The sequence below is a fragment of the Candidatus Krumholzibacteriota bacterium genome (assembly GCA_016932415.1).
Classification (GTDB): Bacteria; Krumholzibacteriota; Krumholzibacteriia; order Krumholzibacteriales; family Krumholzibacteriaceae; genus Krumholzibacterium.
This window is the reverse complement of the sequence record JAFGCX010000015.1, coordinates 1-51022: the sequence shown is the minus strand read 5'-3', so window position 1 is coordinate 51022 and position 51022 is coordinate 1. Positions and strand designations below refer to the sequence as shown.

Genomic DNA, 51022 nt, shown 5'->3' with positions numbered 1-51022 from the left:
TGCTTCCCGTCGCCACTCCGTCGCTACCGGTCACCCCCACAGGCTGCGTTATCACGTTACCGCCTCCGGTGTCGGTAGCCGAAAGGAGGACTGCCCCTCCACTTACAGGATTCCCGAACGCGTCTGTAGCAGTCACAGTAACGACGACCTGGTCGGTCGCGTTGGCAGTGACTGAATATTTATCAACGGAAAGTTGCGATGACGCTGCATCGAGTGCTGCCGGCTGGATATATACAAGAGTCGTAAAAGCGTCAAGATTGGGAAGGACACCATCGCCATCGAAAAAAGCGAGGAGATAACCTGTAGTCTCGTTCATCACTGTATACATGTAATCAACTTCCACGGATGAATCACCGGAAGGGATGACGATACTGTTGATGGTAGAGCCGTGGTCACCGGTTAGATAGAAACTGCTTCCGCTTCCCGCCATCAGAGTTATCGTCTGGTCCTGCGAGGCTGATGTCGGATTGTCGTGGATATCTGTGATCCTGAGAAGGAACCTGGCATACTCTCCGGCAGTCACCGTCGAGTCTTCCGGGGTCGCCAGAAGTTGCACCGGATCTCCAGCAATTACAATCGCCTGTTGCTGAGCGTCAGTCCATGATTGTCCGGAACCCGACGCGGTGATCACCGGTTCGTTGACTTTTGTATCCCTGTAGTAGAATGAGACTGTATCTTCACCCGCGGAAATAGTCACTGAAGAAGTCGCGCTCCAGTTTCCTCCACCGAGATGGGAAAAACTTCCAGTCCCGGAAGTCGAGGAGAGAAGTATATCCTGAGCCGATGCTACGGTGCTTGCATTGCCGTATTGATCCTCCGTCCTTACCCTCATAACGGCGCTTTCGCCGTCAGCCTTGAACGATCTCTGCGGAGTGGTAAAAACAATCCTGAAGATCGGTCCAGCTACTATGTCAATAGTCGGAGAGACGGCGATCTCAACCACCGATCCTCCCGAAGGATCGGATTGAAGGGTCAACTCGACATCGCTCTCGACCAGATTCTGGACTGATGCGTTACCTGAAGATGAGACAGAATCATCTCCATAGATTATATCGATCTTCTGTCCTGTATCGAGAGTATCAACATATACTTTAATGATCCGGCCATCTATGACGACCGGAACACCCTCAAGTGTTCCTTCAGATGAGACTGTCACGTAACCGGCAGTTGAACCATTGGAGATCTGTGGATGAGACCAGTTGACCGGTATTGAAAGGTGGACAGTACCTGATGAGAACGGCTCAGCTGCCGTATAACTTATAGTCCATTTGCCGCTTGATCCCGCCGTGACTTCGGAATCGGGAGAGATCGTCCCTGTCCCGCTTCCGGGGGCGGCGGAAAGAAAAGCGGGAAAGAAAAATAAAAGGGCGATGCTCGTAACAATACGCTGAATAATCCGTTTATCCCATTGTATCGCCCGTGATAACCCGCTTGATCTTATCATGTCGTAATAATACATCATATTAGGATTTAATAAAGGCAAAGGATATGCCATCTGACCGATTCTTGAGGTGATTGAATCGCAGATCCCTGCTTCTTTGGTCGAATAATTCCGGCTCCATTCCCGAGGTTCATAATCACCAAGGCGACCCATAGACCTATCATGTTGTCATTAATAGAATTGCGAAGCATCTCCTATGGTCTTCAGATCTAAACTCTTTTTGATCGACAGAAAAGTGTGGAACAAAAGTCCCGATTCTTCCCCGCAGTTACTTCTTATCCTTCCATATTCCAGAGCAAAATACAACATGGACAAGTAAATTGCAACACAACATGAAAGCTAACATTCTGGAATAACTGTTCTTAAGAAAATCCGGTAATCATACATCGGAACCGGTCCCACCCGCGATTGAATGATAAACCTGCCATAGACCCATCGATACTCAATCTCCCGGATCTATCCCGATTATGATCACCGAATTGTTTCCACCAAAACCGTCGTCAACGGTTGCGTTATTACCTGGATCGGATATCCATTTATCTCCGTCTATTACGAATTTATATTCATATTTGCCCCGCTTGAGAGGCAATACGATCGTCCAGAGACCGGTACCTTCCCTGTCATACAGAGGATCAGCCGACGACGACCAGTTATTGAATGTGCCCGCAATACAGACCCTGTCCACCTTTGTCGAATAAAAGGAAAACCTGACACCTTCTTCAGTGATCTCCGGGCCCGCGCCTGGATCGACCATACCGCGGAAACCCGCTCCGGGAGCGCATCCCGAAAGGACAATGGATACCGCGAAAAAAAGAAATACGACGGCCTTTAATAATACGATTTTTTTATCCATAACTACGGCACAATCAATAAAGATGCCTTTCCTCCCATATGATCCGTTGCGAATCGGGGGTTCGACGGATCAACTATGCAACGCCTCTCATTTATTACAAATCTGTACCGATATCTCCCGGGGGGAAGATCAACGGCCAGTTCCCACAATCCATCGTCAACAGATATCATCGATCCGACCAGGACTTCCCCTGATTCAGCGTCCCCCGCCCCCCAGTTGTTCCAATCCCCGGCAACCTGCACGGTCCTGGCCGAACGGCTTCTCATCCTGAATATCACACTTCCATCCTCCTGTACGGGCGATTCGATCCCCTTCTCAATGAAAGACGTGCATGAAACGCAGGTGGTCACCAGAATCAATATTGAAAGTATCCTTTTTACTGCCCTTGCCCTCATGATATAACCGGCGCCTGAGTAAGCACAATTTCCTCTATCGATGATATATTGTTAATATACCCCAGCTTATCGATGCTTGCAACGATATCTGAAAGACGATCACTTAAAAATATCTTAAAAAACCAGACCAGCTTCTATCGTGATGTTCCAGTTCCCCGATATCGCCCTTTCAGCTCTATATAGATCCTCAAGAAGCATAATATCCGTCTCGTAACTCTCAGTCCTGAAGACACCTCTGTCGGCAATCGCTCTTTCCCTGCCATAATGAGAAAGTGAATACCTCCATCTATCGAAATACAAAGGAGATACACCAGTCCCGACAGCGATCCATCCACCTTTTCCGCCTCTCCAGCATAACGCTCCCCAGATATCTGTGAAATTGTCGCGCCGATCGATCCGCTGATCATCATAGATTATATGCCTGGCATCAAAATGTATCGAGAAATTCCTGTCCAGGCTGAGACCTTTTCTGATGACAAATTCCGTCACTCTGCGATCGTTCCTGTCCGGATCCGCGGAAAAATTCACCGAGAGCAGACCTCTTGTCTGATACCCAACCATCATCGAATCGCCTGCCGATTCGCTAAGGGAGAAGAAAGTCTCAATTATGTTCCTTGATTCAAGAAAAGGAAGGCGCCTTACCGAGAGATCATCACCATCAAGCCAGAAATTCCATTTTTCCAGCCAGAAATATTCAGCGGATGAATTTTCTGAAAAGGACTCCGACCTGGCGCCCAGAGCAAGGTCGTACGCCCCCGCCTTGAGTCTCAAATCGGCCGCATATCTGTTTCTTTCATCTCTACGCCTTCCTCCTCTGAGCATCGGGTCTCCCGATAACTCGCTCGAGGACCAAGACAGATCGGTAGCGAATTTCTCGCGGTGGAAAGAGATCCCCAGATAGATTCTTTTTCCCTCTTCCCATCTCCTGCTGTCGAGGTATTGAATCTGACCGGTCCCGTCAAGGTCGGTCCTGTACTGTGAAACAAGATCAGTTACTCCTGATAGATACTCCGCTTCAATATCGATCCAATCACTTATGACATACCCTGCCAGGAAACCATCGATCCTCATTTTTTCATAACCGGTAAAGAGAGCATATTGGTCATCCGGATCCTGCCAGAACCTTCCAGAAGGGCCAATATCATATCTGAATAGATAATCGCATGACAACCCCCTCATCGCTGAACCAATACGGAAGCTGAAAATATCCGAATCAAGCGATGATCTGCGCAGATACTGGATTTCATCGAGATCTTCCGGACTTACCGGTAATGATATTGATCCCGGCTTTTCGAGTTGATCGTAACCTACGATCCTGCTCGCGTAAAATATTCTGCCGTCAAAACCAAACGGACCTTTTCCCTCAGCTTCGACCCCCCTTGTAAAAAGACCCGCTGAATAGTCAAATGGGCCTGATACTGAAAAGAGTGATAACGGATCGCCGTAATCGAGGGACGCGCTCCTGTTGAAAGCGCCGATCATTCCTCTCTCCGTTCTGAAACTTGCTGAAGCACGGAGAAAATAGGAATCGATCCTTTCGGGCTCTTCCCAATCGAACTCGAATCCTGGCTCAATTTGAGCTTCGATATTCTTATCTCCACATTGATAGATAGGAAGAGAGAAAAATGATCCTTGCCTCTCTTCATTGGCAAACAGATAACCTTCAAATGAATACTGAAGGGCTCCGCTGATCCTCCTCTCATTTTCCCCGCCGAGGTCGGAAAAGACTATTTCGAACTGATCGGCGAATTCCCTGAAAATGAAAAATGCCCTTCCTTCTTCATCGTAAACGGGGGAAACAGGATCATCGATCGATTCACCATCTACGATAAACATATATCTGTACTTTCCAGTGACAAGAAAGAGTCTGATTTCAAAGAGACCATCGGTCGCTATCATCCGGTCTACGGTCGGATTCCATTCATTGAAGTCGCCGACCAGAAAAACCCTTGTAGCCCCCGTAGCTCTGACCCTGAAGACTACTTCCTCCTCATCGAGAAATACTTCTCCAATCACCGGTCCATGAGAAACGATCAACAGGATCGCGACAAACAGTTTTATTACAAAAAAAGACTTTCTCAATCTATGATCTCCCCCAGCCATATCCTGGTGTAAAACGATATCATCCTCTGCTTTTCCACCTCACGTGGAACCGGATCGTTCCATATCGATATAGATTCGCATGCGGGATCGAACGAGCCGAATCCAGCCCGGAAAAGGAATCTCTTCTGAGGTCTGTATTCAAGCTCGGCATTATAAAAACTTTCACCTTTCCCATGGTGAAATAACGTGCTCCTTATCGACCACGAACTGTCCAGGTCGATTCCTCCCTCGGCGAGAAAATAGAACTCGTTTCTCCCCCCATAATCATCGATCCTCGTCATAAAACGCATTCTCGAACCATACCGGTCATCGAGTAATGAAAATAGAAAAACAGGTTTTCTGCCTTCGGCAAGAATCATCTTTTCCCGGCTCTCGAATCCCTTTTTAAATTCTGTCCTCAGTACGGTGGATAGCGACCTGCATCTTTCCCCGGGTGGACCGGAATAGAGATCGGAGGCTTCCATGAAAACGGAGAGAGCGAGTTCGTCATGCTTCCACCAAGAAGTTATATTGCTCTCGACAGTTCCCGGTGCTAATTCTCCTTTTTCCCAGCTATAATCATTACCACTGTATCTGTACGATGGAACTACACCCAACTTTCCGATGCCTTCGAATCGCCTCTCAATACCAGTGACTTCAGTCTGGAATGCCATGTCATCAGGAAGACCCCTGCTGACTTCGCCGAACGATATCCTCTCCGAATCAATATCAGGCAATCCCAATCTCCACAGGTCTTGTGCTCTTCCTTTAATCGACCTGACGAATTCGATCTGCAACATCGCGGTCCCTATTCCTTTTCCTGCCGTCACCCCCGCGATCGATCTGTTCCCTTTTATCGAAGACCTGTTTTCAGCAAGGATAAATCCGGCATGCCATCTTTTCCCACCGGCCTCGATCTCGATCCAGTCCATCTCATCCCCGGCATCCGAGAAAAGAGGTAACCCCGCTTTTCTCTCGATCTGTGATGTCTCGTAAAAATCGGCGCTTCCCAAACGGAGGTAAAGATGCCCCCAGGCTTTCGCGTCGAGAGCGATACCCTGCCCTTTACCGGATATTTCAGGAATATCATCAGAGATAAGATTCAGTTCCCTGTTCCTTGTCCTGAAGATCCTTTCCCTCATAAACAATCTGACGCCCAGCCCTTCTCCAGCCAATCGGTATCTGATATCACCCTGCTCCAGGAGAAGACGGTTCCTGTGTTTTCCAGTCCTTTCATCCCTTACACCCGATGCTCCCTTCAGAAAGAATCTCACGTCTCTGAATCGGGTGAACTGAAAAAGCAGGGATAACCTGTCGTTTAAATGCGATTCGTTCTCAGGATCATTCCATGGATAGGGATCAGATTCCTTCATCAGCATTATCCTGTTTGTATAAACAGCAGCGCAATGAAAGTCAGCGGTGGAATCTGATACTGACTCACCAGTCGTGACACCATACAATATTTCTGAAATAAATATCGGGCAGAAAAGAGCGAGCAGTACGATAGCGGATTTCAAACACTTTTTTCCCACTTAGTTCTCTCTGTTTCTTTTATCGATAAAATATTCAATCGCGACCGAAGTATACAGTCGGGAATCGTCAAGCGGGCTGAAGGATAATCCCAGATTAAACCTGCTCCCTGTCCATCGGAGGCCTCCTGTGACTTTTTCCTTGTGGAAACCGGCAATCATCTCGAGAGGTACCGATGAATCGAAGAGTAATCCGAAATGGTCGTGATCTGACCCTGAACTGATCTCTTTTTCCCATGACATAACGAGGAAATCTTTCCATAACAGCGAGATCCCCCATCTCGATTCTCTTTCATACTTTGTTTTTTCTGTTCCATTATCGTACTCTCTCTCGTGGACATTCTCCATCACGTAGGCTATCGATACCATCGGTAAAGGCCTTATCATCACTCCCGCGTCACCACTGATACCTGTATCCATATCGTCGAATGGACAGATGTCGCACCCGCCCGAATCATCTGAAGAAAGAGAGTTCATCCTTAGACTTATTCCGAAGGAAAGAAAAGAACCTTCCGCGCCCTGGGCTAGCCTGTAAGCAGCTCCAAGGATGAAGACCTTTTCATTACCCGATGTATCGAAGTCTCTCCTGTACACGCCCGCCCCCAAAGCCATATTTTCAAATGGTAAGACGAAAGCCCCCCTTATGTCACGTGATACATCTCCACCCTCTCCGAAATCAAGATATACACTCCTTTCATCTATGGTGGATAATCCGGCAGCGTTGTAAAAAAGAGCTGTGGCGTCATCAGCAAGGGAAAGATATGAAAAACTCATCGCTCTTGCCCGGGTACTGTTCCTGACACCCGAGAATATATCGTTCCGCGGATATGCTTCCGCTCTTACTGGAAATACGGCGATATCCACGGCAGTAATTGACAGAACAAGGAATATTACGGATGAGAGAGATTTTATCTGGTTTGTCATTGCTAACCGGGCCTGTCAGCTTCGTCTATCCTCTTCAACCCTTCAAGGATCAGATAATCCATTTTGATATCCAGAAATATATCTTCATGTTCAGGGGTCACCTTGTTGAAGAATACAAACTGTCCTGTTTTCCAGGTCAAAACCTCGTACACGACTTCTTTCATCTGTTCCTGCATGGCATTCTGAAGTGATTCAAAATCAAGATACCCATGTCTGATGAGAATATTCCCGATCCTCTCCATACCTTTTCCGTGTTTATACTCATCGAGCGCCTCGTCAAGTTTGACCTGATCAATATATCCCTTTTCTATGAGAAACTGCCCGAGCTTTTTCTTCCTAGTATCGATGGTAGCATAGATCAGTTCACCATCCTTGATAAAAAAACTCGCTACATTCTCGATAGTGATCAGTTTTAATTTTCCGGTGAGGCCGCAGACAGAGGCTACCTGGAAAACCATCGACGGATCAAGAACCGACAGATCTCCACCAAAATCCATTCAGATACCTCCTCTTTCGGCACCGGTATTATTTCTGATCGCTTCAAGTCCGATCCTTGTCTGCGATATTATTACGATTACCAGGGCTGCCGCAAGAATTGTAAAGGTGAACGACTCTATGTTTTTAACGGGAATATTATATGACAACACGTTCTGCAGAAGGATTACAAGGACTCCCACGCCCTGTATACAACCTGCCATCTTGCCTGGCTTTGTCGCTCTCAACCTTGGTGGCCTGCCGATCAGCGTCAGGATTAGCAATCCAACGAAAAACTCAGCGTACCTTACCATAAGGATGATAAAAAGCCACTGCGGAACAAGCCCCTTGATCAATAACCACGAAAAGACAGCTACTGTCGACGCGACATCGGCAAAAGGATCGAGCATCAGGCCAAAGGCTGTCTCCTGCCTGAATCTCCTCGCTATTGCTCCATCAGCCACATCAGACAGAAGGATCAGAATATACATTATCGTGGCCGGCCCGGCCAGACCATGGCTGAAAAGGACTATTACCGGAGCGACAAGCAACAGGCGGATAGAGGTAAGGATATTGGGCGCCTGAAAAGCAGTCACCGGTGATCCGTCAGGTTTCCTGAAGAGCCCTGTCCTCCACAGCGCAAAGATCGTGACCGCCACGAATGGAGGGATCGAATAGGAGAAGATATCCCTTCCCAGCGTTCTGTCATACTGGATGAACAGAATAAGCGACCCCGCGAAGAGAACGCAAAGGATCCAGACGGCAAATTTCAATATTGAGATCCTCAAAGAGGATATGTAATTATTATTGTCATCCATGATCCAAAATTCTATTTCCGTTCATTTAATTCTGCCTGGGCTGCTGCCAGAATAGCAACAGGCACTCTGAACGGAGAGCAACTTACGTAATTAAATCCGTTTTTCCTGCAGAAACCGATCGATGAAGGTTCGCCACCATGCTCTCCGCATATACCGATCTTCAGATCAGACTTGACACTCCTTCCTTTTTCCACAGCGATCTTAATCAGCTGGCCGACTCCTTCCTGGTCAAGTTTCTGGAATGGATCGCTTGGCCAGATCCCTTTTTGAAGATAATCGCCAAGGAACTTACCGGCATCATCGCGGCTCAGTCCGAAAGTCGTCTGAGTAAGATCATTTGTTCCGAATGAAAAGAACTCGGCTGCTTCCGCTATCCTTTCCGCAGTCAATGCGGCTCTGGGGATCTCGATCATCGTTCCGACAAGGAAATCTACCCGCTGGCCCGTCTCGGCCTGTACTTCATCAGCTACCAGCCTCACTATCTCTTCCTGAAGAGTAAATTCTTTAGCCGTCCCTGTCAGTGGTATCATTATCTCAGGTCGAGGATCCATTCCACTGGCGGCAAGAGCGCATGCTGCTTCGAAAATAGCCCTTACCTGCATCTCGGTGATCTCGGGATAGACTATTCCAAGCCTGCATCCTCTGTGGCCCAGCATTGGGTTCGTCTCTTTCAGGGAATCGATCTTTCTTTTCAGTTCTTCTATAGAGATATTCATCATTCCTGCAAGTTCGGCTATCTCACTGTCTTCGTGAGGAAGGAATTCATGAAGCGGAGGATCCAGGGTCCGTATCGTCACGGGCAGGCCATTCATTGCCTTGAATATTCCTTTAAAATCCTCTCTCTGCATCGGCAGGAGTTTATCAAGTGCTCTGTTTCGACCTTCACTGTCCGATGCCAGTATCATCTCTCTCACACTGTCGATCCTGTCATCTTCGAAAAACATATGTTCTGTCCGACAAAGACCGATCCCGCCCGCCCCGAATGAAATGGCGGTCGAGGCCTGGCCTGGCCTGTCGGCGTTAGCCCTTACCCCGAGAGTCCGGATATCATTGGCCCAGGATATAAGCTCATCGTAATATCGATATATCTCCGACTCCTTCCCGTCCAGTTTTTCTTCGATAAGGACCTGCAGGACTTCCGATGGATTTGTCGCGATGGCCCCGGTGAATACTTCACCGGTGTTCCCATCAATCGATATATGATCGCCTTCACGTACAGTTATATTACCAGCCTTTATTATCCTGTCCCTGTAATTGATATCAAGGTCGTTAGCGCCCACGACACACACCTTCCCCATCTGTCTTGCCACAAGGGCCGCGTGGGACGTAGCTCCTCCGGCTGATGTCAGTATCCCTGAAGCCGCGCTCATACCGCGGATATCTTCGGGGCTGGTCTCAATCCTGACAAGGATGACTTCTTCCCCCTTTGCAGCCAGTTCTTCAGCGTCATCGGCATGGAAGACGATTTTCCCCGTCGCGGCGCCCGGACCGGCATTGATTCCCCTGGCGAGAAGCTTTCCTTCCTCGACAGCTTTCTTTTTCTGGGACAGGTCGAAGACAGGCCTCAGGAACTGGTTCATCTGATCAGGGTCGATCCGCATGATCGCTTCTTCCTTCGAGATCATCCCCTCTTTCACCATGTCGACAGCGATCCTGATCGCCGCGAAACCTGTTCTCTTGCCGGCCCTGGTCTGAAGTATCCATAATCTTCCGTTCTGAATAGTAAACTCCAGATCCTGCATATCGGAATAGTGTTTTTCGAGCCTATCCCGTACGCCTGCCAGTTCCTTGTAGATCTCCGGCATTTCTTCCTCCAGCGATGGAAGGTCTCTTTCCCCCTTCTGCAGTATGTTTATCGGTTGAGGTGTCCTTATGCCGGCGACGACATCCTCTCCCTGCGCTTTTATCAGGTATTCGCCATAAAAGATATTTTTCCCTGTTGCCGGGTCCCTGGTGAAAGCGACACCGGTCCCTGAATTGTCATCAAGATTTCCGAAGACCATCGACTGGATATTGACAGCTGTTCCCCATTCGTGCGGAATGCCATTGAGCTTTCTATATGTCTTGGCTCTTTCATTATTCCACGAATTAAAGACGGCGCTGATAGCTTTCCATAACTGCTCATGCGGATCATCGGGGAAATCGATATTCAACCTCTTTCTGATCATGAGTTTGTACTCTTTTATCAGATCTTTCAGATCGTCAGTGTTGAGATCGATGTCCTGGCGCACTCCCGCTTCCTTTTTTTTCCTTGTCAGTATCTCTTCAAAAGGATCGATATCTTCCTTGGTTTCCGGACTGATCTCCAGTACTACATCTCCATACATCTGAATAAACCGCCGGTAACTGTCATATGCGAATCGATCATTTCCGCTTTTTGCAGCCAGCCCCTCGACAGTCGATGGATTGAGCCCGAGATTGAGTACGGTATCCATCATCCCGGGCATACTGACTCTCGCGCCAGACCTGACAGATAAGAGCAGTGGGTTCTTCGGATCTCCGAAGGAACTCCCCATCACCTTTTCAACCATAGCCAGTTTTTCCGAGACTTCCTCCCTGAGGCCATCAGGGAACCTGCCTTCGTTATCATAGAAATAATTACAGACTTCTGTCGATATGGTGAATCCCGATGGTACTGACAATCCCAAGGAAGCCATTTCAGCAAGATTGGCTCCCTTACCTCCAAGAAGGTCCTTCATTTCCGAATTTCCATCCGAATTACCGGCCCCGAAGAAGTATACGCGCTGTCTACCCACCAGTATCCTCCTATCCATTGATTAAACAATACGTTACTACCATATCGGCATAAAACGGTATCTTTTGTAATGTATATCTGAAATCGGGTATATCTGTAAAGATTAAAGTCGATCTGAATCGGGGAGTATTATCTTATCCTTACTGCTTTGCGAGTCGCTTCCCTGTGATCCGTGGCGCAGTGAATAAAATATATTCCACTTGCTACCTGGTCCCCGTTATTATCTGCCCCGTCCCATCCAATCGTTCTTTCCCACCGGAGATATTCCCCATCAACGAGGACTCTGACTATTGCGCCGGCTAAATTGTACACTGCCACATCGACTCTCTCCCATTCCGGAAGGAACAGATCGATCCTCACCTCTTCGTTGAAAGGGTTGGGATAGGCCGGACCGATCGTCACAGAATCCGGTACCGGCCCATCGTACAGTCCCGACGCGAGATATCCCCGCGGTATCCCGTATCCGTAAATATTATCAGGATCTTCATATCTCGAAGCGCTGGCAAGGAGGGAATCCCTCACATCGATCGGGCTCCACTGCGGGTGGAGTTCCAGCAGCTGGGCACAGAGCCCGGCGATCAGCGGCGCGGCGAATGAAGTACCGCTGTAGCTGTAGTATTGATCAGTATATTGATAAGAGACCGAGGTCACGCCGACTCCCTGAGCGACAAGATCAGGCTTTATCCTTCCATCGGCGGTCGGACCATGAGAACTGGACCAGGCGATCTCACCATACCGGTCGACCGATCCGACAGCAATAACGCTGTCACCGTCTGCCGGAGCGATTATCGATACAGGGCCGAGATATCCGAAATTGCCTGCTGAATTTACTACGATGATCCCGTGCGAAACAGCTTTATCAGCAGCTATTGTGCAAAGAGCTGTCTCACCATCAAGCAGATCAGTCGTATACCATTCGATATATCCAAGAGAACTGGTGACAATATCCGCGCCAAGGACGTCAGCCCATTCAATACCGGCGATCCAGTTGTCCTCTTCGACGGTGATCTCTTCTCCGGTGATCTCGGTCTTGGCGAGTAGATAACCGGCTCCCCATGCCGGACCGATCAGATTGCCTTCACTGTATCCCGCTATCGTGCCGAGAACGGCAGTCCCGTGTCTTCCCTGATCAGTATAATCACCCGGCTCGTCCGAGGTGATAGTATCTCCCTGGACAAAATCATACTGATCGACGACGTTAAGGTTGGAAAAAGCTTCATGGGTCAGATCAAAACCTGTGTCCAGAATACAGATCATCACCGGATCGTTCCCCGTTATACTTCCCGAACCGTTATATCCTGCTTCAAGAAGATCGAGCGATTCGATCAGCATCAACTGATCGAAACTCGATCCATATTTTTCGGATAATCGCTCAGATCGATCATTCATGCTCTGAACGCCCGCTTCTATCTTCGATGCAGGCTCTTCCCGTTTTCTTCTGAAAGTCCTTACCGGCTCGATCTTTCTTACGAAAGAAAGACCGGAAAGAAGATCTATATCAGATTCTCTTGCCTCTACGCTCACCGCGTTGAAATATCTTGAGCAGGTACGGATCCTGATTACATATCGGTGGATGATCCCGACATATGTCGTATTGACAGGCCGGTAATCTGATAAGATTGACTCGAGACGGGATCTTTTTCTGATCCTTCTGGCAGCTGCCTGACCCAGGCCGGAGATCTGATCTTCATCCTCCGCCGATTCCACTTCGCCATGATCGGAGAAAAAGACCCACACGCTCAGAATATTCTCATCCCCGCCTGGAAACGGAGCGGTAAAAGGGATCTCCCGGCCGCCTCCCGGATCATGATCATCGATCGCCAGGCGGTCATATGAAGCATCGATCCTGCATGGATATGAAAGCAGCAGCGGGATAATCAAAGCGACACCGAATCTGAATCGAGAAGGCACCTGAATGACCCATCCTTCCACGACAGCAGAGATCACCTTACCTGCCTGAATCCTCTTTTTCTCTTCTTACTCGTCCGATACCAAGATAACAGGCTATGTTGGCATTCTTTTCGATCTCAGGCATTATCAGCTTTTCCACGGTGGACATTATAACCGTCACTCCCGGACCATGTCCATTCGTGACACACGATGCGTGTACGACGATCCCGACGCTCATGGCGCCATTTTTGATCGTTCTTCCATACCGGCAATCGGCGTCCTCTACGGCTATGACATCCCCCAGTCTGAGATCCTCGAGCCCGTATCTGCGCATTGTCTCGGGATCGGGGATCTGGATATCGTAATCACCACTCATACTGTGCCTCGATCCCAGGCCTGATCCCATCAGGGAAGCCGGTATTATATGAGTGACGGGGATTGTTATCCGCTTATCTTCTGGAATGAGCCTGATTTTTCCCAGAAGGCCCGGGTCGATATTCATCATATGAAGCCCTGGAAAATCAATAAGTCTCAATCCCTGGCCGTAAGACCTGATCTGGATCTTGTCTCCGATCACCAGTTTTTCCAGCGTTTCCAGGGAGAAATCTATTATGACATGTTCTACTCCCCCATGTTTTCCCGTGACGACCCCTTTTTCACCGGCGGCTTCCCCCGTTACCACCCGAGCTTCATTTCCGACGCACGTCAAAACGCTCAGTCCTCCGAGGCTTGGATTATCAGCCTCTTTGGAATTCAATGTTATGCTCACTCCCGGTTCTATATGGTCGCCCGCAAAATCGACAGCTGAATCACCGACACAGACATTATACGTTATTCCTCCAGTACCGGGGAGTATATGGGCTTCCCCCGAAGAATCGACAAGATACGGATTCTTCAGAAGAAGACGAGGATAAGACACAAAACCGATGACCGATTTCATGACGAGAAGATCCCTGTTTGTTTTAATCATTTCTTCATCCTGTTGTTAACCGGCCCGTGTGAATACCTTCCGGCCCCAGCGGGGAGGCTGCCCGGACCCCTGAAGCGATACTGGATATTGTCTCGGATGTCAAGGATTTACACGACCGCTCAATGGCCTGTCTCTTGAACTTTTCCAATAAAAAAGCCGCTGCCTTTGACGGCAAGCGGCTCAATGTTCCTTTTTAAACCAGCTCCCGATCATCTGATAATAATGATCCTGCCATAGACCGAACCGCCCGATGACGATTCGCACCTGAAAATATAGACCCCCGAGGAAACATCGTTTCCCCTCTCGTTTCTCACGTCCCAGCTTGCTATTCCATCACTGCCGTCCTCGCTTAAATGCGAATGTTTCCAGACCATGTCACCCGCCACGTTATAAACCCTTATCTCGCACTGCCTGGGGAGATTATGGAATTTTATCGAGTTATCCTCGTAATTATGATAGGCGGGAGAGATCTCCGCCGAAGAACCTGTACGATAGGGATTAGGAACGGCATAGACGTTCATCATCTCCTTATCGGAATCCCCGCCGGAATCAACGGTCATTGAAAGAGTTTTGGCCACCGATTCACAATCGACGAAATTTTCGGGATCGAGCGGATTATCCGGATCTTCGTCGCAGAGATAATTATCTACCTTGTCATGCTGGAATGAGGACGATCCTTTGAAATATCCCCTGTCATAACACGTCACATGATAATAATATTTAAATCCGGGATAAACATTCTCATCGACCCACTCATAATATTTTCGGCCTTCGTTATCAAACCTCGGATAAGCAGGCTCTGTCGTATCGCGGAAATAATCCCACAGCCACAACCATTTGAGCGGCACATCACCCGCAGCTTCAATATCGCTCAATTTGAAATAATCTTCCTTGGATATCTCGACGATCGCGTACATTTCACTGGGAAGGGGGGACAGGCCTCTCCACACGTGGAAGCCCTCAAAATCCTGAAGGTCCATATCGATGATAGCTCCTCCGCCAGTCAGGCTGGTATCTACTATTCCCTCAGAGAATGAAATATCAAAGCCGAGGAAAAGAGAATCTGTCGCGTCCTCTTCATTGAGAAGAATCAAGGGGATCGGATCACCTGGAGTATACAGCGATGTCCCGATATTTATCGTCTTCGAATAGGTACGGTTCACAGGATCGATCGTTTCGATCCTGATCGATATACTTGGATCGACGCCCACTGTAAGAGGATCAGTCGATCCTGTCATCTCCCTTTCGATCCTGACAGTCCTGTCAATATCGCCTGTGTAAAGCCCATCGGTACTCATTTGCGAGATTACCGAAGGATCATATCCCGATATCCAGCTTCGAAAATCGATCGTACCTATTCCGCTCGACAGGCTGTCATGAGGAGGATACCAACGAATGACGGCAGTATTTGATTCCCTGAAAATGGCAAAAGAGTCGACGGGAAACAGATCAAGAGTCAATGTGTCGATAGCCGTCTGCGCGAAGGCACCCTGGCATAAAGCTGATACCGCTATTGAAAAAACGATTACCCACCTGAGCGGTCTTTTTGAAACCACTTTTCCTCCTTTTAAATGCCCGTATCCAGGTCTTTTTCTTTTATTCACTACTTAATATCTGCCATTCGGTAAATATCACATCGATGACCCTGTCAACATCATGCCGGTTAAAGAACCACAGAGGTACTCCGAAATGGAAACTGTAAGCGGGAATGAAGTTGAGGTCTGGTTGTCCCACATACCTGTCCTTGTATTTCGTTACGACCATCGCCATCGGCTGATTGTTGATCGGGGATATCACATTCCTCGCGACCATCCTGTAGGTCGGGTGAAAACATCCCTGGGAAACGTTGATCTGCTTGAAATCCAGCCAGTATTGCGGATCGAATATCTCCACGTAGGTGAAACCGCGGAGCTGTGGATTGAAGAAACATGTCGGACATGTTATTTCATCCCACAGACGCAGACTGTCGGGGAACCCGGCCAGATGTTCGTTCACGATCGGGTCGAGAGTATTCTTCAACGCCCACTTCATGGCATCCCTGTCGACTCTTCTTGTGACGCCGGGAGCCATATCGTCGCCGGTATGCCAGATCGCGTCTACCTTGTCAAGGACGCTCGCGCAATAATCCTTGTACGGCATCGAGTTTACGCCGCTCGTGTCGTCCGAATCGGGAAGCATGTCGTTTTTGAAGACTGCCGGCATCTGCGGCGGAGCGTAGAAAACGTCATAGAAACCCCCGCCACTCCTGTCATTCCTTCCACATGTCAGCATATGACCGCCCTTGGCCATGAAGAGGGCGATATAGTTGATCGATACCTGGGCCGCCTGTCCGACCATACTTTCAGGTATAAAATGCACTATATCCTTCCAGGCTGTGACGGTCGCCGAATTGAACGTCCAGATGATATTGGCGTACTTTCCTATCGTCTCGATTTTCGGGGGATCGAGGTTATAGCTGCGCGCGTCGTAAACATCCCTGTCAGGTTCGAATCCGTCAGCCCTGCTACATATATCGATCCAGAAAGCGTCGTGTTCAGATTCCAGAGGCATCGTACGCAGGGGATTTGGAGTTTCCGTCGATGCCAGATCGTCCACCCAGAGGAGAGTCCTCTCCATTGTAAACTGAATGACTTCGATCTCGATCTTTCCTCTTGTTATCCTGCCCCCGTCATCCTTGACCTCTATGAAGAGGGTATGGACTCCCGAGTATAGTTTCTTCTCTTTGGCACAGGTCGTATACGGGCTGAACGCCCCTCCCCCTTCCCACTGGTTGGGATCTCCAAGATCCTGAATATCCCATCCGTATCTGTATCCGACTATCTCCCCTCCGTAAGAGAAAGCATCAGCTTCCCAGCAGAAATTAAGGGGAATACCGGGAGGGATTTTATGCTGGATCGGATTCATCAATGTGCCGAGAAATTTGGCCCCGCCGAGAAATGGCTCGGTGATTTTGAGGAGGGGACCCTGTTTCCACGATACGGTAAACTGCTTTATATTAAGGTCCTTTTTAAATATGGCACTGACAGCGCCCGCTTCGTCTTTCGCCTGGACAGCGAATATATGCTGCTTGTTCAGCTCGAGCACCTCATCATCGCCGATTTTTGTCGTGCGGCCCGAATCACCGGGCGCCCTGTAATATATCCACCTGCTCCAGAGATCTTCGTAGTCGCCAGGATTTTCATTGAGGTCCTGGATTATTGGAAAATCCTTGTTGTATATACCGTCTTTATCGAGGACGAGGCTCACCATGTAACGGATCGAATCGGGATCCTGCGAATTGGAGGGGGAATCTATTGGATCTCGCGCGTCCCACCTGAAAGTAATGACAGTACTGTATGATAACGTTCCGGCCGGCGGATGGGAGAATATCGCTATCGGAGCAATCGTCCAGGCTGTGAACGATCTGAAGACCACATCCGAACCAAGCCCCTCCTCATCGATAGCCCTGATAAAAAGGGTATGGGTCAGATCGAACCTCGTATAAACCGAAGTAGGATCATCTTCATCGTATGGCCTTGGATTCTCATTGGCAAGAACACGGAATATGCTGTCATGGGCAGTACTTTCGATCCACTTGTCTGCTCCCGCTGTATCCGCCTCGTTAAATCCTATGCCGTCAAGCCCCCCATCGACGATGCATATCTCGAAATGGGATACTTCGCCATCGGGATCCCAGCCACTCCAGTAGAAGTGAACCTGATATCCCGTCGTATCGCCTTCGACAGGCCCGCTTGAAAGCCATATCTCAGGCTTTTCGTTTGTCCTCTGCGAACCGGTAAAGACACCGTCCGAACATCCGTTGATCAAGACAACCGAAAGGGATATCGCTGCTGATACCGCAAATAATAATATTTTCCGCATTACCCCGTGCCTCCTGTCCGCATCATTGACAACTCCCCCGTAAAAGGGTTAAAACTTTTTATATACATAAATCAGCTTTATATAGAAATTTTTCAGTTCCCTGTCATACCTCGCGTAGTTAGAAGGATAACGCTCTACCTCGCACCACGATCCAAGCAATTCCATCACGCAGGGATCTTCCGTGTTAAAGATGGGACTTGTGCACCTGATTCCCTCTTTGAAGGTATCTGCCGAGCGCAGGTCTTTTCCGGTTAGCGTCAGAACCTGGTCTCCCATCCATCCCGGAGGAGTACTTACAAAATTCGAATCGGGCCAGTCATACGTGTAATCGGGATCGGTCGGAATAACGAGTTTGAATACGCATTCCTGCATAAGCTGGTTGACCGGTGAGTTTGATATCCACTCATCCTCCAGCCTGAAATAATAATCCTCATCGGAATCGATCTTGAACCGCCAGCTCTTTATTCCCGATCCGGGCGGATCCCTTCTGTCATCATGCCCGGTAGCCCTGATGATGAATTTATACCAGAGGGTTATGAAATCCCCCGTTTCATCATACGATATCGCGAAGGCGTTGCATGTATCCCCCATGGTATAGAGCGGCGTACTCATGTTTATATAAAGAGTATCTGAATTCAGTGGTTTGAATTCGATCGATGCCGTCGTCGCGGGAATCGAGTCGATACCTATCTGAAGATTATCTATAGTGGGAGTATAGTTGCCGTAGAACGAGACCGAGTCCGGTGTCCCGTCGGCCCTGTACTGCTCATCGAACGATCTGGCGTTGAAGACATACCTGTTGCTGCCCACGCGCATAGTTACTGAATCCTCATCTGCATAGCAGTTTGTGTCCTCTGCCCTGTTAGCCGGATACCACGGAGTCGAATATGAGGATATACCGCCGTCGACAGCAGTTCCCCATCTCTTGAACTGGAACTGGAACCTGATAGGTATTGGAGGATCATACTGAAGAATATCCCTCTGATCGTCCCAGCCGAGGTAGTGCATCCTCAACCTGGAATTGTAAGGAAGGGTGTCGACGATCCCATCGTTGAAATCAATCGTCCTGATCGCCGTATCGCCGTTCATCATGGTAAAATAGTTATCTCCATAGAGGATCTCTGTATCGGGGTCATGATTGATCACTATCTGGCAGACTCCATCACCGCTGACTATATCGGATCTGGAAAGCGCGCCGGCTTCATCGCGGGCAATGACCTTGAAATAGAAATCTCCGCTCGGAAGAAAACTCTGCTCATTATTACTGATCGCTATCGCCAGGGTATCGGGGGGCGGGATCCTCCAGTCAGGATCTCCGTCGCCATTGAGATCCGGATAGACCTTCCCTCCGTATATCCATCTGTACCCTGTTATCTCATTATTGCACGTCGATCCCCAGAACCTTATATTGACATTTTTGAACATGCTTATTGTATCGGGAGCATCAGCGTTATACGGTATCCAGTCAATACCATCCTGGCTGGTCCAGAACTCGACCTCGGGAAGACAATCGACCTTCGCCTTGAATTCCACCCTGGCAGGAGATTTATCCATCTTGCCGAGATCATCAATAGCGACTATATGGAAAGCCTGCCTGTTGATCATAGCGCCTATTTCGCTGTCATATCCCGTAAAAACGAATTCCGTGTCGGTCGCCGTGGTAAAATTACCAAGGATATAATCCGAGCCTCTCGCTTCGGGATTCCAGTCGAGCAGTTCCAGATCTGCCTGAAGGTAGGGATCCAGCGTTCGCAGGGTATCGGACCGATACCACATATACCTCGTGACGATACCGTCCCCGTCCTCACCATGCCAGTACAGGTGCACCCTGTAATCCGTTTCGGTAGTCTCGGGGGGAGCGACGGTCAGGTAGGTCTCCGGAGCCCTGTTTGTATCGAGGGGTTCCCTTTCCTCCCTGCAGGCGGGTAGTATCATTAACAGAGTAATGATGAACAAAGATACTATACCTATAGTATTACGTGAATTAAAGCGTTTCATATCCACCCTTCTCTTCAGTATTTTTCCCAGCGGATGTAGTGCCTCCAATCTATATGTAATATATGTATTTGAAAATTTGCATGTCAATGAAATTCGATAGATTTACGATTTTGCGCCAAGAAATCCGGGGCAAAAAAACGGACCGGGGATCTGGTCCCCGGTCCGAAAAAACGATCGTTATCTCTTCCAACCGAAGTTAGCGGAGAAGGATCATTTTCTTTGTGCTCTCATAGTTGTCTGCCTTCAGTTTGTAGAAGTAGACGCCACTTGCGACGCTAGAACCGAGATCGTTCGTTCCGTCCCAAGCGATATCATGAGAACCGGCTTCCCAAACCTTGTTGGTAAGCGTGCTTACCAGCTGTCCGGCAACGTTGTAAACCTTGAGGCTTACATGACCCTTGTTAGCAATGCTGAACTTGATCGTCGTTGACGGGTTGAACGGGTTGGGATAGTTCTGACCCAGCGCGTAGGTCAAAGGTGTCGTGTCGCCGGTAACATCTTCGGAGACACCGTTCAGGAAGAATTCCCAAGTCTTCTTGACGAATTCGTTCCTGGCAAGCGTTCCGCCGTCACCGTTGCGTACATACATGAAGCTGTGTCCGACCCATGAGGTGCGGGCTGTACCACCGAAGAGGTTGGTATACTGGTTACGAACGCCAACATAGTAGTTGGTCGACTCGTACGCAGGCAGCTGCAGTGTTTCAACACCGGTACCAGTCGCGCTGATAACATCGAAAGCGTTGATGATGGGACATCCGCCGAACGCGTAGTACGAAAGTCCGGCATAGATATCAATACCAGTCACCAGCGGAGTTATGACACCGCCGGCCTCACGGCCACCGGTAAGGTCATAATAACTGTCGTACAGATAGTTGACGCCACAAGCCGTAACCATGAAATCCAGAGCGATCTGAGCTTCAGATCCTGCCAGATCATTGGCTACCTCGTCACCGAGTACCCACAGGTTGGCTTTTTCGCCATCAGGCTTCTGCTCAAGCCAGTTGTAGAGAAGGTCGGCGTCATTGCTCTTGTCACTATGATCGGTTCCCTCGGTAATGGTACCTGAGTTCAGGTTACCACTATCCCAGACTACCTTCTCATAGAAATCGAGCATGAAATCGAGGGTCGCGCGGCTTCCCAGTCCGTTGGAGACCAGCGAAGACGGTCCATTGGTGTCATAACGATCCGGCATGATGCCGCCAGGGATGACAGCCGCGAATGCGGGATCGAAATAGGTCTGGACTGTTCCATCGAATGTTCCACGACCATGGAAATCATCTACGTAGAGTATGCCGGTATTGAGCGTAGGCAGACAGTAGATCTCGAACCTGTTACCGTAAGGATCTGTAGCAGTGTTCGGCAACGTCGAAGATTCGTTGTTGAGATCCCATGCTTCAAAGTAATACTCAATCTTGTACCCTCTCGTGAAGAGAGAGTCGTTAAGGTCGAGCATGTACTTGCCATCAGCCTCGTTGCCTGCAGCCGTACGGGCTGTCGGGCAGAGGAACTTGTTCCAGAGGCCGTCGTTCGAGATATACCAGCCATACTTGTCGGTTCCGGGATTACCCAGGCTGGGATCCTCGAGTGAAGAACCCAGAAGAGGGCTTGTCTTCAAAGGCGCGGGGCCTTCGTATGTCACCTTGACATAGCAGTAGACTTCCTCTTTCACACCGATATCTCCACCGAAATCGTTGGTGCGGAGGCCGCCCGCGATCGGCGAAGAACAATCGACTACGAGCGAATCGCCCGGATCGATTACGGGATCAGCGTTATCCCTGAGATCGTTCGCTGCATCTACTCTGACCCAACGCTCGACAGCGACTCCGGTCCCATCCGGACCGGCAAAGTTATCCTGCCAGAAGTCGAGATCACGCCATGCCCACTGCGGACCTGAGGTCTCATAGCGGTACAGGCGGACATTGTCAAGCCATGGTGAAGGTGTGTGAGCAGCGCAGTTTCCATATTTTCCGAACCAGGCATCGCACATGTCGGCGACACCGATCTGGACCTGGATACCGTCTGTTCCGTCGCCCTCATAGAGATCGCTGATATCCCATCCACCCTGGATGTAATCTTTGTCGCCACCGTAGTAGACAAAGTTACGATCGAGCCACTGACCGGGACATCCGTCAACAACTGTGCGGATACCCCAGGTGTAGAATATCAGGTTGGCAAGAGGAAGATCGCGATAGGCAGTGAATTCATAGACAAGGCCACCGAAAGCGCTTGCATTCGGGATCGCCGTATCCTGAACATTGTTCCTGCCACTCGAGTACAGCGTGAAATCTATCACGGGAGAGACGAGGGACTCATCCTGACAAGGGGCGGCGGTTCCGCCGGGGCCCGTGCAGAAAGGAGTATCGAACAGTCCGGGATAATCTGAACTCGGGTACGATGAACCCTGGAAGAAGATCACCTGTGTCGCGAAGTTGTCGCCACAGGGGTCTTTGTCCAGAAGGTTGTTGCCAAGACCACAGAAGCTACCGAAGGCATCTTCGCCCTTGGCATACCAGAAATTACCGTCGGCAAATTTCTGGTCGAGTGCTTCGCCTTCCCAGTTCTCATAGTTGATCGTAGCGCCGACATCGGATACGGTGATATCATCAACGATGAAAGCACCGTCTGTATCCCAGAGGCCGTCCGCGTCTGACCACGCGCCATCAGAGATCATGTGGAAGCGAAGTTTTGTTTTGGAGTTCGCGATCGAGAACTGATCAATAGCAACGGTATCAGCCGCGCCCTGATAGTTAGCGATCTCGATCCAGTTGTCATCACCAGCGTCATACTCTACCAGAACGTAATCGAAATCTCCACCCTCTACATCGTAGTAGGCGGTGTATCCCAGCGAAACGACGCCGTTGAAGAAGAATGCATCCGTTGTAAGATGCTGGTTCCAGCCGTTACCATAGCCCGGGGCTGCTTCCCACGAGCAAAGGTAGATGAACGGCGCATACGATCTGCCGTCATCCCATGCGCGGGATCCGCACCACATCGATTTGGTTCCTTCCAAAGGAACAAGGGCACCATAGGCTCCGCCGCCGAGACCGGCGAAATCGTCTACATGGAAGAAGACTTCGATCTGCTCAGTGTTGTCCAGGAATGTCCAACCCTGCCAGTTCATCTGCTCAAAATCATACCATGCGAGACAGTAGGAATCTACGGTCGCCGCCGTCATGAGACTTCTTGCACCCTGATCAATGTTTTCAAGGTTCTCATTTTCATGGAGTGCTCTCATGATCCGCTTGCCGCTCTTATCGATATCACGCGCCGACACGGTACCGACGAACGCAGCAAGGAGGCAAACGCCTAGTAAGATTACCAAGGCTTTCCTCATTATTTTATTCCCCCCAGCGTTAAGAGAATAATCCTGATTATTTATATCCCGAAAAAAAGTGCGCTTTAAGTCCCCCTACCTACCAGATCTAAATCAGTCACCTCCCAACCAGATCCGGAACTTCCTCAAGGCCCTCCCGTTGAATTCCATCATGTGTCGAGCAAGTTGGCACTCCACGGCGGTCGGCGTAGGGTATTTCCTTAAGGTCGATAAGGCTGCTCCCATTGAGCAAGACACTCATCTTCTCGAGATTGATGCCATTATAGCATGGAAACTTAATATATGTCAACATGTTATTTTGATCTGAATATCCCCGCCCGCAGTCATCAGATAGAGTGGGATACGCTTTTTTTCACCCGCCTCGCCGGCATGAAAAAAAGCTTTTTTCTCCCCGCCCGGGCGAGAGGCCCGGAGAGACTTCTCTCTCATTCCCCCGCTATCTCGGAATAATAGCAGAAAATGCCGAAGGCGTTATGAAGGGCTCCCAGAAAAGATATCCTGTTATCTTTTATAGCGTTATCGTCACAGTTGACCAGCACCGCGTCAAAATAAGCGTTGATACCTGGAACAAGCTCCTCGAGGATATCGAAAGACCCGGCGTATTCTTCCGGACTTTCGATCGCAGCAAGTGCTGTGGCGGATCGAGTCACTGAATCAAGGAACAGGTGTTCGGCCTCTTCCCTGAAGAGCAGGCTGGAAAATCCCAGCTTTTCCTCATCACCCCGTGATAGAGCCTCAAGCGCTGCCGGAGCCGTCTTCCTGTCCGCTTTTTTCCTCAGCTCTTTGGGAAGTATATTGGTGATCCTCTTCATCGCCAGGACAAAAGCGGAAAGCCTTCCGTCCCTACGCATCTCCTGAAGCTTTCCAGCCATCAGGAAGACAGCATACGGCGACTTCCATGGAGAAGCGAGAACAGCCGATACAAGATCAGGATCATGCCCTTCCCCCCTGAGGATCGTCACGAACCTCTGCTCGAACAATTCAGCGATCCGCCCCTCGATCTGCCCGTTGAATACGGAGGCGTCTATATTTTCCGGTCCGGCAAAAAGGGCGATGGATTTTTTTATCGCCCCTCCCAGATCGACATCGATCCTTTTTTCTATCATCATCCTCAGGATGCTCATCGAACTGCGCCTGAGGGCATACGGGTCCTGCGATCCCGAAGGTTCCAGTCCCAGAATGAAACATCCGCAGACAGTATCGAGCTTGTCGGCGATAGACAGGATCAGCCCCGTTCCTGTCGAGGGAAGGACGTCACCGGCGAATCTCGGAAAATAATGTTCATAGATCGCGTCCGACACAGCATCGTTTTCTCCCGACACCTTTGCGTATTCCCTCCCGATATATCCCTGCAGAAGAGTGAATTCCTTGCCATCCTTGACCATCTCGCTCGCCAGATCAGCCTTGGCGAGCATTGCCGCCCTTCGCAGATCATCCTCATCGGGCCGGATATCGGCAGGGAAGAATCGAATGAAATATGACGACAGCTCCGCTATCCTGCCAGCTTTCTCCTTCAGGCTGCCAAGACCTTCAAGCCAGACTATCCTTTCGAGCTTTTCGGCCATCTTCTCAAGCGGTTCCGATGAATCTTCCATGAAATAGAATTTCGCGTCGGCGAGCCTCGCCTGCAGCACTCTCTCATAACCTTTCAAAATCTCTTTTTTATTCCGTTTCGCCCCGTCGGCGAAAGCGATGAAATCAGGTCTGAGCCTGCCCTTTTCATCCTCGACTGAAAAATATCTCTGGTGGCTCTTAAGCGCCGTCACTATGACCTCTCGTGGAAGTTCGAGGAATGAACTGTCAAATCTCCCCGCGAGAACGACTGGCGATTCAACAAGATTGGCAACCATCGCGCACAGATCATCATCTTCTACAAGCCTGCCTCCCGTCCCGGCCGCTTCTTTCCTGGCAAGCGCCTCGACTTTTTTCTTTCTCCTCAGGGGATCGAGGATTATCTGGTTATTTTTCAGAAGCGAAAAATACTCCTTTATACCGGCCACCCTTACCATATCAGTCGAATAGGGCGAGAGTCTTGTTCCGGCGGAAGAGACCAGACCGGCGATCCTGAACGGGAACAGCCTGGACCCGTAAAAAGACAGTATCCACCTTACAGGCCTGGCAAACCTGAAATCGCTTTTATCCCATTTCATCACCTTGGGGAATCTTATATTGGAGATTATTTCCGGGATGGTCGCAAGAAGGATCTCTTCAGTCCCGCGGCTCTCGGTCTTTTTAATGACGGCAAGATATTCACCCTTTCCCGTATCCACCCTTGTAAGAGCGGCCAGATCGACACCCTGCCTGCTGGCGAAACCGGCAGCAGCTTTTGTATACTTTCCATCAGGATCGAGCGCCACTGAGACCGGGGGGCCTGTCACGATCTCCTCAGCCGAATCCTGTACTGTCGCCAGTCCTTTCACCTCAAGCACCAGTCTGTTCGGGGTCGCGGCAAGATAGATCGAGTCGTATGATATCCTCTCCGTTCTCATCGCCAGGGCAAAAGATTCCTCGAGCTGCCTCACGGCTCCTTCTATGTACCCGCTTGGCAGGTTTTCGCATCCAATCTCCAGAAGAAAATCTTTTTTCATCTGACCTTCCTCCCCAAACCCGCAGGGTCCTTTATCAAGGGATACCCGAGGTGTTCGCGCCTGGCGATATATGATTCAGCAGTCTTTCTGGCAAGTTCCCTGATCTTTCCGATATAGCTCGTCCGTTCCGATACCGAGATCGCCCCCCTCGCGTCGAGGATATTGAATATATGCGAACATTTCAGGACATAATCGTACGATGGAAGAATAAGATCCCTCTCCAGCATCTTCACCGCTTCTTTCTGATACTTTTCGAATATTCCAAAATAAAGATCGAGATCGGCCGCCTCAAAATGAAAAGAGCTGAATTCCTTCTCCGATTCCCTGAATAATTCTCCCCATTTGACACCACCTCCCCACTCGATCTCCATTATATCGTCTACTTTCTGGATATACATACATATTCGCTCCAGCCCGTAGGTGATCTCCGCCGATATCGGATCAAGCTCGATTCCACCGGCCTGCTGAAAATATGTGAACTGCGTTATCTCCATCCCGTCAAGCCATACTTCCCAGCCAAGTCCCGACGCGCCCAGGGTCGGGGATTCCCAGTCATCCTCGAGAAGTCTTATATCATGCCGGGAGCGATCTATTCCGATCCGCTCAAGGCTCTGTATGAAAAGGGGAAGTACATTCTCCGGCGCCGGCTTGAGGATCACCTGGAACTGGTTGAACTGCTGGACCCTGTTGGGATTCTCTCCATATCTTCCGTCTTTTGGCCTCTTGCTTGGTTCAATATATGCCGCCTTCCAGGGCTCAGGGCCGAGAACTCTGAGGAATGTTCCTGGATTCATCGTCCCCGCTCCCACCTCGGAGTTGTACGGCGTGATTATCAGGCATCCTTCCTCCCGCCAGAATTCACTCAAAGCCGATACGATCTCCTGAAATGTCACTGCTGATCAACTCCTTTTAATATCTTCAGGGCGCCTGGCAACCTGTAACCGGCTACATGATGAAGGAATACCGTGTGAAGCATCCTGCCGATCTCACTTCTCTCGGCCCGGCCTATCTTCATCTCTTCGGTCAGGCTGGTCTCAGCGGTCTCCATCTTCCCAAGTATCCCGGTCGAACCGGCCGAAAGATGGACCAGACGGCCTTTACAGCACTTTTCGCACGATACCTGTCCACTTACAGGATCGATATTGGCCGCTTTTCCCGCAAGAGATTTTTTACAGAGGCAGCATCGATCGATAGAAGGATAAAATCCCATCATCGAAAGAAGTCTGACCTCCATCGCAAAGAATACGGCCCATGGATCTGCCGACCTGTCCAGCCTTGTGATAAATCTCTCGAACAGGTCGAAGAGACCGGTATCATCCTCTTCTTCTATCGTCGACCTGTCGATCACCTCTATTCCCGCCTGAAAGATGCAGAGCCTTTCCAGGTCTCCACTTCCGGAATCAAAAACGGAACTTGTCTCGATCTCTTTCAGAATCTGCAGGCCTCTGCCCGGTTTATTGTAAAATACCGCTTCTCCGGAATTTCCCGTTCTCAGATGGCCATGATATCTGTTCTTTCCATTTTTGGCACCGCGGGCGATAAATCTCAGTTTTCCATGCCTTCTGGTAAGCGATACAGCTATTACGCTTGTCTCCCCGAAATCATAAGTGCGCAGAATCACGAGGCGATCCCTGATAATCTCACTCAAACCGGTCCACTCCGGGGTTTGCCCTCTATCCGAGCCAGTCCAGAAACAGGGTGGCAATTCCAAGGTATATCAATATGCCGAGGATATCATTAGAGGTCGTAATAAAAGGGCCGGTAGCAAGGGCGGGATCTATCTTCCGTCGTTTCAGCAGCAGAGGAATCATCGCGCCCATGACAGTCGACCAGCAAATAATGAAAAACATGCAGAGCCAGAGAAGTATTCCGAGCTTGTAATCTCTCTGCCACGCGAGGATTATTACCATCAGTATCGAGGCAAGAACAAACCCGTTTATCAGGGAGACCTTCAGTTCTCTCAGCAATTTGCTGCTGGTATGGCCAAAACTGATCCCGCCGACGGCAAGCTCACGAACCACTATAGCCGAGGACTGGATCCCTACGTTACCCGCCATTGCAGTGATGACCGGGATGAAAAAAGAGAGTGTCAGTACCGATTCGAGAGACTCCTTGAAATTATTCATCACAAAAGCGGAAGCTATCCCTCCGAACAATCCGGTCAGAAGCCAGGGAAGTCTTGCCCTTGAGAGTTTAAAAGATGACCTTTCCCAGAATTCTTCCTCTCCTGTTCCGGCCATCATCGTTATATCCTCGTTAGCTTCCTCCTCGATCACATCCATGATGTCATCAGCGGTGATCCGGCCTTCCAGCCTCCCACCCCTGTCGACCACGGGAAGTGTGTAGAGATCGTACTTGGAGAATATCGCAGCCACCTGTTCCTGATCGGTATCAGATGTTACCGTCACTATGTCACTTTCCATCACCTCATCGGCCCGTTTATTCGAATCGACCACAAGAAGATTGATGAGAGGAATGCTTCCAAGAAGTACTTCATTGGCGTCAACAACATATATGTTCTGAATATTTTCGATATATTCAGCTTTTTTCCTTATCAATGCTTTAACATCGTAGATCTTCATACCGCCGTTCACGGTCAGAAGTTCCCTGGCCATGAGACCGCCGGCAGTCTCTTCGTCGAATTTCAGAAGCTCGCTGACATCCTCGTAATCCTCACGGCTGATCCTGCGAAGGACAGTCGGCGCCTTCTCATCCGGCAACAGGTTTATTATATCAGCGGCATCATCGCTCGCCATGATCTCTACAAGGGGAACTATCTCTTCGGCTTCGAGTCTGGCAAGGATACCTCTGGCCACTCCTTCGTCGACAAGGGAAAGGACTTCGCTTGCCGTATCGATATCCATCTCCCTGAAGACAAAGATCCACAGGTCCTCGGGAAGCGAGGAAAGGATATCAGCAAGATCGGCATCCCTCATCCCTTCGATCACAGACTCGACCTTCCTGGAATCATCCGATTCATAAAGCTCGATCAACTTCTCGACTATATCTTCATATTTTTTAGTCATGTCCGCTACACCTTGCCAGGTTACAATATTAAGAAATTTCAGAATGAAACGAAATGCCTGTCAAGTCAAGGTTTATTGCGGCAGAGGCGTATCAGTCAGGAATTTTCTCGCCGGGCGGATCGCACGATCCTTTTGATATCCCGCCTGATGGAAGGACTGCTCCTCCCGATATCACCATCTTCAACGCTTCCTCGACCGAGCAATCCATTGAAAGGACCTCGTCCGATCTTACCATCAGGAAAAGACCGGAAGTAGGGTTGGGGGTCGTGGGCATGAAGATATTAAGATATTTTGTTTTCACTCCATCCTGCCCGGCAACAACGCAGTCCGAGGTTACAAACCCGACAGCGAATATTCCTCGGCGGGGATACTCTATCAGGACAGCTTTGCTGAAAACAGTCCTTTCATGCCTGAGAAAGACCTCGCTTATCTGCTTCAGAGCGGTGTACATCCTGCTGACCAGCGGTATCCTCGTCAGTACGCCCTCGGCCATCTCGATTATACTGCGGCCGATAAAATTACCGGCAAATACTCCAGCGGCGAGAATAAGCAGTATCACCGCTATGAACCCCAGTCCCGGAATATCGAGGAAAGGATATCGCTCGACGATCGGCCCTAATATATTATCGACGAAGACGAATATCCGGTAGAGGATCCACCCCGTAAGGACAGTGGGTAGGAGAATGATCATCCCGGTAAAAAATTTTCTTCTCAGCCATGCCATAATCGGTTTTTCCTCACTCTAAAAACTGGACCAGTGGCGAGGCCTACTGTCATCAGGACCAGGCCTCTCTTCCCGGACAGCCACAACGACGTTCATTTTTCCGGCAGCTTGATCCCTACTTCCATTATTCTCTGCCCGTCGAGGACCTTGATCATGAATCCGATCCCCTCATATTCTATTCTTTCTCCTTCTTCAGGCACCTTGCCTATCAGGTCGAACAGGAATCCGCCCAGCGTATCGACTTCATCTGACGGAAGCGATATCCCGAGCCTTTCCTCCAGATCATCGAGGTTTATACGCCCTCCGACCACAAACTCCCCTTCCCCGGTCTGATGGATAAGGGGCTCCTCATGGTCGTGTTCATCCCTGATCTCACCCACGATCTCCTCAAGAATATCTTCAAGAGTCACAATGCCTGCAGTGCCGCCATACTCATCGACTACTATGGCAAGATGCTTTTTTTCTTTCTGAAATTCCCGGAGCAGTTCGTCTATCTTCTTTCCTTCAGGTACAAAATAAGGCTCCCTGAGAAGATCCTTCAAAGACCTGTGACTGTCTGAGGATTCAGAGATCTGGACGAGGTCCTTTACGCAGAGGATGCCTATTATCCTGTCTATGCTGTTCTCATAGACGGGAACACGCGAATGCCCCGCCTCGGTGACCTTCTCCCTTATCTCGTCGAGGCCGAGATGATAATCTACGGAAAAGACATCGATCCTCGGGACCATCACCTCTCTAGTCTTTTTTTCTCCGAATTCAACGATACTGTGCATCAGCATACTGCCGTTTTTTTCGATGAATCCCTCTCCGCTTTCCTGCGAATCGGGGATCAGAAAGAGCAATGACGCCATTTCCCGGGGAATCCCCGGAAAGAACGAACCGATACCTTTTAAAAAGGCCACGGTGATCGGTTTGAGGATCATTATGAACGGGAAAACAGGATATGAGACTATATAAGCTATCCTTTCCGGATTCTTTGAAGCCATTCCCGTTCCGGCTATGAGTGAGATGAAGATCAAGATCCCGGAGACAATATACTGGATGATTCCAGGCGCTGAAGAAGCAGCCCCCGACGGCCTTATTATTCCTGCCACCGATCCCGGAAGGGAGATCGCGGAAAAAACGATCAGTACCGCTTCGAACCCGGCGAGAACCAGTATAAGATGCAACCTGTCGTCATGCATCCGGCGCGGGCACGCCGTCCATTTTTCATGTTTCGGGAAAAGCTTGTCGACGTGCATGCGCGAGATGATGATGAATGACGATATTCCTCCCGCGACAAGAAACTGCGCCACCATATAAAGCAGGACGATCATCAATGGCAATATCTCAAAACGCATCGTTACTCCCTGTGCCTGTCAATCGAAAAGCCTTGCGACGACTTCAGAAGGAAGGACTTTGCCGAGATATTTCATCTCTTCCTTTTCCATCCTGAGCCCATCCTCCCGCGAGTCATGAGTATACCCGGCAATATGACACAATCCGTGCACGACCAGCCTCAACAGATATGCTTTCTGCGGGACCTTCCTAGCTCTCGCTCCTCTTTCCAGCCTCTTCCAGCATAGAAATATCTCCGCGGAGACCTCTTCTTCAGATGAGATAAGGCTGTCATCGGGCGGATAGACAAAGGTCAATATCTCGGCAGCTCCCTTTCGACCCTTGTAGTCTCTGTTGAAACGGGCCATTCTTTTCTCGCCGATCAGATTGATCCCGACGCACTTTCCCACCGGTCTGAACAGGGAAGACACCGCCTTTATCTCTCCGGCTGCTTTTTCAAACCTGTTTTTTCCCTTGGCTCTCGGATGACTGCTTATTACTGTTTTCATTGTCCGGCTCTTTCTGGTCGTCCTCCTGATTCGGATACGATATCCTCGGATGGAAAAATCTTATCAGGAACTCGATATATCTCTCCTTGATTACGGAGATATCGTTCAGCGTCAGGCCACTGTGGTCGAGTTCCCCGTCATTCATCCTCGTCTCGAATATCCTGCTTATGATTGCCCTGATCCTCGTGGCTGTCGGTTCCTTCAACGATCTTGCCGCTGCTTCGCTTGAATCAGCCAGCATTATCAATGCTGTCTCTTTTGACCTGGGTTTTGGCCCCGGATATCTGAAATCATCTATATTGACACTGTCGTGAGAATCGAATTCAAGGGCCTTGTTGTAGAAGAAGGCCATTACGGTCGTCCCATGATGTTCCTTTATCGCGTCGATCACGACACCGGGAAGTTTCTCCTTTTTTGCCAGTTCGACTCCCTCCTTGACGTGGGAGGCGAGGATCAGCGCGCTCATCGTCGGCGAAAGTTTCTCGTGTTTGTTTAGATTGTCCCCCTTGTTTTCGAAAAAATATTCCGGTTTCGCCAGTTTGCCTATGTCATGATAATAAGCCGATACCCTGGCGAGCAGTCCATTTGCTCCTACTTCCTCGGCGACAGCTTCGACCATATTCCCGACAAGCAGGGAATGATGATATGTGCCTGGCGTCTCAAGGATAAGTTTTTTCAGCAGAGGCCGGTTCAGATCGCTCAGTTCCATCAGGGAAAAATTCGTCGTGACGTTGAAAAGCGATTCGAAGATCGGCAGAAGAAACATAACCAGTATTGTGCAGACAAACCCGTTTGTTATCCCCCAGAGCGCCCCAAGGAGGAATTCTCTTATCCCCGTGCTGTTGGTAAGGGCGAAACTTGTCACTCCCGCGATATACGCCATCGAGACGTAGAGAAAGATGGAATAGAAATTTTTCCTCTCCCTCAGTTGGGAGATGCTTATGATCGAGGCTCCTCCGGCCAGAAGAGATATAAAGACCAGGCTGGATGGAAACCCGGAATGCGTAATAAGCATGAATGAAGTAAAAAGACTGAATATCATGGCGGTAAGAAGACCAAAGAAAGCTGTTATGACAAGCGGAACGAAAGCTACCGGAATAAGGATCGGATCGAGAAATGAAAGCCTCGTAACGAGCGCCATAAGGAGAAGAAAGAAAAGAAGCGTTATAAAGGCAAGAGTCAGCCTGGCCGGTTCGGTCACGACCTTCCGGTCGAACTTCATAAGCGCGACCCACAGGATGATCGTCAGGATAAGGATCTTCATTATTTTACCGGCATATACTCCGACCCTTTTCCAGAAGGATGTCTCAAGCTCAAGGCGTGCTCTGTTCGCCTCGAGGACCTTGAGGATCTCGACCTGTTTTCCCGTGACCTTGTCATGTTTGGCGATTATCCTCTGGTTTTCAGATACGGTGAAAGCCTCGGGAACCTTATCCATTTCATTATTACGCCGCAGCCTCGTCTCATCCAGGTCGAATATCAGGTTAGGCATAAGGTGCGATCTGAGGATATTGTAGAATATCTTTACTGTCTTTTCGTCATTTCTGAATATTTTCGCCGCGTCGTTCAGAATCACCGATTCCAGGTCGCTCTGCCTGACCAGCGGTGAGGATGGCACAAGTTTCTCCTCATCGTCCGCTATCACCGTTATATGCGGATAATCCCGCCGCCTGAGAGGCGTATCGTCATTTATTATCCCACCGTCAAAAAACGATTGCTGAAGTCTCAATCCCTCCTGAAGGATCCTGTCTCTTTTTTCTCTGGAAAGAAGGATGCTGACATCATCTCTTCTAAGAACGGGGGCAGCCTCCCTGATATGTGAGATCTTTTCTTCATCCGACAGCGTGTCGATCGACGTAATCCTGGCGATCCTCGCCATAAAACCCTTGAGGTCTCCCGGAAGGTTCTGAAGCCCCCCGTCATTCCTTCTGTAGACCGGTGGGACTCCGACTGCCGCTTTAGCCCTGTTGATCTCCTTTTCCTGCTCGCTTACCGGAACAGCAAAAGTGAAGGGAGCTATCACATCGGTGTTGGCTATATCTCCTTCGTAGTATTGTATTTCCTTGTTTTTTCTTGTCGGTGGAAAAAGAAATATCGAAATGACTAAAAAAACGAGCAGATAGGCAATCGACAGTCTTCTGCCGTCGAGATGAATATTATCAGGAAAGACCGCCTTCAGGCGTTCAAGAATACCTGATATCTTTCCTTTCTCTCCCTCCCCGCCTTTTTGTTCACTCATCGGTCTCCTCCATCGCGGAAGATACGTCATCGCAGCTGCCAGCCTTTGCCGGGCCGCTATTCCTGTCCGGATCCATCCGGGCGAAAGCCCTGATTATTCTCCGGACGAGCCGGTGCCTGACTACATCCTCTTCTCCAAAAGTGACGAATTTTATCCCTTCGACACCTTCAAGTATCTCTCTCACCGCCACAAGACCCGACCTTCCTCTGTCAGCGAGGTCGATCTGGGTTATATCTCCCGTAATCACTGTTTTTGAATCGATGCCGAGTCTGGTCAGAAACATCTTCATCTGCATGATCGTGCTGTTCTGCGCTTCATCAAGAACAGCGAATGCGTTATTCAGAGTCCTGCCTCTCATATAAGCGAGTGGAGCGATCTCAAGCACTCCTGAATCGATCATTTTCTGAACCTTTTCCTTGCCTATCATATAAGCAAGAGCATCGAATATCGGCCTGATATATGGATCGATCTTCTCCTGCAGGTCGCCCGGAAGAAAACCGAGATTCTCCCCCGCCTCCACGACGGGCCTGGATACGTAGATCTTCTCGACCTCTCCCCTTTTCAGAGCGTCGAGCGCCATTGCTATGGCAAGATACGTCTTGCCCGTCCCTGCTGGCCCTATGGCAAAGACTACATCGTGATCCCTGACCGCGTCAACGTACTCTTTTTGCCTGACGCTTCTCGGCGTGATGCTGCTTCGCCTCAGTGGAGAATAGTATATCACCGTATCCTCAAGGGTTCCGATCTTTTCCGATTCCCGTTCTCCCCCGCGGATGACGGACAGGACATCTCCCTCCGATACTTCCCTTCCTTCTCCGGCGATCCTGATAAGCGTCTCCAGTATGGCCGAGATCTCCTCCACTTCTTCCGCTGAACCGCTCAGAAGTATCTCTTCTCCACGGACAGTGATCTTTTTATCGAAATTATTCTCAATTATCTTCAGGTTCCTGTCTTTAACTCCGAGCAACCGGACAGGATCCACTCCCGCGAACGACAGGATCCGCTTTCTTGTCTTATGTTTCAAACCTGGTCCCCTTTAATAGAAAACTCCTGGCCCACATTTGGCGGACCAAGAGTTTACGATATAAGTCGTTGTTCTACCGTCTGTTTCATTCCGACGGATATGCATCCCGCGGTACAACGATCTCCTGACCCGGAAAGATCAGATCTGGATCGTTGATCTGGTTCCTGTTAGCTTCAAAAAGCACAGGCCACTTGCGGTAATTGCCATATATTTCCCAGTATCCTGCTATCCTGGCAAGCCAGTCGTCCTGAGCGACCTTGTACTTTCTCGGCCAGTGCCGGGGAATAGTCAGGGTCCAACCGGCGAGGACCCAGTCAGGATCCTCGATCATATCGAAGTTTGCTCTCCAGATTCTCGTCCATTTCAACGGATCCCCGTATATCTGCTCGTACCCGGCCAGAGTCCAGAGACATTCCCCATAGACAAGCTTCCATTCTTTCGGTAACGCTTCAAGAGCGGATATCTGTCCGTTCAACTCAGTGATCTGAGTCGTCAGGTTGACATACTCACGCTCGGCGGTACGCAGTTCCTGCGTAAGCCTTGTAATATCATCCCTGTTCTGTTTCAACTGGGCCTGGGCATCTGATGATCTTGTCTGAAGTGATTCGAGTTCCCCGGCCAGCTTCAGGCAGTACTCTTTCCTGTCCTTCTTTGACAGCTTCTGATACTCTTCATCCTCATAATATTCGCCAGCTGAGATATCTATCGGGCTAGGCGAATACCGGCTGCAGCCAGCGGCAGAAATCAGGATGACCGGGACAAAAACCCATATTACCATAGTTTTTTTACCAAACATTCAGTCTCTCCTTGGAAAATCTTCTCTTAATCATCCCGGCCGCTGCCTTTTTTAAGTTCATGAAGTTTTTTCTGAAGCCTGGCAGGATCGTCCTTGATCTTTGTTATCTCCTGCTCTTTCGCTGTCAATTTTCCCTGCAGTTCATCGACGCTTTTACCCGTCTCAGCTTCTTCTTTCTCAAAGGTCTGGGCGTCGAGCCTCGTCTCATCCAGGGTGACAAGACTTGTTCCACATGGGGGAGCCGGTTTGCAGCTGAAATTCGTCCCCGCAGCCAAAACCAGCAGAAGCAATATTATGGATACCTTCCCAGTCAATTTCATAACTTATATTCCTCCCGGCAATTACATTCTTTTGACCTAACGTTACTTTAATATCGGGGTGCTATTATGTCAAGTAAAAAGCCTCAAAAGTATTCCATTGCAAAAGACATGCCTGAAAATACCCGATCACTCCTCATCGTTCCCTTTGATTACTTCTATATGCAACTCCCGCAGCAACTTCTCCTCGACTTCCGAAGGGGCCCCTTCCATCAGGGAGGTCGCGCTCTGCGTCTTTGGAAAGGCTATAAAATCCCTTATGGAACTCTCCCCGCTCATTATCATCGCGAGCCGGTCGACCCCTATCGCTATTCCGCCATGAGGAGGGGCACCGTATTCGAACGCTTCAAGAAGAAATCCGAATTTCCGCTGCGCCTCTTCATCTTCGATCCCTATCACCTTGAACAGCCTCTCCTGCAGTGACCTGTCATGAACACGGATCGAACCCGACCCGAGTTCTGTCCCATTACATACCAGATCGTAGAGATGGCCCCTTATACTTCCAGGGTCATCTTCAATTCGATCGATATCATTCTCAAGAGGCATCGAGAATATATGATGGGCAGGTTCCCAGGCACCCTCCTCCGAGCGCACGAACAATGGAAATCTTTTCACCCAGATAAAGTTGAATTCCCTCGTCTCGCCCGTGAGGAAAGCCGATCCGAGTTCGACTCTTAATTGCCCCAGCGATTTCTCGACGACCCCCTTCTCTCCGGCGACGAGAAGAATAAGTGACGAGTCTCCCCCGGTAAGCCCGAAAAGATCTGTAATCCCTTCCTTTTCCTCATTGGAAAGGAATTTCCCGATCGGTGAGGTGATTCCATCCTTATCTACCCTGAGCCACGCGAGTCCGCCCGCGCCATGGCTCTTGACAGTCTTTTCAAGCTTCTTGATCTGGCTGTTGGTAAATGAAGACCCTTTCTCGAAAGAGATCCCCCTGGCGACCCCTCCATCCTCTATCGTCGATGAAAAAGCCTTGAATGAACTCGAGCGGAAGATATCAGTGCAATCATGGATCTCGAGACCGAACCTCAGATCGGGTTTGTCGCTCCCGAACCTTAGCATCGCTTCGTCATAGTCGATCCTCGCAAAGGGGATCTTCAGGTCTACGCCCAGGACCCTTTCAAATACTCTCTGCATCAATCGTTCGGCTATATCAAAAACATCCTCTTCGTTGATGAAACTCATCTCTATGTCGATCTGTGTATGTTCCGGCTGCCTGTCAGCTCTCAGATCCTCGTCCCTGAGACACCTCGCGAGCTGGAAATACCGGTCGCACCCTGAAACCATCAGTATCTGCTTGTACAACTGCGGAGACTGGGGCAAAGCGTAGAATTTACCAGGCCTCAACCTGCTTGGGACGAGGTAGTCTCTTGCTCCTTCGGGAGTGCGCCTTACGAGCATCGGCGTCTCTATCTCAAGGAATCTGTTCTCGGAAAGAAAGTTTCGGACGTTCAGAGAGAGGTCATGCCTCAGCCTGAGATTCGCCTGCATTGAATCGCGCCTCAGATCGAGATACCTGTATCTCAGCCTGAGGTCTTCGTTCGCCTTTCCCCTGTCTGTCACGTTGAAGGGAGGGACCTTGCTTCGATTAAACAATTCGGCGCCATCCACCTCGACCTCGACTTCACCGGTCGGCATATTCTCATTGATCATGTCGGCCGGCCTCTTGGCTACTTTTCCCTTCACCGCGATCACATCCTCAGCTCTCAGAGATCTGAAAAGGTCATGTACCGGGGGGTTACATACTTCGACCGTCAGTTGCACAATTCCGCTCCGGTCCCACAGATCGACAAAGGTAAGATCTCCGAATTCCCTGACCTTCTTCACCCACCCGGCAAGAGCAACCGATCTTCCCACATCATCGCGTGAAAGTTCTCCGCACCCGCACGTACGTCCCCATCGCTCGCTATAATGGTATATCTTCCTTTCAATCAAGATTCTTTTTCCTTCCTCTTTCTAAATATTGCGATATCTGTGATAAAGGGACAAGATCCTGTTCTCCCGTCACCATTTCCTTTACCGTGACACTTTCTTTTTCCATCTCCTGCGTCCCCGTTATCAGCGTAAAACCTGCTCCCGATTCCGATGCGGCTTTTAACTGTTTTTTCATCGATCTTCCAGACAATTCGACTTCGACCGAATACCCGGCATCTCTCAGATCCGAAGCAACCTTCATCGCCATCACCTTTCCAGCTTCATCGGGAACGACAAGGAACAGGTCGATCGCTGTCGCGGCATCGACAGATCCGGCATCTTCGGGAATATTGTCCAGCAGCCTCTCCATACCAGCCGAGAATCCGATTGCGGGGATAAACGGGCCGCCGCAGTCTTCGGCAAGGCCATCATACCGGCCGCCCCCGCAGAGCGCGTTCTGCGCCCCGTCTCCCGGCTGAAGAATCTCAAAAGCTGTCTTCGTGTAATAATCGAGACCCCGGACAAGAAGAGGATCTACGATAAAAGCGATCTTCATCCCGGTCAGGATCTTCTGCAACCGGTTGAAATGGGACGCGCACTCTTCACAGAGGTTCTCGGTTATTACCGGAAGCGCTTTTTTTACTTTATGGCAATCCTTACAGTCGAAGATACGAAGGGGATTGATTATCGCTCTCTCGGAACAGTTGTCACAGAGATCGTCCCTGTGATCTTTCAGCTCTGATCGGAGCATCTCGATAAATGAAGGCCTGCATGACGGACATCCGACGCTGTTGAGCCTTACTTCAAGAGACCGGAAACCGAATATTTCGTATATCCTCAGGCTCATATCGATGATCTCGGCATCTATGCAAGGATCTGAAGAACCAAGGGCTTCTATTCCAAACTGGTGAAACTGCCTGAATCTTCCCGCCTGTGGCCTGTCGTAGCGGAACATCGGTCCGATATAGAAGAATCTCGTGATACCGCCTTTCCTGTGAAGTCCGTTCTCAAGAAAAGCACGCATCACCGGAGCAGTGTTCTCGGGCCTGAGCGTGAGGCTTCTGTCTTTTTTATCGTTGAACGTGTACATCTCTTTCGAGACGATATCGCTTCCTTCGCCGACAGCCCTGATGAAAAGATCGGAGATCTCGAATACCGGAGTCCTTATCTCACTGTATCCGTAACTCCTGGCTGTTGCCGCCAGTTTCTCCTCCATCATCCTCCACCTGTCCATCCTCTCCCCAAATATATCCTGCGTCCCTCTTGGCCTCTTAAATTTCATCCCGTCTGCCCCTTTTTATCGTCCAAACATGCTTTGCCGTCGCGAAGATCGAACCGGCGACAACGCCTGTAAAATCAGCCACAAGATCCAGAAAACTGGAATCCCTGCCCGGTATGTAACTCTGGTACATCTCGTCAAGACCCGCGATCCCTCCTCCAGTCATTATTACGACGAAAGTGATCGTCAGGTTCACCCTTCCGCTATCGTAACTTAACCCACGATAGAATAGAACAGCAAAAACCAGATATTCGAAAAAGTGAATGAGCTTGTCGGCGTCAGTCGGGAGATCTACTCCCCTGGTCACGCCACCGGGAATGGAGGACGCCCCGAAAATTAATGCTATCCACGCAAAAAACGGAAACCATCTTCTTATTCTTGAATTCATCATCGCACCTGATTCGCCTTTTTACAATCGAGGCCGGCAAAAGTTCTCCGGCCCGCATCCCCTGTCAGAATATCCCTGCCGGCAGTCAGGGTATACTGTGATCCGATCCCGTTCCCGTAGAATCGGAAAATCGATCAAGAAAATCCAGTGAATTCTCCCCGGCTGGAATAAACGCTGCTATTCCGATCGATCTCAGATCGTTCTTTATGTCAGCCGGGGCTCCGGCTGTAATCGCGGGAAGCCTGTCAATAAACCTTTTTTCCTTCCAGCGTTCGATCCGGGTCGAGGAGAGGAGGAATATCTCGTGAGGGACCGGCGTACCGGTAAGCAGAATCGAGACTTCCCCTTTTTTCATAAACCCGAGGGATTCGATCCTTTTGAACCTGTCAAGATCTATCCCGCCGGCCACATATTCACCGAATAACACTCCGTAGACTATCCTTTCGTCACACGAACGGCATCCGGTAAATTCTATATCATCAGAATCTGTATCGAGGTCTATCCCATGGTCGGCAAGAGCCTTTAACGGGGAGAGGAATCCGGAGGCGGAATTTCTGAAGGAAAATATGAATTTCCCTCCTGAAAGCTGATCGATGCCTGTTCCTTTCCTGGTTATCACGACTCCGACCGAATGGCTTCTGGCCTCGGTCGCGCAGGCGGCGAGAGAGAGCTTCATCCGCTTCGAATTCACAGCGACTCTCGCTTGAGGAGAGGTCATCAGGTAGAAATCGCACCCGGCCGGTTCTTCATCATCGCCAAAAAAGAACCATGCTATATCCCCTCCTCCCTTTTCTCTTACCAGTCGGGAATACCTGTCGAGGATCGGGGCCGCGAATACGGAATCGCAAGCTGTTATCCCGATACGGACCGGCACGTGAGCCATATAGTCAGGTTTAAGAAAATACGCGGCCGAGGCAAGAAGGATCACGATCGAATATAAAAAAAAGTTGATCCAGAAGACCCTTGAGCCCTTTCTGCCGCGGGATGAAGCCCTTTTTTGATCCATTCCCCGATCCCCCGTCATCGTTTTTCTTTCCCGGTCGTGCCGTCCCCGGGTTTCTTTCCCGGTCCGGCCGGATCTCTCTGGGTCTCTTTCCCCGGTTCGGATATGGTTATTTCAAACATGTCCGTATCGAGAAAATACTTCTCTATCCCGCCCGGCACAATGACCTCGGGTACTATCTGGTATTTACCCGGCTCTCTCGCCATAATATTCAGAATTACCGAAACATCATCTACAACGACCTTTTTGATGATCTCTTCGGCACCTTCGATCGTCAAAGAAACTGTCTTTGGAGAATACTGGACCGAAAGATCGGAATAGTCCTGCAGAAGTGTCGGAGGAATGTTCGCAAGGGTCCTCACGATCCTTTTATATATTTCCATCTCGATCAATACTACTGAAGGTACGATATTTATCTCTCTTCCTCCCAGCATCAGCTGGCTTTCTTCAGATATCTTTCCCCTCTTGTTGCGGATATCGATCTCTCTGGTTGAAAGAAAATCGATCGCGCTGATGATACTTGACGCGCCTCTGACTTCCACCCTCGCGGGAATGATTACTGGAGTCCCGGAGATCACTATATTATCCGGTACTCCCCCCTTGTAAGCTATCCTTACAGGAACCGATTTCTTTATGATCCGTTCAAAATTCAGACTGAGTGTCTTGGGGTGATCGATGGTAATATCCCTTGGATCAAAGTCCTCGGAGAGATTCAGGATCCCCGGTGAAAGAAGGATATTCTCTCTCCCCTTCTTGGCGATCGACAGGTCCACTACAGCCTTAAGCCGTCCAAGCAACCTGAGTTTGAGCAGCTTGCTTCTCGGCCCTCTTATAGTCACTTCGATCTCTTTTGGTACATCATGGATTATTGTCAGGCTGTCGGGGATACCGGTCAGCTGCAGCGGTACGCGGAACGACTGATTCTCTCCCTGTTGCGCAGTCACGTGAAACCACAGAAGGACAGCAAACACGAGGGAAGCTATCTTTGCACCCGGATTCCTTATCAAAGAGTTTCGAATCTTCTCGTAATTCACCTGTCACCCCGCTGATTACGAACCTGTAGTCCGGATCATCTTTCGGATCACCCTGATCTTCTGTCCCGGCCTGATCGTCGCGCCGCTTCCTATCCTGTTGAGATCACATATCTCTCTGACTGTTGTTCCATATTTTCTCGCTATCAACCCCAGGGTCTCGCCTTTTGAGACGGTATGAGTAAGCATCTTCGCCGGAGATACTCCGCTCCCCTCGGGAGGATTCTCCAGAAGATATTCGACTATACCGGATGCGATCGATTCGGCAACCTCTTTTTTGACCTTCTCTTTCCTTATCAGGGAGACGTCCTTCCTGTTCGATAAAAAACAGATCTCGACCAGGACCGACGGTTTTTGCAGATTCCTCAGTATGACGAAGTTCGCCTGCTTGATCCCCCTGAAAGGGATCGAACCGACCTGTTTCATCTTTCCGGCAATAGCTTCCGAAAGGGCAAAACTCTGGGCCATCGCTTCCTTTCTGCCCCAGTCGCCCAGGATCCATTCAATATCATCGTTAAGCATCTCCCCCTCCTCACCCATCTCCAGAATCATATTCTCCCGTTCCTCCAGCGCTTCGGAATTCTCGTCCCTTGCCCCCTCGACAGAGAGATAAAAGATCTCTGATCCCCGTGGAGTCGACGACCTCACGGAATTGAGATGTATCGAGACGAAACATCTGCCGCCATGATTCCTCGCTATCTTTATCCGGTCGGCAAGGCCGACATCATAATCTCCCTCTCGCGTCAATATCGCCCGGAAACCCTTGTACGAATCTATCGCGTCCCTGGTCATTCTGGCTATATCGAGAGCAATATCCTTTTCGAGCAATCCGTTATTCGATGATGTCCCCGGTTTGCTGCCTCCATGGCCTGGATCAATTATAACAATAATATCTCCACTGTTGGCGACTTCCTCGACTTTCGCCCTGCGCTCCAGTCTCTCGACATTTGATATCGGTTTTACAAGATCTATCACTATCCTGTCTGGATGGACAGAATTAGGACCAAGGGAATAATACTTGTATTCAGTAATCCCCCGCAGATCAAGAACGACCTGGGCGCCTTGCCTGAGATCATTGATCCTTATACGTGACAGGACGCCATCATCAACGATCGTCTTTTTTACACCGGGGGAAAATCTTCCCGAAGGGATATCGATCACTATTCTGTCAGGATCCTTGCGCTCACTGACCTGATAATCACATGGCCGGCTGAGGTCAAGGACGACTCGCGTCCTGTCAGGTCCCGAATAATACCGTATCTTCTGCACCAGTCTTGAGGCGGGCAAAACATCGCCGGAAATTTCGGCGACACCCAGGGTCATAAAAACCACCGTGATGAAAGCCAGTATGAATCTTATTTCTCTTCTTCCCGTCAAACCGCCTGCCCTTCGCGACTGAAGAAATACCGGTCACATACCATCTGTCCCAGTCTATTTGTATCTTCTGAAATTGACAAGAAAAAACAGATATGGGCTGATTGGATAAAACTGACCGGTCAATCGAAATAAATGCCTTCTGGAATTATATACTGAAGAGGATCCCTGTGCGTTTTCCTGAATATCACCTCATAATGAAGATGCGGACCGGTAGATTTTCCGGTGTTTCCAACGAGACCTATTATCTCACCACGTTTGATCCGCTGTCCCCTTTTAACCAGGATCTTGGAAAGGTGGGCGTATTTCGTCATGAAACCATTCCCATGATTCACTTCGATAGTAAGCCCCATACTCCCGTTATTTTTCGCCATAGTGATCACTCCATCGGCCGTGCTCATCAGCGGCGTTCCGGACCTGGCAAAATAATCGACACCCTTGTGAAAAGCGATCCTCCCTGAAAAAGGGTCCATCCTTCTACCAAACCTGCTGGAAAGAAATCCGCCGTTCAGAGGCCTTATCGAAGGTGTACAGTTCCTTAGGTCCGATTCCTTTTCAAGAATATCAATGATCTCGCCGTAACTTTCCCTCTGAAGGTGCGACTGCCGGACGATTCTTGATATATCATCCTCGAAACCGGAAAACAGTACGTCCGTGACTTTCAGTTCCCTGTCCAGAAGACCGGGTTCGGGGCCACCGACTCCCACCTGCCAGACATCTTCAGAGATAGGATCGAGATTGGCCATCAGCCTTGCCCTGTTCTGCAGCTCGAAATTGACGTTCATCCGGTTCTTCAATTGATCAACTTCCAGTTCAAAGTGATTCAACCGCTCGATAAGCTCCTCGTTTTCACTTTTCAGAGATTCCATATTCCTTGAATCAGTCCTGATATCGGCATATCTGACAGTCAGTACCATCGAAGTGACAAAGAAGGAAACAAGCAGGATGCCCGCTGAGAACGCCAGAGTCCTCCTGATCTTTATCGATTTGACTCCCGCGTTACCTCTGCGGACGTAGAGAAATGTGAAATACCTGTCCATGATCCCTTTCAGGGCCTTACCCGAATCTTGCAGGAAAACATCGGGGTGAAAGTATATCCACCTCGTCCTGCTGTCAAGAGATAATTACTTTTCTGATCGTTGCAAAGGGTGTTCCAGATTGACTGGAAGATATAAATACAGGACGGAGAAAATCTCCCCGCCCTGTATGTTGAAGCTGTAACCTGCTATCAGATCTACTCCTGCACGTATCCTCTGAGATATTTGCTTCTTGTGCTGTGCCTGAGTCTGGTGATCGATTTTTCCTTTATCTGGCGGATCCTTTCGCGAGTCAGGTTCATTTTTTTACCAATTTCCTCCAGAGTCAGAGGCTCCTCCCCCTCAAGACCGAAGTATAGGCTGAGGATAGTTCTTTCACGATCTGTCAGAGTCCCTAGCGCTTTCTGCATATCGTCGCTTAAAGCGTTGACATATGTCATCTCATCGGGAGAATCCTGTGATTCATCTGCCAGATAATCTACGAGCGAATTCTCTTCCTGGTCGTTATTGAACGAAGCATCGAGTGAAAGATGGCTGTTTGCTATCTTCATCGTGTCCCTGACCTCTTCATTCGAGAGATTCAGCTTCTCGGCGATCTCTTCGACTTCAGGAGTCCTTCCAAGTTCCTGGTCCAGCTGCCTCGACACCTTCCCGATCCTGTAGAGCGTGCCTGCCCTGTTCAGGGGAAGCCTGACTATACGTGACTGCTCGGCAAGAGCCTGAAGCATTGCCTGTCTTATCCACCATACGGCGTAAGAAATAAACTTGAATCCGCGTTTTTCATCGAATCTTTTTGCCGCCTTGATCAGGCCCATATTCCCCTCGTTGATCAGGTCGGCAAGAGATAATCCCTGGTTGACATACTGCTTTGCGATCGAAACAACGAATCTCAGATTCGCCTTGACGAGATCATGCAAGGCAGTCTCTTCACCATCCCTGATCCTGCAAGCGAGATCACGTTCCTGCTCCCTCGTCAGCAGAGAAGTGTTGTTGATTTCCTTCAGATACAGGTCGAGACTTTTCTCTCCCATGTAATCGTTATCTTTTCCTTCCGGATACATTCTTAAACATCTCCTGATGCCTGATATGATCCTTTTATCAGGCCGTTATGTAAAGGTGATCGCCGCCTGCAGACCTGCCCTGTCCTTCTGCCACCTTCACTGTTAAACCTTCTTCCTGTTGCCAGCCGGTCCCTGAGAAAGTGATACTTTCAGCATACTTATTCTCCACGAAAACCAGCGATGTAATTAATTTCCTATCAGGTGGGGTTCAACAGAAGGTACAGTTGGCTAACGGCATCCTTCCTTCAAGTTCTTTGCTAATCCTGACACCATTCAACTACAGTGCAAATTCTACACCATATCCAGACTGCTGTCAAGAGTTTAATTTAGCTTAAAATTGCCAGCCTCGGCTTGAATATCCAGAATATACCGAGTTTCAACTCTTTTTCTTTGAATTACATTAATATTCTGTTTATTTCTTCCTTTTTCTAATCCAAAATCATGCGCAAGATTGAGATGAGGGAAAAATTTTCCGGTATCTCTTCGTAAATTACCCTGCCCAGCTGCCACTACGACAAACCGGGAATTAATTTCCCTTTTCTTCCGGCTCCTCTTCCTTGCCTTCGTAGTGTCCGGGAGCCCTCTCTTTCTTTATCGTCTCTATCTCGTCTTCCTTGAGCTTTAATTGTACCTCGAGCTCCCTGACCTCATCGACGATCCTCTTTACGATCTCGTCGTCTACAGTCTTGTTGCCCCTGTGCCCTTTTTCGTTGACGAGATCATAGACCCTGCCGCCCAGTTCCGAGAGATGTTTCTCGATCGTCCTGTTGATACCGGCAACCTCTATCTTTTTCTTCCCTATTCTTGCAAGTTCATCGGTTTTGTCGTATGCCGTCCCGTACCATTCGACCAGGTTCTTTTTTACCCTGTCCCATAAAGGTTCCATATTGATACTCCTTTCATATCAGAGACGCGAGGTATCTGATTTATCTTGTAAAAACTCTTCTTCTCTGACATATATCATTAAACGCAATTCAACGGGAGAAGTTTCATTGAGCGACACAGTTATTTTCGTTTCCGATACGCATTTTAACCGTAACAGAGATGAAAAGGAAAGAGAAAAACGGCGGCGCTTTCTAAGGTTTCTGGAGAGTTGCGCCGGTATCTCCAGGATATATCTTCTCGGCGATGTATTCGACTTCTGGTTTGAGTACAGGCACGCTGTTCCCTCATTCTACTACGATATCCTGGAAGGTTTTTTCAAATTGTCCCGCTCGGGGACGAAGATATTCATGACGGGAGGGAACCACGACTTCTGGCTTGGAAATTTTCTCCCTGAAGTCATCGGGATCGAGATTCTGGGTCAGGAGACGACTGAAACGATCCAGGGACACTCGATAACGATGACTCATGGCGATATGCTTATGCCTGGTGATCATGGTTACAAGGCTCTTAAGGCCCTGATCAGGAACCGGCTGGTCATCAGACTGGCAAAACTCCTTCCTCCCGATCTGCTTTACTCCTTCGCCGGAAGATTCTCTATAACGAGCAAATCAATCACTCACAGGAAGACCCGGTTGTTCGCCGAAAAGGTATCATCCCTCGCGAAAGATAGTTGCTTCAATAACGGGAACGATGTTTTTATCATGGGACATATCCATATGCCGCTCCTGCGCCGTTATGACGACAGGACTTTTATCATACTCGGGGACTGGGTAGAACATTCCAGCTATCTTCGGCTTGAGGACGGGCGCTTTTCCCTTGAATCATTCTAAAGCGAAGGAAAGAGATTTATCGAGAAACGATGAACATCACCCAGGTCATCGGCTATCGCCGAGTAGGAATAATCGAACCTCAGATTCCTGTAGATGATCCCGCACCCCATTGACGCACCCTGAACATGGTATCCGCTCTTGTATCCCAACCGGACCGCGAGCAGGTTGTGGTAAAGATACTCCAGGCCGGTATGGAATTTCGATCCGCTGTCATTTGGAAAAACCGCGTCTGCGGCGAGAACAAGGCTTCCCCGCAACCATTCTTTTTCAGAGAGATGGGCAGCCCCGATCCTGAGCTGGAAGGGAGGGTAGAATTTTTCTTCCACAAATTTCGCCTGGGGACCGAGATTAAGCATCGAAGCGGCGATAGTCAATCCTTCGATCCTCGATCTATGTGTAACGCCGAAATCGATGGCATAACCTGTAGCCGATTCGAAGTCGATCTTCTCATATATCAGTTTCGCCGCTATCCCGGCAGAGAGGTTGGGTATTATATCCCTGGCATAACCGGCGGAAAGGGCGAGGTCGTAAGGAGCGAAAGTACCATCCGGAGTAAGCGAAGGAGAATCGCCGTACCTGTCGAGTTCACCATAGTAGACACCCGTGAATCCCAGTCCCGCTACTCCGCCATAGACTTCGCTCGCCACCGAGACCTGCTCGAACCGGATATCCATCAACCATTCCGAGTGTGTGACGTTGAGTTCGACACCCTCGACTGCCGCCATCCCGGCCGGGTTCCAGTAGATACTGGTCGCGTCATCGCAGACAGCGGTGAACGCCTCGCCCATGCCGCTTGCCCTGGCTCCATTTCCAAGCCTCAGGAAGACAAAACCGCTGGTTCCTGGTTCTCCCGCTGTCACGGCCGAGGCCAGGGAGACAATAATGACTGTTGCTGCAAGAATTTTTCGGCGAAGCATCTTTCCTCCAATCGGACTGATCCGGGTCTACTGTATTTTAATCTATTCCCGCCTGCCGGTCAACTTTGATAAATGACCTGATGCCTCCGTGACGGAAATTCTATCTTATTATCGCTATCTTTTTGCCGCCCTTCCAATTCTTTCCTTCAGCGGCGACTTCCATATGACATATATATATACCGCTGGATATCCCTTCCAGCGGTATCCTTATCTCGAAAGGTACCGTTCCAACAGGCCAGTCATGCTTCTTTTCGACCGAGCGCACCTTTTCGCCTTCAAGATTGAGGATACTGACAGTCACATCAGCCTGCGAGGAGATCAGGATCCTGATATTCACCTCTCCCCTGGTGACAGGATTCGGATAACAGATAAAGGAACTTTCATCCACCATGCTGCCGGCCTGGCTGGAACCTGACGGCTCCTGCTGCCTGCCCGAACCTCCGCTATCGCGTCTGAAAGCGATCCATTCCCCTTCATGAAAGCAAGCTGAGGTCAACCGGTATCTTGACAGCTCCGAAAAAGGTTTGTCTATTATGACGCTGCCGGCGGAACCCGGTTCAATCCTGCTGATACCCGACGTGTTGAAAAGGCAGGTTTCGCTACCCTGAGCGAGTATGAGAGGAGTAGCCTCTCCTGTTGAACAGAACGTGAGTGGCCAGCCGGAGAGTGATCTGCCCTCGCCGTCGAGAAGATGACAGACGCCGGCGATATTGAACAACGACTCAAGCCCTCCGTCTCCATCAAGATCGGCGCAAAGAGGCTGGGCCGGAACACCTCCGTTTTCCAGCCTGATCATCTCATCGGGCACTTTCACCGGCCAGTGCGAGAGTTCAGAGCCATACCCGCTCAATAGATGAATATTCTCCGAATCCCTTATGATCGTTTCGAGGATCCCGTCTTCATTGATATCGGCAAGCGCTGCTGATGAGGGATTTGTCGAGACTGACGAAGATATGAGAATTGTTCCACAGGCCGTTCCCGCAGCCTGGTATGGATCGAAATAGACAAGCCCTGTCCCCGTAAGCGGGATTACCGCCTCGTCATATCGGTCTCTGTCTATATCACCGGATGATATAGTCATCATCGAGGATGGAACGGGCCTGCCTGGCACACCGGCGATGACAGCGGCGGAAAGGTCCTGGAGCGGATAATAACAGGCCTCGAGACCGGCATCTGCCGCGCATACAATGAACAATCCTTCAGATTCCGTGACACTTCCGGCATCGGCGAGGCCCCTGGCAGGATGGGAAACGAGCCTCCCCGCCCGGACTGCCTGCGCCAGGACTCCCGGACCGGCACTCCTGGCGCCGGTCAATGGTCCATCCATACCTATCAGATAGAGAAACACACTGTCCTGGTCTGATGAGAAGACAGCGACCTCTGAATAGGGATCCCCCGGGTAATCGATAACGATCGGCATCGTCACCAGATCTCCCTCCAGATCGAGGCTTCCGGGAGTCTCGTCGATATCGACAGGAAAAGCCGAACCGTCAGATTCGAAAAGATGGACCGCGCCTTCGGTTGATGTAATGATCATCTCCAGTTGCGAGTCTCCGTCGATATCGGCAAATACGGGTGGACCGGTCCACCGGACACTGTCGATCACAGCGAATATCTCGATCGAACCGGCCCATTCTTCGCCGGCTGGGTCGTCAAGGCTGTATATGATACCTCGTCCCGCGTCCCCTGCCGCTATAAAAACCGTTTTCAGACCATTTCCATAGATATCCGCGGCGACCGGCGCGCAGGCCTCTATATCCCCTTCGATCATGGCGGTCTCGCCAGGATCTGGATGATCGAATTCGATGTCAAAAGTCATCCTTCGTGAAGCGGCGGAGATCGAACTGATCGAGATCCCTGAAGCTATACCACTGTTCCTCGAACTCGAAGGAAGGCTCGCCGGGTCGAAAACAGTCCTTACCCCTTCCCTGAACGAGTCGAGGAAGCTTCCATAGGCATATTTGCCTCCCGGCCTGTCCATATCCTGGATACCGTCCGCTTCCTCGAGATCGACCCCTTTAAGATGAGGATCGTCGTTGATCCCATCTCCCGCCGCAAGCCTGTCGGCAATCACACGCTCGTCGATATGCCAGATCTTGATGCCACCTCCGGTCCTGGTGAATTTCTCACCATCGATATATTCGATCAGATCGGTAGTGCCTGTGGTATAGAAATCGAATTCCGCACCCCTGAGAGTATCTTCATTCTCAGGCACCCCGTTCCCGTTGAGATCGATAAAATCGAATTTCATGTCGAGATCGGAATCGTGAAGCCTGTTGGCGACGAGATAATACTCTGACGGCCCTGAGAAGATCCTGACAAGAGCGGTATCTCCAGGCAGGCTCGAGTTGATATCGGTAAGAGCGACACGGGACCCTTCCGTGATATCGACCGCCTCTACCCATCCCATCAGCAACCTCTGAAAAGCGCAGGGGAATCCCGGAACGAATCCGTTCGCGTTATACAGGCCGTACGACATAAGGCCGAAAGCCCCTATACCCTGGGAGTCGGGGTGACCCGATGGCGATGTGTCGTACAGGGAGACCATTCCAAGCCTCTTTCCTATCTGGTAGGCATATATCCCGAGCGAGCCGAATATTATACCGTCCTGGGTCGCCTCTTCCGGAAGTACCATGATATTGTCTATGAAAAAGGTGGTGCCGGGACCGCCGTCATCAGTCGGGATCCCAGTGGTGCCGAGCGTGTCGGCAAGCAGAAGGACGATATCCTCCGGATCTATGAATCCTGACCAGAGTTGATCCTGGGAATTACCGAGGAAATCGGTCTCCCTTCCCTGGCCGGTATGAATAATGGCATAACTGTCCCATATCGAAAAATCATAGGCGGAATCGAGTGAATCGACGACGCTCATCATGATCTCCGGCACGCGCAGGTCCCATGGATCGTTCTGCCCGTAATACTTTTCGTCGAATGGTAGCCGTATCACCTCCTGGGCAAGGTGATAATCAAGGGCGAACCTGCCCATCGAGGCCCCGCGGTAATATTCCGCCAGATGCCTCAGCTCATTCTCGTAATAACCTGACTGGTGTCCCGGAAGGAAATCGGCATCTGAAAAGGATACCCGGATGAAAAGGACCTTCAGAGAATCAACCGTTTCAACGGAAGCGGAGGTGAGACCGCCAAGCGACCTCCTCTGGAAATACCCCGGTTTTACGCGTGAATCGGGAACCGACAGGTCCACAGCCGAGACAACCCTCCCTGCCCGGCAATCCCGGTGGAATATTATATTCGAAATCAATAAAACGACTGTTACAAGATATAAGATTCTCTTCATAAGTACTGGATGATAATGAAGTAATAACGACTCTGCAAGCTATATAAAAAGTCTGGGGAGAATGAAGTCCTCTTGCCGCCCCTGTTCGACAATTGCATTCTTCATTCTCCCCTTTGGTCGACCTTCCGGGTAACGGAAACC

38 protein-coding genes are annotated in these 51022 nt (G+C 49.7%); 1 reads left to right on the top strand and 37 read right to left on the bottom strand.

What is annotated here, in order from left to right; all coding sequences use genetic code 11:
- The 35 genes from JW814_05905 to JW814_05735 all read right to left on the bottom strand — a co-directional run.
- Positions 1–1483, bottom strand: a 1483-nt coding sequence (locus tag JW814_05905) for an Ig-like domain-containing protein (protein ID MBN2070974.1), incomplete at its 3' end; no start/stop codon positions are given.
- Positions 1484–1883: 400 nt separating this feature from the next.
- On the bottom strand, positions 1884–2294 hold the full coding sequence (locus JW814_05900) for a glycogen-binding domain-containing protein (GenBank protein MBN2070973.1): 411 nt from the start codon (positions 2292–2294) through the stop codon (positions 1884–1886).
- A gap of 2 nt (positions 2295–2296) precedes the next feature.
- Positions 2297–2689 (bottom strand): hypothetical protein, encoded by a 393-nt coding sequence (locus JW814_05895; GenBank protein MBN2070972.1) that lies wholly within the window; start codon positions 2687–2689, stop codon positions 2297–2299.
- Between the two features lie 114 nt (positions 2690–2803).
- The gene (locus tag JW814_05890; protein ID MBN2070971.1) at positions 2804–4771 is read right to left on the bottom strand and encodes a hypothetical protein; all 1968 of its coding nucleotides are present in this window, start codon (positions 4769–4771) and stop codon (positions 2804–2806) included.
- The gene (locus JW814_05885) at positions 4768–6303 is read right to left on the bottom strand and encodes a hypothetical protein (protein ID MBN2070970.1); all 1536 of its coding nucleotides are present in this window, start codon (positions 6301–6303) and stop codon (positions 4768–4770) included. Before JW814_05885 ends, JW814_05890 begins: the two co-directional genes overlap by 4 nt.
- Positions 6304–7224: a hypothetical protein gene (locus tag JW814_05880; protein ID MBN2070969.1), complete on the bottom strand. Its 921-nt coding sequence runs from the start codon at positions 7222–7224 to the stop codon at positions 6304–6306.
- A 2-nt stretch (positions 7225–7226) separates the two neighbouring features.
- Positions 7227–7721: a DUF4388 domain-containing protein gene (locus tag JW814_05875; protein ID MBN2070968.1), complete on the bottom strand. Its 495-nt coding sequence runs from the start codon at positions 7719–7721 to the stop codon at positions 7227–7229.
- Complete coding sequence (locus tag JW814_05870; protein MBN2070967.1) at positions 7722–8471, bottom strand: CDP-alcohol phosphatidyltransferase family protein; 750 nt, start codon at positions 8469–8471, stop codon at positions 7722–7724.
- A gap of 56 nt (positions 8472–8527) precedes the next feature.
- On the bottom strand, positions 8528–11290 hold the full coding sequence (locus JW814_05865) for a pyruvate, phosphate dikinase (protein ID MBN2070966.1): 2763 nt from the start codon (positions 11288–11290) through the stop codon (positions 8528–8530).
- 110 nt (positions 11291–11400) lie between these two features.
- Positions 11401–13182, bottom strand: a complete 1782-nt coding sequence (locus tag JW814_05860; GenBank protein MBN2070965.1) for a S8 family peptidase — start codon at positions 13180–13182, stop codon at positions 11401–11403.
- A 37-nt stretch (positions 13183–13219) separates the two neighbouring features.
- Positions 13220–14131, bottom strand: coding sequence for a DUF4438 domain-containing protein (locus JW814_05855; GenBank protein ID MBN2070964.1), 912 nt, complete (start codon positions 14129–14131; stop codon positions 13220–13222).
- 209 nt (positions 14132–14340) lie between these two features.
- Positions 14341–15687 carry a hypothetical protein gene (locus tag JW814_05850; GenBank protein ID MBN2070963.1) on the bottom strand — a complete coding sequence of 449 codons (1347 nt, stop codon included), beginning with the start codon at positions 15685–15687 and terminating at the stop codon, positions 14341–14343.
- Positions 15688–15727: 40 nt separating this feature from the next.
- A complete protein-coding gene (locus JW814_05845; protein ID MBN2070962.1) occupies positions 15728–17992 on the bottom strand; it encodes a hypothetical protein in 2265 nt (754 codons plus the stop codon).
- A 48-nt stretch (positions 17993–18040) separates the two neighbouring features.
- A complete protein-coding gene (locus JW814_05840; protein MBN2070961.1) occupies positions 18041–19990 on the bottom strand; it encodes a hypothetical protein in 1950 nt (649 codons plus the stop codon).
- A 196-nt stretch (positions 19991–20186) separates the two neighbouring features.
- Complete coding sequence (locus JW814_05835; protein ID MBN2070960.1) at positions 20187–23324, bottom strand: T9SS type A sorting domain-containing protein; 3138 nt, start codon at positions 23322–23324, stop codon at positions 20187–20189.
- 425 nt (positions 23325–23749) lie between these two features.
- Positions 23750–25912 (bottom strand): glycine--tRNA ligase subunit beta, encoded by a 2163-nt coding sequence (locus tag JW814_05830; GenBank protein MBN2070959.1) that lies wholly within the window; start codon positions 25910–25912, stop codon positions 23750–23752.
- Positions 25909–26805, bottom strand: coding sequence for a glycine--tRNA ligase subunit alpha (gene glyQ, locus JW814_05825; protein MBN2070958.1), 897 nt, complete (start codon positions 26803–26805; stop codon positions 25909–25911). The genes JW814_05830 and glyQ overlap by 4 nt, the downstream gene beginning before the upstream one ends.
- The gene (recO, locus tag JW814_05820) at positions 26802–27560 is read right to left on the bottom strand and encodes a DNA repair protein RecO (GenBank protein MBN2070957.1); all 759 of its coding nucleotides are present in this window, start codon (positions 27558–27560) and stop codon (positions 26802–26804) included. The genes glyQ and recO overlap by 4 nt, the downstream gene beginning before the upstream one ends.
- A 25-nt stretch (positions 27561–27585) precedes the next feature.
- A complete protein-coding gene (mgtE, locus tag JW814_05815) occupies positions 27586–28938 on the bottom strand; it encodes a magnesium transporter (protein MBN2070956.1) in 1353 nt (450 codons plus the stop codon).
- A gap of 91 nt (positions 28939–29029) precedes the next feature.
- Positions 29030–29662 (bottom strand): DUF502 domain-containing protein, encoded by a 633-nt coding sequence (locus tag JW814_05810; protein MBN2070955.1) that lies wholly within the window; start codon positions 29660–29662, stop codon positions 29030–29032.
- Positions 29663–29754: 92 nt separating this feature from the next.
- A complete protein-coding gene (locus JW814_05805; GenBank protein ID MBN2070954.1) occupies positions 29755–31002 on the bottom strand; it encodes an HlyC/CorC family transporter in 1248 nt (415 codons plus the stop codon).
- Positions 31003–31020: 18 nt separating this feature from the next.
- On the bottom strand, positions 31021–31488 hold the full coding sequence (ybeY, locus tag JW814_05800; protein MBN2070953.1) for an rRNA maturation RNase YbeY: 468 nt from the start codon (positions 31486–31488) through the stop codon (positions 31021–31023).
- Positions 31436–33727 carry an HDIG domain-containing protein gene (locus JW814_05795; protein ID MBN2070952.1) on the bottom strand — a complete coding sequence of 764 codons (2292 nt, stop codon included), beginning with the start codon at positions 33725–33727 and terminating at the stop codon, positions 31436–31438. Before JW814_05795 ends, ybeY begins: the two co-directional genes overlap by 53 nt.
- Entirely contained in the window at positions 33720–34751 is a 1032-nt protein-coding gene (locus tag JW814_05790; GenBank protein MBN2070951.1) for a PhoH family protein, read from the bottom strand. The genes JW814_05795 and JW814_05790 overlap by 8 nt, the downstream gene beginning before the upstream one ends.
- 85 nt (positions 34752–34836) lie before the next feature.
- Complete coding sequence (locus JW814_05785) at positions 34837–35547, bottom strand: LysM peptidoglycan-binding domain-containing protein (GenBank protein ID MBN2070950.1); 711 nt, start codon at positions 35545–35547, stop codon at positions 34837–34839.
- Positions 35548–35573: 26 nt separating this feature from the next.
- Entirely contained in the window at positions 35574–35867 is a 294-nt protein-coding gene (locus JW814_05780; GenBank protein MBN2070949.1) for a hypothetical protein, read from the bottom strand.
- A gap of 126 nt (positions 35868–35993) precedes the next feature.
- Positions 35994–37787: an aspartate--tRNA ligase gene (gene aspS, locus JW814_05775; protein ID MBN2070948.1), complete on the bottom strand. Its 1794-nt coding sequence runs from the start codon at positions 37785–37787 to the stop codon at positions 35994–35996.
- A gap of 7 nt (positions 37788–37794) precedes the next feature.
- Positions 37795–39063 (bottom strand): histidine--tRNA ligase, encoded by a 1269-nt coding sequence (locus JW814_05770; protein ID MBN2070947.1) that lies wholly within the window; start codon positions 39061–39063, stop codon positions 37795–37797.
- Entirely contained in the window at positions 39053–39448 is a 396-nt protein-coding gene (locus JW814_05765; GenBank protein ID MBN2070946.1) for a VanZ family protein, read from the bottom strand. The genes JW814_05770 and JW814_05765 overlap by 11 nt, the downstream gene beginning before the upstream one ends.
- An 85-nt stretch (positions 39449–39533) precedes the next feature.
- Entirely contained in the window at positions 39534–40454 is a 921-nt protein-coding gene (locus JW814_05760; protein ID MBN2070945.1) for a PhnD/SsuA/transferrin family substrate-binding protein, read from the bottom strand.
- 14 nt (positions 40455–40468) lie between these two features.
- Positions 40469–41485 carry a hypothetical protein gene (locus tag JW814_05755; protein MBN2070944.1) on the bottom strand — a complete coding sequence of 339 codons (1017 nt, stop codon included), beginning with the start codon at positions 41483–41485 and terminating at the stop codon, positions 40469–40471.
- 15 nt (positions 41486–41500) lie between these two features.
- Positions 41501–42859: an N-acetylmuramoyl-L-alanine amidase gene (locus JW814_05750; protein ID MBN2070943.1), complete on the bottom strand. Its 1359-nt coding sequence runs from the start codon at positions 42857–42859 to the stop codon at positions 41501–41503.
- A 119-nt stretch (positions 42860–42978) separates the two neighbouring features.
- Positions 42979–43896, bottom strand: a complete 918-nt coding sequence (locus tag JW814_05745; protein ID MBN2070942.1) for a M23 family metallopeptidase — start codon at positions 43894–43896, stop codon at positions 42979–42981.
- Between the two features lie 194 nt (positions 43897–44090).
- On the bottom strand, positions 44091–44954 hold the full coding sequence (locus JW814_05740; protein MBN2070941.1) for an RNA polymerase sigma factor RpoD/SigA: 864 nt from the start codon (positions 44952–44954) through the stop codon (positions 44091–44093).
- Between the two features lie 526 nt (positions 44955–45480).
- The gene (locus tag JW814_05735; protein ID MBN2070940.1) at positions 45481–45840 is read right to left on the bottom strand and encodes a hypothetical protein; all 360 of its coding nucleotides are present in this window, start codon (positions 45838–45840) and stop codon (positions 45481–45483) included.
- A gap of 106 nt (positions 45841–45946) precedes the next feature.
- Here JW814_05735 and JW814_05730 point away from each other — a divergent pair, with 106 nt between their 5' ends.
- Complete coding sequence (locus JW814_05730; GenBank protein MBN2070939.1) at positions 45947–46669, top strand: UDP-2,3-diacylglucosamine diphosphatase; 723 nt, start codon at positions 45947–45949, stop codon at positions 46667–46669.
- Here JW814_05730 and JW814_05725 read toward each other — a convergent pair.
- Both JW814_05725 and JW814_05720 read right to left on the bottom strand, forming a co-directional pair.
- Entirely contained in the window at positions 46666–47586 is a 921-nt protein-coding gene (locus JW814_05725; GenBank protein MBN2070938.1) for a PorV/PorQ family protein, read from the bottom strand. The genes JW814_05730 and JW814_05725 overlap by 4 nt on opposite strands.
- Before the next feature lie 100 nt (positions 47587–47686).
- Entirely contained in the window at positions 47687–50788 is a 3102-nt protein-coding gene (locus tag JW814_05720) for a hypothetical protein (protein MBN2070937.1), read from the bottom strand.
- Positions 50789–51022: the final 234 nt, after the last annotated feature.

What these genes read in the sequence shown, in the direction of transcription:
- JW814_05900 (MBN2070973.1), bottom strand. Translation starts at nt 2,294, where the DNA reads ATGGATAAAAAAATCGTATTATTAAAGGCCGTCGTATTTCTTTTTTTC.
- JW814_05895 (MBN2070972.1), bottom strand. Translation starts at nt 2,689, where the DNA reads ATGAGGGCAAGGGCAGTAAAAAGGATACTTTCAATATTGATTCTGGTG.
- JW814_05880 (MBN2070969.1), bottom strand. Translation starts at nt 7,224, where the DNA reads ATGACAAACCAGATAAAATCTCTCTCATCCGTAATATTCCTTGTTCTG.
- JW814_05875 (MBN2070968.1), bottom strand. Translation starts at nt 7,721, where the DNA reads ATGGATTTTGGTGGAGATCTGTCGGTTCTTGATCCGTCGATGGTTTTC.
- JW814_05865 (MBN2070966.1), bottom strand. Translation starts at nt 11,290, where the DNA reads ATGGATAGGAGGATACTGGTGGGTAGACAGCGCGTATACTTCTTCGGG.
- JW814_05855 (MBN2070964.1), bottom strand. Translation starts at nt 14,131, where the DNA reads ATGATTAAAACAAACAGGGATCTTCTCGTCATGAAATCGGTCATCGGT.
- JW814_05845 (MBN2070962.1), bottom strand. Translation starts at nt 17,992, where the DNA reads ATGCGGAAAATATTATTATTTGCGGTATCAGCAGCGATATCCCTTTCG.
- JW814_05840 (MBN2070961.1), bottom strand. Translation starts at nt 19,990, where the DNA reads ATGAAACGCTTTAATTCACGTAATACTATAGGTATAGTATCTTTGTTC.
- JW814_05835 (MBN2070960.1), bottom strand. Translation starts at nt 23,324, where the DNA reads ATGAGGAAAGCCTTGGTAATCTTACTAGGCGTTTGCCTCCTTGCTGCG.
- JW814_05830 (MBN2070959.1), bottom strand. Translation starts at nt 25,912, where the DNA reads ATGAAAAAAGATTTTCTTCTGGAGATTGGATGCGAAAACCTGCCAAGC.
- mgtE (MBN2070956.1), bottom strand. Translation starts at nt 28,938, where the DNA reads ATGACTAAAAAATATGAAGATATAGTCGAGAAGTTGATCGAGCTTTAT.
- JW814_05810 (MBN2070955.1), bottom strand. Translation starts at nt 29,662, where the DNA reads ATGGCATGGCTGAGAAGAAAATTTTTTACCGGGATGATCATTCTCCTA.
- JW814_05805 (MBN2070954.1), bottom strand. Translation starts at nt 31,002, where the DNA reads ATGCGTTTTGAGATATTGCCATTGATGATCGTCCTGCTTTATATGGTG.
- ybeY (MBN2070953.1), bottom strand. Translation starts at nt 31,488, where the DNA reads ATGAAAACAGTAATAAGCAGTCATCCGAGAGCCAAGGGAAAAAACAGG.
- JW814_05795 (MBN2070952.1), bottom strand. Translation starts at nt 33,727, where the DNA reads ATGAGTGAACAAAAAGGCGGGGAGGGAGAGAAAGGAAAGATATCAGGT.
- JW814_05785 (MBN2070950.1), bottom strand. Translation starts at nt 35,547, where the DNA reads ATGTTTGGTAAAAAAACTATGGTAATATGGGTTTTTGTCCCGGTCATC.
- JW814_05780 (MBN2070949.1), bottom strand. Translation starts at nt 35,867, where the DNA reads ATGAAATTGACTGGGAAGGTATCCATAATATTGCTTCTGCTGGTTTTG.
- JW814_05770 (MBN2070947.1), bottom strand. Translation starts at nt 39,063, where the DNA reads ATGAAATTTAAGAGGCCAAGAGGGACGCAGGATATATTTGGGGAGAGG.
- JW814_05765 (MBN2070946.1), bottom strand. Translation starts at nt 39,448, where the DNA reads ATGAATTCAAGAATAAGAAGATGGTTTCCGTTTTTTGCGTGGATAGCA.
- JW814_05760 (MBN2070945.1), bottom strand. Translation starts at nt 40,454, where the DNA reads ATGGATCAAAAAAGGGCTTCATCCCGCGGCAGAAAGGGCTCAAGGGTC.
- JW814_05745 (MBN2070942.1), bottom strand. Translation starts at nt 43,896, where the DNA reads ATGGACAGGTATTTCACATTTCTCTACGTCCGCAGAGGTAACGCGGGA.
- JW814_05740 (MBN2070941.1), bottom strand. Translation starts at nt 44,954, where the DNA reads ATGTATCCGGAAGGAAAAGATAACGATTACATGGGAGAGAAAAGTCTC.
- JW814_05735 (MBN2070940.1), bottom strand. Translation starts at nt 45,840, where the DNA reads ATGGAACCTTTATGGGACAGGGTAAAAAAGAACCTGGTCGAATGGTAC.
- JW814_05725 (MBN2070938.1), bottom strand. Translation starts at nt 47,586, where the DNA reads ATGCTTCGCCGAAAAATTCTTGCAGCAACAGTCATTATTGTCTCCCTG.